Source organism: Candidatus Bathyarchaeota archaeon (assembly GCA_018396705.1).
GTDB lineage: Archaea > Thermoproteota > Bathyarchaeia > Bathyarchaeales > Bathycorpusculaceae > DRVP01.
The window spans coordinates 230,486-287,738 of sequence record JAGTQZ010000002.1 but is presented as its reverse complement, the minus strand read 5'-3'; the positions used below and the strand labels follow the sequence as shown (position 1 = coordinate 287,738).

The window sequence follows — 57,253 nt, the reverse complement described above, 5'->3', positions numbered from 1 at the left end:
GACGTCAATTACGTCAGCCTTGATCATGTCGCTTTCAATAGCAAACTTGAATGCTAAACTCGCCACGGCAGGGCAGTAGGGACAGGTTAAAGTGACGAAAACTTGGATATGAACAGGCGTTTTTACGCGTTTAAGTTTCTCTCGGGTCTCTTCAAGAATATCTGCCCTACCTCGCGAGACGCTGATTATGCCGTCTAGGAGAGTTCCAAACTCGTAGCCGTAGGGTAAACCATAGAACCTTAAACCATAATCCTTTTCGCCTACAATTGCAATGGCTGGAACTTTGTCTATGCCATAAGCTTTAGCCTTGTCAGCGTCAGCCACATAATCATAGACTTCAAGGCGTATCTTGTCACTTAGACCAGCTAATTCTTCAATGAGGCTTCTGGTCTGCGCGCAGTACGGGCACTCGTACTTTTGCGTAAAAACAATAAGTCTAACGGGATTCTGCAGTCCACTGGCAAACTCTTCTTGTAAATGCCTCTTATGTTCTTCAGAGATCATGCAGAACCACTTTCAACGCTTTATCTCTATCCTAATCTCCTTCCAGTCCCTTTTAATACCCTGCAAAGCGCTGACAGCTCCAACAATAGTCCCGCCCAAAATCTCAATCACGAACTTGTTTAGGCTTATCTCTTCACCATCCACAAGAAGCTTAACATCCAATGCAACCACACCAAATAGAGTATCTAAAAGGGAGTAAAAACTTTTTGGAGGACTGCAACTTGCTTCCCTATCAAAGCGTTTAAAGGTTACTAACCAGTCTTCCTCAGTGACGTTATGTTGATAAAGACCGTTAAAGGGAAAAGCCTATAAAGGCCAGCAAGGACAAAGATTTGCCCGTCATGGATGAATAGGTTCGGGGTTGTCAGGTGATTCAAGGAGGATTTACCGGCTACTTTCTTGACGTTAATCTGAATTCTGGTGATATAAAAAAGAAGTCTATTGAAGGCCGCTTAATTAGAAAGTTCATCGGAGGCACAGGCTTAGCCACAAAACTGCTTTATGATGAGGTTGGGCCTGATATAGACCCCTTTGACGAAAGGAACATTCTCATAATTACAGCCGGTCCGTTGATCGCCACCGGAGCGCCTATGGCTTGTCGGACTGATTTGATAACTAAATCGCCGCTTACCGGCCTAATTGGATGCTCAAATGTTGGCGGTTTCTGGGCGACCCACTTGAAGAAAGCTGGCTATGATATGATAATTCTGAGAGGCGAGTCTAAGAATCCGGTTTATCTGTGGATTAATGAGGATTCCGTGGAAATACGTGACGCAGGCCACCTATGGGCCAAGCGTGACACGTTGGAAACCACCGACGAATTGAAAAAGGAGCTTTCTAAGGAAGTCGATGACGAAGAAATAAGTGTTATGGCCATCGGTCCGGCTGGTGAGAACCTAGTCAGATATGCATGTATAATGGTTGACAAGTATCATGCAGCTGGACGTACCGGCTGCGGAGCGGTCTTAGGCAAAAAGAAGGTTAAAGCAATAGCAGTTCATGGCAAAAAGAAAGTACAAGTAGCAAAGCCAAAGGAGTTTAAGGATGCAGTGAATGAAGCTTTAAAACGTATAGTTTCGGATCCTTCTTATAAAACTTGGAGCAACTATGCCTCCCTTCCAGTGTCTGAAGGCGCCTTTAGAAAGGGGGTGCTTCCTGGGAGAAACTGGCAAACCACGGTTATTGAAAACTGGCTTAAAACAAGAACCCTTGAAGCAATTGTGCCTTATGTCACACCAAGGGGTCAAGTGGACTTGAGGAAGATAGGTTGCGCAAACTGCCCTGTTCAATGCTTCCATCAAGTGGAGGTTAGAGAAGGCAAGTTTAAGGGGTTAAAAATAAGCAGTGGGACCTTCATAATGCCCGTATTCGAATTTGGCGCAAAATGTGAAATAAATGATCTCCCAGCGATATGGAAATGTAAGGAACTATGCCACAGATTCGGATTAGATATAGCTTCTGCTGCGTGCGCCGTCGCTTTTGCTATGGAACTATATGAGCGGGGTCTAATAACCGAGCGTGATGCTGGTTTGCAGTTAAAATGGGGAGATGCTGAAGCAGTTTTTGAAATGCTCCGTAAAATAGCATTTAAAGAGCAAATCGGAGGACTACTTGCTGAAGGCATTATTAAAGCTGCCGAAAAAATAGGGGGAGACTCAAAAAAGGCAGCTATAGCCGTTAAAAAAATGGAGTTGATGGGCAACGATCCAAGAGTTGGAGCAGTCGCTTGGAACATGGGCATACTGGTCAATCCAAGGGGTGGGGACAATGTTAGAACCACGCATTTCGGAATTGAGGGGAAATTTTTCTGTAAGGAGATTGAAGACAAAAAGTTAGTTGAATGGCTAGATATGCCGAAAAAAGTGAAAATGGAAATTTTCGGCGACCCACCAGTGATAAACGATTCACTTTACAAGGGAAAAGCCCTAATGACAAAATGGTATTCTCTGCTGACAACAATCATGAATGCATTAGGCATGTGCATATTTGCTTCCATGTCCTTAGACGCCCTTGGCCCATCGCACTATGCAAAACTATACACGACAGCAACGGGAATAGACATGAGCGCGGAGGAACTCATGAAAGCAGGTGAACGAATATTTACACTCCAGAGAATGTATAACATTCGCATGGGCGCAACAAGGGAAGATGATGCATGGCCATCACGTTTTTATGAACCATTGCCTGATGGGCCGTCCAAAGGGAAAACCATCGATCGAAACCTCTTAGAAAAAACTTTAGAAGAGTTTTACAAGCTGATGGGTTGGCAAAAAAATGGTACACCCGCCAAAGAAAAGATAAAGGAACTAGAATTGGAAGAGGAATATGCACTATTACAACAATGAATTAACTTTGAAATAGTTAAAACTCGCTTCGTAAAAGGAATAATCTTAAACCTTTGCCTCCCAAATTTGTCACTTATCCGCGTAAAAACTTATATTTAAGTCTTCGTTTCTAACCAAACCTCTCTGGAGGTCGATCTAAATGAACTGTTTAGTAATTGGAGGAACAGGCTTTGTAGGATCTCACCTTGTTCGCAGACTCTTAAACGAAGGGGTGGAAGTTATAACTCTCAGCAGGTCGGGAGATCCCTCCAAGATTATTGATGTCAAAGAAAAGGTCAAAATTGAAAGGGGCTCAATTACTGAGATAAATGAGATAATGGATGTTGTGAAAAAATATGATGTGCAGTATATGGCCTATGTGGCTGCTGAAAGGCCTCCATGGACACCTTCTAGTGTTGTAAAGACGATGATTGAAGGTTTCCTAAATGTTCTGGAAACTGCTAGGTTGATGGATATAAAAAGGCTTGTTTGGGCTAGTTCATATTCTCAACTGGGTCCACCAAATCTTTATTCACAATCTAGAGTGGATGAAGAAGCGCCTTTAAGACCTAAGGTTGGACATGGTATAAGCTATGTAGTCAACGAGTTTAGCACCCAATTTTACAGGGAAACCTATGGCTTGGACATTTTGGGCTTAAGGCTTGGCCTTGTTTTCGGTCCCGGACGTGATCGACTGGGCTTCATGGATATACTTGTATCTCTCTTCGAGGACGCGGTGCTAGGTAAGAAAGTTGTAGTGTCGAAGGGTGATACCAGGATAGTTCCACAGTATGTTAAGGAGGCAGCCAACGTTTTATGGTTCGGCCTCAACGTTAAACGTTATGAACACTGTATTTTTAACACATGTGATGAGGCGGTTTCACTGAGGGATTTAGCCAACTATGTTAAAGAGCAATTGCCTAACGCCCAGATAGAAGTGCAACCCGGCGACGAGACGCCTAGAGTTTTGGTTGATGCCAGCAGAATAAGAAAAGAGTTGAATTATAAGCCAAAATACACCGTGAAAGATGGAGTGGCTGACTACGTCAATTATTTAAAAAACACTGTCAAAAAGTAACGTGCGGGTTTTCATGGAAAGCGCGAAAAAAATTGAGGAATTAAAGGGCATTGTCGGCGCAGATAACGTTCTAGACAGCACCCCGGCAATGTTAACATATACAAGGGACGCTACGCCTCTGAAAGGCGCAATCCCTATTGCTGTCGTTCGGCCCAATTCAACGGAAGAAGTGCAAGAAATAGTTAGGTGGGCTAACAAGACCAAAACCCCTCTATATCCGAGAAGCGGTGGCACGAGTTTATGGGGCTCTGTACCAGCAAAAAACGGCGGCGTGATCGTTGATTTGGCCAGAATGAACAGAGTAATTAACATAGATGAAAGTACACTCTCATGCATCGTCGAGCCCGGCATAACTTTCAGCGAACTTGAAGCGGTGCTCGGTAAACGTGGATTCAGATTTTTGATGGCTCCTGAAAATGGCATTAGCGGAACCGTCGGCGGCAATTTTGTAACTCATGGTACCGGGTGGGGTGCAGGGCCATACTTCTCAAACATGGGTGATACCGTTATTGGTTGTAAGGTGGTTTTACCCACAGCAGAAATTATAACGACAGGCTCAATGGCTAATCCGAAAGCTCACGGCCACTTTTACAGGTATGCCTTAGCCAATGACTTAACCGGGCTTTTCTGCGGATCAGAGGGCACACTCGGCATTATAGTAGAAGTTGCCCTCAAAATAGAGGAGCTTCCTGGAGCGATGGGATTTGCTACATTCGGGTACAAAGATATAGAGGACGCTGGCAAAGCCATTTACGCAGTTCGCAGAAGCAGGATACCGACGATATATACGTACTTATCTCCGGGGTGGACTCTGGACAAACTCTTTCCGGATAAAGCACCGTGGCTTCACACCATAAAATTTGTGGTAGAAGCCAACACACAAGAGGAGCTTAAAATTGAAATGGAAAGATTGATGAAGATTGCCGGAGAGAAAGGCACTTATTTAGGGCCTGATCTTTCAAGGGACACGTGGAATGAAAGGTATAGGTGGGTAGGCCTATTCGGATACAAACTCGGCATGAGAGTTATCTTGCCAATGCATGTGCCTGTGGGCGAAATAGGCCAATACTATAAGGCAATAGAGAAACTTGCAAAAGAGGTTAAAGAAAACTTCGGACTCACGGTAGGCGCAGGGGGCTTCCTTTGCGACAGAAGCTTGGTCGCGGTTGTCGTTACATATTTCGATCCCAGCAACACCGCGGAGGTGGAAAAAGCTTTGAAAGCATGGAACTTTCTAAAGACAAGCCTCATGGAAATTGGAGCATGCCCCTATAGAATGGGAACTTTATGGGCTGACCAAATGCACAAGTTCGGCGAATACTACACATTACTGAAGAAGATTAAGAGTGTAATTGATCCTAACGGAATTATGGCCCCTGGAATACTCGGCTTGTAGGTGTCAAAATGGTTTTGGAGAATTTTGCTAAGCAAATATACCGATGCGCAAGAGTTAGCTGGTGCAAACATCCAGTGTTCAACGACAGAGGCATAAACAAAATATGCCCGCTACATGAGTATCCAAAACATTCATGGGAAAGCTATTCGATCAGAGGAATCTTAAGCGCTGCGCAAGCTCTTCTGGAAGGTCGTATAGCTATTGATGAAAAGTTTGCTGAAATAATTTATAAGTGTAACCTTTGCGGAGGATGCCACGAAGTCTGCGTGATTCATTTCCCCGTATTCATGAAAGTTTCAGAAATCGACGAACTTGATCACGTTAGTATTGTTGAGGAACTCAGACGAATATGTATTGAAGAAGGATTTTTGAGGATTCCAGCCCATAGAAACGCCCTTGAAAGTCTGCTGCGGTACGGGAACCCATTCAGTATTGCAAGAAAGGAAGAGAGGCTTAAGTGGACAGAGGAGTTAGGATTCCAAGTTAAACGCTTGCCCAGACAAAAGGCTGATGTTTTATTATACACCGGCAGCATGTACGCTTTAGAACCACTTGTCCGCGACGCTATAAAATCCATTGCACGGGTTCTAAACAAAGCCAATGTTGATTTTGGCCTGCTTGAAGATGAGCTAGACGACGGCTTATATGCGGCACAACTTGGAGAAAGCGGACTGTTTGAGGAACTTGCAGAACGAAATATTAAAATTTTCAATGAAATTGGCGTAAAAGAGATAGTTACACCAGACCCTCATGCATATAATGCGTTTAAACGATATTATCCACGTGTGGGAAACATCGAAGCTGAAATATTCCACATCACTGAATACGTGGATATGCTTGTGAAAAATGGAAAATTGAATCTTGGAAAACTACCCGAAGAGACTGTGACATATCATGATCCTTGCAATCTTGGAAGATTATGCGGAGTCTATGACGCGCCCAGAAATATCATCAAGGCTATTGAAGGATTAGATTTCAGAGAAATGGAGAGAAACAAAAACTATGCATGGTGCTGTGGTGCCGGTGGGGGAGTCATGATGGCCTATCCAGAATACATGACGTGGACAACGAGGGAGAGAATTAAGGATGTTACATCAGTAGAGGCTTCAACTCTAGTTACTGCATGTCCATGGTGCGAGTATGCATTCAAAACAGCCCTTGAATCCGCGGGGTCAACTATACAAGTAAGAAATATTGTGGAACTCGTAGAAAAGTCAGCAAAACTAGGATGAAACACCTTATCTCTATTGCTTCTCCTACTTCAGAGGCTTATCTTATAAAAAACCAGATTATGATGGAAGTAAATTTTTATATAGGGCTTTTCCTAATGTAAAAGGCTTCCAGGTGGTCATGGACATGAATACTCGTGCTATAACAAAGCTTCAAGCAGCTATCATTGTTGTGATAGTTGTCATAGCGATACTAGGAGCAGTTTACTACTATCTTACGACCACTACCTCTACCACGCAAGGCCCACCTGCCCCTGATTCTATAAAAATCGGATGGGTTGCTCCGCTAACGGGAGGCGCAGCTGCACACGCCAAACCTGTTCCATGGGTTGCCCAAAAAATGAAGGAAGCCATCAACAAAGAGGGTGGAATTTATCTGGCGGAGTATGGAAAGAAAATACCAGTAGACATAATTCTCAAAGATTGTCAAAGTGATTCAAGCATTTCCGCATCAGTGGCTGCCGACTTAATAACCAAGGATGGTGTTCACCTGCTAATTGCGACTTTCACTCCAGCCTTTGTACTGCCAGCAGTTACGCAAGCTGAAAAATATGGAGTACCCTGCCTCTCGTCAATGTGTCCTATCTTATCGTGGGCTGAAGGCGGACCATATGAATGGACATTCAACGTTCACTACGCAGAAAACATCATGATTGAATCTCAAGTCAAGTTAATTAATAGCCTCATAAGCAAAACAAATGGAGTAATAGGTACTCTCTATCGAAATGATGTTGACGGAATAAAGTTCTACAACATCTTTAGAGACAGAATTGATGCAAACAGAGTGCCTTACACAAAGATAGTGCATCCCGGATTCCATGACGTGAACACAAAGGACTTCGGATCTGTTATTCAGCAATTTAAAGCTGAAGGAGTTGAAATAGTCATAGGTAACAGTGGAACTACAGAGTTTAACGCCTTCTGGACACAAAGCCAAGAGCTCGGATTCAAGCCAAAATATTTCATATCATCAAGAGGATTCAACACCTACACACAAATTAAGACGCTGGGCGGAGATCTGCCACTAGGAATCATGTGTGAATGGCACTGGAGCAGGGAACTACCATTCAAGTCAAGCATAACCGGGCAGAGTGCAAGCGAGTGGGCTGACCTATACGAACAAGAAAACAATGAATTTTATCAAGCGAGTATAGGCTTTCTGCACACGCTCTTTGAAATAGCTGTGGATGCTTTTACTAGGGCGGGGACTGTTGACAGAGAAAAAGTGAGGGATGCCATAGCTGAAACTGATTTAGACACAATTTTCGGCCACATCAAGTTCAAGAAGGCAATACCAACCGATTTACAACCTCTGTTTGCAAACTATCCAGGTGTCGTTACAATGAAGGAGCATTGGCATTCGGTACCCGTCTTCATAGGGCAATGGGTCAGAGGGACAAAGTGGGACTGGGAAAACGTCATAGTTTACAACATGTTTAAGGATGTGTCCGTAACAGTTCATGAGCCAATACCCACAGGGGGATAGTCCAATCTCTCCCTCATTTTTTATTTTCCAAGCGGCAACTAATTTAAACTGTGTAATGGGGCGTCATTATAATTGATACTTGAGGTCAAAAATTTAACAAAATCCTTTGGATGTGTAACCGCTGTTAAAAATTTTAGTTTTGAACTTGGTAAGTCGGAAATTTTGGGTTTAATAGGCCCAAATGGTGCTGGTAAAACAACTCTTTTCAATCTTTTGTCCGGTGTTATAAAAGCTGATTCCGGAAGAATAACCTTTCTTGGACATGACATTACCAATATGCCTCCGTACAAAATTTGTAAACTTGGGCTGGCTAGAACCCATCAAATCCCAAGACCGTATGGAAAGCTTACCGTGCTGGAAAACGTCATGATTGGCAGCTTATTTGGACCTGGAAACGACATTAAAACCGCACGGGAAAAAAGCTTAAAGCTTCTCAACCTTGTAGGACTGCAAAATAAAGAGGCAGTACCCATAGGTGGATTAACCGCCTTCGAAATCAAAATGTTGGAGATTGCGAGAGCATTAGCTGCTGAACCAAAGTTGCTATTGCTTGATGAACCGTTTGCCGGGTTAAATCCCGTCGAAATTGACAATTGCAAGGAGCTTGTAAAAAAGGTTAGGGATGGTGGAGTTTCTGTTATGCTGGTGGAACACAACATGCGAGCGATACGCGGGACAGTTGATCGTGTTCTTGTGATGCATCAAGGTGAAAAAATAGCAGAGGGCACTTTTGAGGAGATAGCTAAGAATCCAGAGGTTATAGACGCGTATCTTGGAAGTTTACCAGTCTCGTAGGGGATGAGAATGTTAGAGGTATTAGACCTTGAAGTATATTATGGCGACCTGCACATTCTATGGGGCTTGAACTTCAAGGCAAAGGATAAGCAGATAACAGCCATAATTGGCCCTAATGGTGCTGGCAAAACTACACTTTGCAAAACCATAGTAGGTTTAGTTTCACCTAAATCCGGGTCAATAATCTTTGAAGGTGAAAAAATAAATCATCTATCACCAGCTGAGAGAATTAAAAGGGGTATAACAATACTTCCAGAAGGAAGACGTTTATTTAGCAATTTAACTGTTAGGGAAAATCTTGAGTTGGCTTTCTATCCCTTCAAAGAAGAGAGAAAGAAAATGCAAGACCGCTTGGAGCAAGTATTTAACATTTTCCCAATTCTGAAAGAGCGGCAAAATCAACTTGCCTGCAAATTAAGCGGTGGCCAACAACAAATGCTTGCCATTGCAAGGGCGTTTGTTACGAATCCAAAGCTATTATTAATAGATGAATTATCGCTTGGTCTCGCGCCGAAAGTTTTCCTAAACTTGTTGGATATCGTTAAGAAAATCCGGGATATGGGCGTAAGTGTTATATGTATAGATCAAAATGTTAGGCAGATTCTTGAAGTTTCCGATTGGGCATATGTGCTTGAAGGTGGCAGAATAAGAATGGAAGGTGAACCTAAGGAACTATTGAACAGCGAATATGTTTGGAAAACGTATTTGGGGGGTCATTAAAATGGACGTGCTGATCTTGATATCTCTGATAATTCGAGGCATAACTTTGGGCGGAGTTTTTGCATGTTTAGGTCTAGGTGCCTTCATATGGCGTGGCGTGATGAGAATTGTTAATTTGACACATGGAGATTACGCTGTTCTCTCTGCTTACCTATGTTTTGTCTTCTTAACATTTTTCGGGTTAGATCCACTTCTTGTAATGCCCGTAGTGCTTGCTATAATGTTCTTGCTGGGATTTGGCGTTCAAAAATTTCTGATCAACAGATTTCTTCCAGGGGACATAACTAGAGTAGTTATCATAACCTTTGCTTTAGGCTTCATTGTCAAGAACGCATTGCAACTAATTTTCACAGTTGACGAAAGAAGCTTATATCTTGAGCATTATCGTCAAGCTGTAAGGTTGGGCTTCTTGGAAATTCCCCTTTTGTATTTGATAAGTCTAGCATTAGCTATTGTTGTGTTCGTTGCGCTTCACTTATTTTTGAAGAAAACGTTGCTTGGCAGAGCTATGAGAGCTGTTCCTGTGGATGCTGAAGCGGCTAAAATGTTGGGAATAGACCCTAAGCAAGTTTATAATTATGCGATGGGACTAGCTACGATGCTGGCTGCAATAGGCGGCACAATTTTAGGATTACTTTACCAGTTTTCTCCAGCATCGGGTTTTGAATACATGAGCCTTGCTATTGGAGTAGTTATAATTGGGGGATTTACACACGTTAAGGGCACAATTGTTGGCAGCTTGATTTTGGGGTTAGTTTATGTTCTGGCAGGTTTCTTTTTTGGCATACTCTATCAGACTGCCGCAGTGTATTTAGTTATCACAGTCACTCTCTGTATACGTCCTACAGGAATTTTCAAGAGTGAGGAGTAAGTGATGAAAAGCATTATTGTACATCCCAAAGCCAAGCAAATTACCCTTACGTTAATTGTAATCATGGCATTACTATCAATGATTCCCTCCGTAGCGGGTAAGATTGTTTTGATGGATCTTGTCTTAATTCTATTTTACATAGCTGCGGCTCAATGGTGGAATTTCATGTCATTTCACGCTGGCATGGTTTTTCTGGCCCCTCAAATGTTCATGGCCATCGGAGCATATACTGCAGCTATTGCAATGATACGTTACAACGTTCCCTTTTGGGGTACGTTTCTCTTATCTGGAGGAATTGGCGCTCTACTCGCTGCAGGTTTATGTATCCCGCTACTTAGAATGAAAGGCATGTACTTTGCTATAGGAAGCATCATTGTTAGTGAACTTTTTTCCAAAATTTTCAGCGCATGGGATTACGTTGGCGGCGGGGCGGGCATAACCCTTCCAAGTAGACTTTCTCTTCCCCTTCCTCTTTTGTATTACTGGGCGCTATTGCTAGCTTTTATCTCAACGATAGCTGTATACCTTCTTTATAAATCCAAAATAGGATACGCTTTAAGAGCCATAGGCAGTGATGAATTAGCAGCATCCGAGTTTGGGATAAACATTTTCACTTTAAGAGCATTATGCTTTATACTAAGCGCTATTTTCTTAAGTCTCTCAGGAAGCATCTACATACAATATACAAGTTATATAGATCCATTTGTCGGTTTCTCAGCCCTCTGGTCTATCACTATAATATTCATATCATTTATAGGTGCGCATGGTAGAATACTTGGCCCAATTTTAGGCTCAATAATCTCCGTTGAATTAACAAGTCTCACAACGGGGTTCACCGGATTAACTCCACTCATACAAGGAATAGCAATATTGGCCATACTGTTCCTATTTCCAAACGGAGTTTGGGGCTGGATTTCCAAAAAGCTAAAAATTCCCACCACAATTTAAATGGTATTCAATTTTTAAACTTCTAAAGATGACGCAACTAGACACTTAAACGCTACAAAATGGACATTAAAAGCTGAAATGTTTTAGGGAGCATAACAAAAAGGAGGAGTTAAAGACAAATCAGCTTTTCTTAGTAATTAGCGTGTTTGTAGGCGGGCTCATCATGCTCAAGGCCACAAATGTGTCAAGAGTTCCTCTCATTAGGTCTCTTTGTGTTACTATGCCCACAATTTTTCCCTTTTCTGCAACCAATAGTCTTCTAACACCTTTCTCTATCATCAGAGATGCAGCTTCACCAAGTTTCGCATCTGCGTCCACCGTTATAAGCGGCTGACTCATTATCTCTCCAACAGACACCTTTCGCGTGCAAAGTTCCTTTGGACAAACTTTCTTCATGATGTCTCTTTCTGTCAATATTCCAACAGGCTTCCCCTTTTCCGTGACCACCACCGCACCTATGTCTTTTTCAACCATTAAGTTAATAGCCTTTATAACGGGCTCTGTTTTCTCCACAGATATAAGTCCTTCAGTCATAACATCCCTTACTCTTACGGCAATTGGCATAACACAAACCTCACTGAGAGGTACACTTAGATTAACATAATAACAATTATATAAAATATAAAAATTTTCAAAATCTGCAAATCAACATTTTAATTCTGAAGAATTTTAATGTATGAAATAAAGAGTTTAACTTTATGGCATGCTGATGAAAAATTCCTCATATGGGTCTTCGGCTTTTTCTGGAAACCGTTTTACCCTTCCGCCTACCGTAATTGTGCGACTTTTGTCCTCTGTGAAAACTCCTATGCAATGAGCTTTCAATTTATATTTCATTAACAGTTTTTCCACTTCGTCTTTAACCTGCGGGTCGACGGCGACTAGAACTGCGCCTGTTGAAGACATGGAGAGCAGTTGTCTATTTGAAAGACCAAAAACTTCTTTAAGTTTTTGGGCTTCTGGGCATATTGGGATTTTTTCGAATTTGATTTTGAAACCAAGTTTTGAGGCTTCAGCCATCTCGTTCAGCGAAGCCGTCAATCCACCTTCTGTCAAGTCATGCATGGCATGGACGCCGTTAATTTCCGCCAGTGCAAGCGCCTCCTCAACACAACTTTGAATCGTTATAAGCCTCCTTAAATCGCGAGTTCGCTTGGCTCCAAAAATTTTTTCAGCTAAATCTCTCTTCATCAAGGCGAGGTTTATGGCTATTTCTAAACCCAGAGGTTTCGTGCAGATGATCAAATCCTCTGGTTTAGCGTTACTAGGTGTTTTAAGCTTCTCCTTTTCTACGGTGCCATAGGCCGTGCAGACTCCCACGAGTGTTGACAGGCCATTATATGTGCCCGTGTGTCCTGTCACTATGGCCATGCTCAATTCTTCGGCTGCTTTGCATGCTTGCCGCATAATCTTTTGGAAGATTTTAGGTTTTGTCTCTAAGGGTCCGAGGAGATTTATGGTGCAGAATTGGGGTTTCGCCCCGAAAATAGCTACGTCTGAGGCTGCATAATTGATTAGGAGCCATCCAAACCATTTTTCCGGCACACTTATGCACGGGTCTGTGGAGACGACAAGCCACTTGTCGCCTATCCAATGCACTCCAGAATCATAGCCGAGCATAGGTGGGACAACGACGCGACTATCCGCCTTAACACATTTCAACAGTTTTTCAAGGTTTTTCGGGTCAAGTTTTCCCATGTTATTTTTCCCTTAGTAGTTCTATGCCGTAGCTTGTTATGCGGAAGGGAATCCACTCCAGCGGGTGCTCGCACCCCTCCATTTTGATATGCGGAGTTCCCGACAACGTTTTTTCTCATTAAATCTGAAAAAGAAGATGTTATGCGCTTTGTTGAAGTCTAGGTCCACAGCCCGTTGGACAGTTATGTCTTTCTGGGTTGCCGCCGTCATAATGTCGATGTTGACTATGTTGTCGTAGTGGCACCAGTTAATAGTCCAATCCTCAACGGACTCCATGTATCGTAAATCGTATAAGGCGAAAAGCTGTTCGCTGAAGTCTCCGGCGGCAAACCTTGTTACACCTTTTTCGGAAAGCAGTCTGTCAATGTGTTTCATCTCCTCAAAATCTTGAAGGTTAAAGTAGATTACCCGCGGGTCCTTTAGGTAAGGCTCAAAATGGGGAAACGCTTGAATAGCGATAAACCTGCCTTTCTCGATGTATGGTTCGATGTCCCAGCCGAAGAACTTGAAGTAGGCTATAAGCCTTTGGAAAGGTTTATCCATAACATCATAAGCCACCGTTTCGCCTTCAAGCAATCCTTGCCAAAGAAAGTGCATGGCAAAGACGGATTTACCAGTTCCTGGCGGACCGTAAAGAATGTTGCGTGAGCCGGATTCGATGCCGCCGCCTATAAGCTCGTCAAAGCCTTTAATTCCAGTTTTCAGTTTAACCATTCCATAAACCTCTTTTAGAGGAATACGTTGAGGATTTTTGTTTCTTGCAAGAGAAGTATGATATAGATGCTTATGGCTAGTTCCGGCAGAATGTAGCTTCCATTGTATATGGCTGAGTAGACGACTGGATGCATGCCTTCAGGCGCATAGTTGGCAAAGAAAATTACTCCTGAGATGAAATGAGCTATGAAGCGTCCCCAAATGCCCACGTTCACGCCTACAAAGGGGCGGTTTCTGAAAAACCCAGCTAGTCCAAGGGCGCCGAAAGCCAAAGGATAGTCTAAAATTACTTGCAATGGATGAACAATAAATGGTTCCACAGCCAACTGTACAAGCCCGTAAACAGCAGCTGCGAACAAACCGATTTTTGGTCCTCTTCGCAACGTCAACCAGAGAATTGGCACCATGGAGCCAGCTGTCACAGACCCGCCTTGGGGAAGACTGAAAACTTTGATGTAGCTGAGAGCTGTTGCCAACGCCACAAAGGTGACAACTTCAGCAATTATCTTGGTTGAAGAACTAATTTTGGGCTCTACTTTTTTCTCATTCAAGGTCTTTCCCTCCGCCGGTATTACCCGGGTCAGGTTCTAGGGGTCGACCGCGCTCAGCAGTCCTCTCAGCCGGGTCACCGCCCAGCTCCCCCAGACCCTTGGCAGAGTAATTGTTATCTACTGGTATATTTATCTTTTCCAAAGTTGAAGTTTCATAGGATGTCTGGCATGAAGCCTTTGCCTAAAGAGTTTGACATATTAGCCATTGAACGTAAATGGCAAAAGCTTTGGGAAGACTGGGGTGTGTATCGCTTCGACTGGAATGATTATACACGGCCAACTTTCAGTATTGATACCCCTCCACCCTACCCCTCCGGCGAGTTCCACATGGGCAACGTCCTGAACTGGACATACTTTGACGTTGTAGCCCGCTATAAGCGCATGAAAGGCTTTAACGTGTTTTTCCCTCAGGGCTGGGATTGTCACGGTTTGGGCATAGAAGTCCAGGTGGAAAAGGAGCATAAAATTCGCAAGCGCGATCTGCCACCTGACAAGTTTCGAAGCTTGTGTATGCGGCTTGTAGAGAAGTACATTGCCTTAATGAAGGAGGGCATTATACGCTTAGGCTGCAGCGTGGATTGGACAACCGAGTACCGCACCATGGATCCGGACTATTGGAGGCGCACCCAGCTAAGCTTCATAATCCTCTACAAGAAGGGCTACATTTACCAGGGCACGCATCCTGTGAATTGGTGTCCAAGATGTGAAACAGCCATTGCAGATGCTGAGGTGGAATATGAAGAACGTGAAGGCCGACTGCACTATATACGCTTTCCACTGGCAGAGGGCAGCGAATACCTGCTGATAGCCACAACCCGCCCAGAATTTATTCCCGCCTGCGTAGCTGTAGCCGTGAATCCAACGGACGCTCGCTACAACAAGTATATTGGAAAACGCGTAACCGTGCCTTTTGCGAATCGCACCGTGGAAATTATTCCAGACGACGCCGTAGACCCATCCTATGGCACGGGCATTGTGATGATCTGCACCTACGGCGACAAGGAAGACGTTCGCACAGTTAAAAGGCACAATTTGCCTGTAATCATGATTCTGACGGAAAACGGGCTTATAAATGAGAATGGTGGAAAATATAGAGGCTTAACAATTGAGGAAGCCAGAAAAGCCATAGTTGAAGACTTAAAGGCGAAGGGGCTTCTGGAAAAAATTGAGCCGGTAAGGCAGGAGATAGGCTTATGCCAACGATGCGACACGCCCATCGAGATTCTGGAGCGCAAACAGTGGTTTATGAAAACCCGCATACTGACCGATAGCGTGGAGAAGGCAGCCCACGAGGTTGTCTGGTACCCGGACTATATGAAGTATCGTCTCATAGACTGGGCGCGTTCACTGGACTGGGATTGGGTGATAAGCCGCCAAAGGGTTTTCGCTACCCCAATCCCCATATGGTACTGTAAAAACTGCGGCGAAACCATACTAGCCGATGAAAGCTGGGTTCCCGTAGACCCCAAGCTTGAAAAGCCCCGCATAGAGGCTTGCCCAAAATGCGGATGCCGCGATTTTATCCCTGAAACCGACGTGCTGGACACATGGATGGACTCGTCAATAACATGTGCGGTGCACGCGGGTTGGCCTGACCGCCAAGACTGGAAGAGGCTTTTCCCGGCGGACATGCATCCCTCAGGTGTGGATATCATTCGCACTTGGGCCTATTACCTTATGGTTAGGCATCTAGCCCTATTCGACGAGAAGCCCTACAAGAGCTGCCTCATAAATGGCATGGTGCTTGGTTCGGATGGCAGAAAAATGAGTAAATCCCTCAAAAACTATGTGGCAACACCTGAAGTCCTCAACAAGTACGGCGCAGACGCTGCAAGGCAATGGGCTGCAGCGGGGGGAGCCACAGGCTCAGACATTCCATTCCGCTGGCCGGACGTAGAATATGGACGGCGTTTCTTAACCAAGCTTTGGAATGCCGCTCGCTTCGTTGGCAGTCAACTTGCCGACTTCAAGCCTGGTGGCAGCGGATATGAACTCCGGTTGTTAGATAGATGGATTCTAAGTAAGATGGAGAAGCTAACACAGCGGGTTACTGAAGCTCTTGAAAAATGCCAGTTTAACATAGCTGTTGAAGAAGTTCGAAACTTTGCTTGGCATGTCTTCTGCGACCAATATATTGAAGCTGTTAAAGACCGCCTATACAAGCCTGAAGTTTATGGTGAAGCTAAACGGAAAGCAGCCCAATACACGCTTTACACAGTTTTGTATCGTATACTTCAGTTGTTGGCACCCATAACACCCCACATAACAGAGGAAATCTACCAATACATGTACGCCGAATACGTGGGCGTGAAAAGTATACACATAACCCGCTGGCCAGAGGTGGATCCAAGCCGCATAGACGAAAAAGCTGAAAAGGAAGGCGACTTATTGATTGCGCTTATATCCGAAATCAGACGAGACAAGGCTGAAAAGCGTAAGCCCCTAAATGCGCCCATAAAACTGGTTAGGGTTTACGCTGGAAACACCGAATACGCAAAAGTCATCGAAGAAAATAGGGAAGACCTCATTGGAACGTGCAAGATAGTGAAGCTTGAGGCCCTACCACAAAAAGGCGAAGGCAGACAAGTGCCACAGTATCCAGAATTAAGCTTCACAAGCGAACATGACTGAAAACACTTGCCCCATGTAATTTTTGCGCCTTTTTCTCTCAACAAAATTAACAGCCCTCCCTGGATTCTGTGAAGACGAAAATAATTGTTTCCCAGAAGCCATTTTTCTCTTCTAGTTTAGATTGACATTAAGCCTATATGCTTTTTGATTTCTTCTATAAGCTTGTCTATTTCCAATTCTGTGTTGTAGAAATGAGGTGAAACCCTTATCCCATTGGCTCTAGCGGAGACAACAATCTTGTTGCGTTTTAAGCTTTCCAAAACTTCTTTAGGCTTGTCGATTTTAAAGTTCACTATTCCGGAGCGATGCTGCGGTTCTTCCGGGGTTTGAAGCTTTAATCTAAGAGTCTTATTTTCTCGATGAGATAGTCCGTTAGTTTCAGTACTTGTTTTTCTATGTTTTCGATTCCGAAATTTAACAGCAGTTTTACGGCTTCGGCGGCACCTATAAAGCTCACAGTGCTTGGTGTGCCAACTTCAAAGCGGCTAGCTGTTTCCGAGAGCCTCAAACTCCAAATGTCCCAAAATCAATGGTCTCGAAAGTTTCCTGTTTCACGCTTGCCCACCCAACATAGGAGGCTTCAACTTTTCGATTAGCTCTTTCCGTACATACAAGTATGCGGCACCAGATGGTCCAAGAAGCCACTTGTAGCATGCTGTTGCCAAAAAGTCCACATCATCCCTTTTCACGTCTATTGGAATTACGCCCGCTGATTGTATAGCGTCCACAATTAGGACTGCACCGTGGCTATGGGCGATTTCGCTTAAAGCCTTTAAATTGTTGCGGAAACCGTTAAACGTATTTGACGTGACTTACCACGACCGCTACAGTGCTGTTACCAACAGCTTTTTCAAAATCTTCCAGCAAAACTTTGCCACGCCTATTCCGTATATAGTGGACTTTTACAATTGGGCTTTTCTTCAGCCATGGGTAAACCACCGACGGATACTCCAAATCCGTTGTGACAACCTTCGAGCCAGATGGACACAGTAAAGCGTTAGCAGCGATATTCAAGCCGACAGAAGTGTTTTCCACGAGAGCTACTTCTTCCGGTTTGGCGTTTACAAGCCTTGCAAACAATGACTTTCCAAAGTCAAAGGCCTCCAAAGGCGAGGCTCCAAAATTCATACAGTCTTCCACGTGTCAGCGCATGGCGTCTGCCACGGGCTTTGGAAGCGGAGACTGGGCGGCATGATTCAAGAAAATATTATTTTTAACCACCGGAAAAAGGCTGCGGATTTTCTCTATACCCTCTAATAGAGACTGCGCTCCTCGGTTGGCAAACTTAAATTAGGCGTGTCTAACTATAAAAGTGTGGGCGGAACTTCATGAGTGAAGTGATAGTAGTTACGACACCTGAGGTTCCAGGCTACGAAATCGTAAAAGTGTTAGGGCCGGTGCATGGACTGACGGTGCGGACAAGGGGTGTTGGCGGAAAAATAGTCGCCAGCATTGAGGGTCTCATCGGTGGGGAAGTGACATCCTATACTTATGAATGTGAAAAGGCGAGAATGGAGTCTTTGAACAGGCTTGTTGAGAACGCCCGTAAAATAGGCGCTAATGCTGTTATCGGCGCAGACTTTGAGACAAGCGACATCTTACAAGGAACTGCCACTGTGTTCGCGGCCTATGGAACAGCGGTCATAGTGAAACCGAAAGAGAAGAGAGAATAGCCCTCAACAACAGCATCTCACCTAAAGCACACCCACTTTTCCTTAAGCAGACTTTTTAACTCTTCAATTACTTCTTCAACTTTTTTACGGATAAAGGGTGGTTCAACTGGTGGAGCAAAGAACTCCTTCAAATCAAAACTTTGTAGGCCGACAGCTCCAGCAACGAGTGCATACCAGCAGAGTGGCAAAAATTGTGGGTTGTAGCCGCTTCCAATAAGCATGACAAGCTTTCCGTCACAGACTTTGTTGGCTGTTTCCCTTATTAGGCTGGATAAGACGAAAAAGCCTTTAGCTGTTAGGCTCAAATCTCCAAGCGCGTCAGCAAAATGGGCGTCGCTTCCGCCATTAGCAATTATAATGTTCGGCTGGAACTCTTCAGCCAATGGAACAAAAATTTCTTTCACAGCGTAGAGATATGATATGTCACCTGTTCCCGGCGGAAGTGGCACGTTAACGTTGAAGCCTCTTCCTTCGCCCTCACCGATCTGCCATGTAAATCCTGTGCCTGGATAAATTGTTCTCGGATCTTGGTGGATTGATATGAATAATACAGTGGAATCGCGGTAATAAATGTCGCTTGTGCCGTTTCCGAAATGCACATCATAATCTAACACTAGGAACTTTTTCACATCTTTTTCAGTTCTCAAGTATTCTATGAGGACTGCTATGTCGTTGAATAGACAGAATCCTCCGCCATAATTTCTCCCGGCATGGTGAAGTCCCCCTCCCAGCGAAATGCCCCTTTTTGCTTCTCCGCTATAAACGGTTTTACCACACTCTAGGGCTCCGCCGGTAATAAGTAGGGCAGCCTCAAGAATCTGCGGTGAAACCGGAGTTTCAACATCATATAGTTTACTTTCGGATGCTAGGCGAAAAATCAGATTCACATAATCTTCATCGTGAACCCTTAAAAGATCCACTTTTGATGCTGGTTTGGGTGCTATAACCGCTAAGTTAGGCAGATTTAGTAGGCCTTGATCTTTAAAGAAGTTTAAAGCGTTTATGAAGCGGTCTCCACGATACGGGTGGCCTTCCCCCAAATCATACTGCTTAAACTTTTCATGAAAAGTCATAACAACTTTATCTTGCAAAATTATCTCCTTTAAACTTCTATAAATTTTAGCAATATAAACCTGTCAACAGTCAGAGAAAGAAAGAGAGGAAAAAGGCCTTTTACTTGTATTTCTATATGTTTTACTCCACGTTTTTAACTTCTACCATCGGTGTTTCTGGCACGTTTTCAGTTGAAATCTGCGATTCTACTTCTGTTTTGACCTCAACAGTTTCAACTTCAACTTTGCATAGGCTATTCTCCTCGACAGTGTTTGGCTCATCCATCTGCTGTGGCGCGGTATTTTCTTTAATTTTTGATGTACCTGCGAGTTTGTCCATGGTCTCCCTAATCGCGTTTAGTTCTTGTTTTGCATTTTCAAGACCTATGGATAGCAGAGCTATTTCACGTTGATAGACTTCCTCGTCGATTTCTCCGCTTACATGTTGAATTTCATAGTTGGCCAGCAGTCTCTCAAGAATTTTAATTTGCTCTTCAACCTCTTTGGTTTTCACAGCCATTTTATCTAACAGGAGTTTTTTCTGCTTCTCTATTTCTGTTAAGGCTTCTTCCATCTCTTTATCGAAAAGCTGGAAGGTATGTTGGGATATTTTGCCGCTGCTGAACAAGTTGCCCAGGGCTTGTCTTTTCCTTAAGATGGTTTCATATTCACTGGTTATTTTCTCAAAGGAGTGTTTCCACGAGAACAATTTTCATAACACCAGTTTTTACGGGTATAAAAGAAAAAATAACATTTGTTAATATGCAGAAATATCGCTAACTAATTCTTTTTTGTTGTGACTATGCCTTTTTTGGTCATACATTAGTTTATTTTCTCTTTCTGAATGGTTTAACATTATCAATTTCGAATAATATGTTTAAACTTTGCTCTTAGGTGGATAAACTTCTTTCCACGGTTTTTAGTGTATTCGTTAGTCTTTCGATGCTTTTCTACCAAGCATCGATAGTGGTGTTTTTGTAAAGTGAAATCAACGAGAATGCTGAAGCTGAGTATTATTTAAACATGTTTTATTCAGTTTTAACTTCCAATTCTGAATTTGAATAAAATTTAAATATTTATATCAAACCCAAAATATTAGAATGTGAATAGATATGACGGCATTAACAATCATTGTTGGCGGTGAAAAATTGGAAGGCAAAATTCTTAAGAAAATGTATGAACGCATCATCAAAAACTTCATGGACATAATAATACTAGCGGAACTTAGAAAAGGGCCCATGAGCGGCTACGACGTTATATCCTTCATTCACAACAAATTCAACCTATTGGTGAGCTCCGGCACCGTTTACTCGCTTCTTTATTCACTGGAAAGAAATGGTCTCATAGAAGGAACATGGGACGAGAGGAAACGCGTGTATCGGCTAACGGAGAAAGGCGCAAAAACCATAGAAACAATTCTGAGCGCTAACGACAAAATAAAGAACTTTATAACAACACTTCTTAAAGTCCAAACATCCTAAAACTTCAAAGCCCCATACTTTATTCTCTTTGCACTTGATCGAAACCCTAAAATGTATCCTTAAAACTTTTTCTAAACCCGAACAATAAAACAGTCAGAAGGGCCCGTAGCTCAGTAAGGTAGAGCGGCGGACCAAACCGCTGCGCGGGATGGGTTGAGGCTCTTAACCCGTAGGTCCCGGGTTCAATTCCCGGCGGGCCCGCCATTTGCTTGTTTTTAGCAAAACTTTATAATCATGGGGTTCATTGTTTGTAATAGCCCTTGATGGATGCCTGTTTATGGGTGAGTTTGCAATATTAATGGAGAATGTTGTTAAGTGTTTTAAAGATGTTGTTGCCGTTAATGGTGTAAGTCTTAAAGTGGCTTGGGGTGAACTTTTCGGTTTGCTTGGCCCTAACGGTGCAGGTAAAACGACAACTGTGAACATGCTTTGCGGCCTTTTAAAGCCTACAAGCGGTTTCGTCTATATAGGCGGATATGATGTGCGAAGAGAAAATGTCAAAATAAAAGGGCTTATAGGCGTCTGCCCCCAAGAAACGGCGATTTACCCGTATTTAACGGGAGAGGAAAATGTAGAACTTTTTGGGCGTCTATATGCCCTGGACAAGGACACGCTTAGAGGTAGGCGGAGTATGCTTCTTGAAAAATTGGGGTTAACTCAAGACGCTCGTAGGAAGGTTGAAAAATATAGCGGCGGTATGAAAAGGCGGCTAAGCATTGTTTTGGCTTTAATTCACAATCCGCAAATAATATTTCTAGATGAGCCAACCGTGGGCATGGACCCGCAGTCTCGCCGGGCCGTCTGGGAGTTTATGCGAGAATTGAAAAAGGAGGATAAAACAATTTTCTTGACAACCCATTACATGGAGGAGGCGGAATCCCTCTGCGACCGGATAGGCATAATCGACTATGGACGACTTATCGCCCTTGACCAGCCTAAAAACCTGATTTCCCAAAACGACGTCCGTAACCTCGAAGAAGTCTTCATAAGATTGACTGGGCGAAGGATAAGGGAGGAAATCTGATGAATTTTCAAAGAATAAAAGCTCTGGCAAATAAGGAGGTGAAGAAGACTTTTAGGGAACCCGCCGTCCTATTTGTAATATTCCTATTTCCAATAGTTTTTGTTCTAACTTTTGGGGCTTCTTTAGACGGCTTTAGCGGCTCCCAATCAGTTTACAACATAGGTGTTGTTAACATGGACTTAGCTGGTTCAGGCGGCTTATCTCAAGCATTTATTGAGGCATTGTCAAACGCTACGATTTTACACGTGCATGTTTACGCTGACAACCAAACAGCTCATGATGATTTGTCTCAAGGAAAAATTCAGGCAGTCATTATTATCCCAGCTGATTTCAGCCAGAGCTTCACCTCTTATTATGCGGAGCCAAACAATCCAAGCGGCTGGATAAACGCCACCATTCAGCTTTATTTGGATAAGGGTTCAATTGTTGCCACGCAAGCAATACCACCCATAATCCAAAACGTTTTAGCCGCATTTTTGAATCAGCATGCGGCTCCAAGCCCTGTCATTGTGCGAGTCGCCTCTTTAATAGAGGCTAGACGGTTTTCAGCCTTCGAGTTTATGGCGCCGGGTATGTTTACCTTTGCCTCAATATTTCTTATAATGATGGCCGCTCAGTCCTTTACGCAGGACCGCGAAAATGGTATGCTGAAAAGGATTAGGACGACGCCCATAACGCCGGCAGAGTTTATGGTAAGCCAAGTGTTATCCTATACGCTTATAGCTCTAATCCAAGCTGTTCTCGTCTTCGCTATAGTTTATTTAATGGGCTTTAGACCAGCTGTTGGATTTTCTGCTTATCTTCTTGCATTTGTGTTCGTTTTGATTTTCTCGCTATCTAATATAGGCTTCGGCCTAATCACGGCGACTGTCTCAAAAACGCCTGGAGCGGCAACTGGAATATCCTTTCTCTTCGTGTTGCCACAGCTTTTCCTCGGAACCTTTGTAGGCGCCTCTCTTTCGTCCACAGCGCAAACTGCCAGCCGATTCGTACCAAGCTACTACGTCACAGACGCGTTAACATCCCTTTTTCTAAGAGACGCGCCGATCACAAGCTTAACGGTAATTCTGGACTTGGCAACAGTTGCCTTGTCATGCGTTGCCGTTCTATTGGTAGGCGTAATTCTTTATGCTAAATACTTTAAAATCTAAATTGGCCACTAATTGGCTTTCTCACATTAAACAGTGGTTAAATTGGCGGCTTAGTCTGCTTTCTTTTTTCATGGTTTTCCCGCATCCACTTCTCAAATTCTTTTGAGGGCGGTTTCTCCGCGAAGAGTCTCCGTCTGACCGCTTCCAGAAAAGAGTTTTCTCTGCCTATAAACTCAGCGGCGGTTAAAACCCTGTGTTCCGCTTTCTCAGCTTTTTTAAAAACCTTAGCCGCCTTTTCACGCCAGTTTTCATCTCTTAAAAGGTGATGTTCCAAAACAATGCATGGCGCAATTTCAACGAGCTTTTCCAAATTTTCTATTCCACGTTTAAATTCTACCTCGTTTACTCTAAAACCTGTCAGATAAGAGGGCGGTCCACCAATAATAACAAGTTGTGGTTTCTCTGCAACAATCTTTTCAAGAGTTTTAACTGAAATGGGTCCCTGCACATCTGGAGCGAAAAGGAATTTTTCACCCTTAAACTCTATGGTTGCCATTAACACCCAGCCTAAGGCTGAATCATCTGGACCGTGGGAAACAGGCTCCGAGAATCTTATTGTGGTTTTTCCAAATGTGAAAGTTCTGCCATCTGCAATTTCAAGTTTTTTGGCGTGTTTTCCGCCAGTTTTCTGGAAAACCCAGCCTCGACGTCTCTGGCTAAAGTTAATCCACTCCTTCGGATTTTTCATCAAAACAATTTTGTCTTGATAAATCTGCTTGGCGGTTTCATCTAACTTCGTCCAGTTACAAAACCAATCCTCATAGGAAGGCGTGTGATGGTCAAAATGATAATGGCTTATGGTCACCACGTCTGCCCTTTCAGAGGCTTCAGCTATTCGCCATCTACATTCAATTATCGCTTTGTACTCCAGCGGATGCGGGGGCAAACCGAAACGGTTTGGACAAAGCGAAACTCCAGCATCAAGAAGAACCCGCAAGTCCGGTGTCTCGACAAGGGTGCACATGGAGCGTACACCTAAACTTTCCGCGGCCAGGGGCGTAACCCTCAAATGTTTAAACATGGCTGTACAACGCCTTGAGACCAGCGAACATAAACTTTTATTTTAAGTTTAACATTTAGTTTTTGATGGCGGGCGATGACGATTCTGGCCCCGCTGAAAAGTGATTGGGATCTTGAGTGCGTGAGTCCGCCGCCTAGAAACAATAAATTTAAAAATGAATTTCAGCGCCTACGCTAGGGTGTTAGCAGCTGCTGGATTTTAGACCAGCTGAATAGCCGCTAACACTGGCAGGTGAATCTGTATTTGTGTTGTTATCGTGAACAATAAGGTTTATTAAGACTTAAGATAGCCTTTCCTCGTGGAGGCTGCCTCATATGGAAAGCCCAAAATCAAATTTGGCCATAGCCTTCGCCCTTGCGCTAGCAGCCATGGTCACAACAGCCTTAGTTGCCGGTTTGCTTCCAGCTATCCAAACGATTCAAAGTTCGGGAAACGTGAGGGCCACTCTGGGTCTCGGCGTATACAGCGACTCATCGTGTACAGTTTCCCTATCTAGCATTGATTGGGGTGAAGTTATCCTAGGTCAAAATTATACACGGACTATATACCTGAAAAACCTTGGTAATGTAAAGGTAACGCTTTCCATGATATATGGAAACTGGACTCCATCTTCGGCAAGTAATTACTTAACTTTAACTTGGAACCGGGAAAACGCTATTTTAAACGTCGGCGAATCAATCAGTGCAAACTTAATCCTAACAGTGAAGTCAAACGCCCAAGGAGGCTCATTCTCATTTGATATATCCATAATAGCAACTGAAACTCAATAACGCCAACGATCTCCTCTTAATTTGTTTGAAAATTTAGCTAAAAAGGCTGGAAAATCCGCATAATCACAGTAGCCATAAACCCGATTCCTAAAGCAAGGGCGACGAGGCGAAGACGCCTCTTTTCAATAATAATGTTTCCAGTGTATCCAGAAGCTGAAGATATAATCTCAGATGTTATGAGCAGAATTATAGCCATGACCGCCAGCCAAAGGCTTATGTCCGACATGGACATCGGAAAATTCATGTCTAGCTTTCCACCATGCGGTATCGAATTTCAACTGTCTGGCCATCAATAGATGCGTTAACCTTCTGTATTGTAACTGCTTTTCCAGAAGCCTTGGCTAACGCACATGCTACAGCGCTTGCAATAGGGCATCCTAGTAAATAAACACTTTTCAAGTTTTCATCAATATATAGACTCTTGTACACTGAGTCAGATATTTTTAGATTAACGCTGTTGTCTTCAATTTTCATTTCCGCTTCTTTTGCCAACTGTAGGTTTTCAACAATTATTATGGGGATGGTTTCGCATAGTTCAGCTAACTGAAGTTTCGCTGTGTCCTTCCTTAACTCTTTTTCAATCTGTTCAAGAATTCCCAACCCTGGTGGAGCAACACAAACACCGTTCGGGTTGGCGAGCAAAAATTTGCTTTTTGCAAGTTCTTCTATGGAAGGCACGCCACCAGCGTCTGAAGAAATAAAAACCACATGGTCTTTAAGGCCTTTTAAGTGTTCTGGAAGGTAAACTTCCTTTGGATATGGCGGTATATAATAGCTTTTGCCTTTATATTTCAAGTCTGCAACTATTCTGTCAATAGTTTTGTATGCAGGTAACGCCGTTGAGTCTATTAGACTACTTTGCACATACCGCAGAGGTCTCACGAAAAAGAAGAGAGCACCCCAGAATGTTAAACCTAAACCTATGAAGGCTAAAACGTTCGAGTCCTTTAAAATTGCGCCGACGAGGCATAAGACGCCGGGGATTGCTAAGGCTAAGCCTATTTTCCCGGAAGGTATGCTCTTAGCCTTTTTTAGCTCAAGTTTCAGATTTTCAACTTCCTCTTGAAGCTTTTTGACGGTCTCCGCCGAATGTTCGTTTGGTGTTTTTTCTTCGACCTTTTTGTTCGTTTCTATGCACATTTCTAAACTAAAAATGAGGTGAACTTGCCATTTAAGGTTTCTAGAGGTTTACTAAACTTTTCCAAACAAGTTTTGGAGTATTATTTGTTAACGTTAGGTCCACTTTTATGAAGCCATATTCCTGTAGACGGTTTAACCTTTCCATGAGCCTTCTAAGTTTCATTGTTTTCCCAGTTCTGTTTTTAATTGCATTATTTATTTCAGCTGTCGTGGCGTTTCCTTTAGCTTTGCTTAACTCGGTAATTGTTTGAAGTACAAGCTTGTCTGTGGGTGAAGCTAGATTGTTGAATATTTTCATGTTATTCATTTTTTTATGCCACTTGCGGGTGGACTCTGCTGCTTTTGTGACTATTATGAGGGCTATTGAAAAGGCAAGGAGAGTTTGCTGTGCAGGTATTCCCAAAGAAAGTAATGCTTGAGTTTTTATTGGTTCCCAGTGGCGGGCTACCGCATCTCCGAGTTCCAGAAGCTGGTTTTCATACTGTTGAGGGCTGGAAACTCCCCATGCCCATATTAGAAGGCTTATTCTAACATATCGCTGTTGCACTGTGGCGCCCATTTTGAATGTGGCCCTTTCATACCAGTAAAGTGTATATTGCGTATAGTTTTCCTCGGAATTTCGGAAAACTAGGTACTTTGCAATTAACTGGCCGCCCTCAAGCAATTGTATATCGTTAGAGGCTAGAACTTCAACTAGCGGGTAACGCCCCTGAGCTGTCTGCCATGATATGAGGCAAACTTCCCAGTTATGAAGGTTCGAGATGCTGGTTGCCACGCTTATAATAGCATATGTAACCGGCCTTGAAAGGTTTGCTGGAAAATAAGCGTAAACCAGCGACGCGTCCTGTTTTGCTATTCGTTCATAACCAGTATCCCGATATAGAAAAGTGAGGTTGTAATCTGGGACCCGCGGCAGAATTTCTGTTGTTTTTTCCCATGAGGTTACCTCTATTGTTTCCTTTGAGATGGCGAAAACCGGCGCGCTGACGCTTAGAGATACTAGGCAACAGCCGATTAGTAGCAGCGTTATTTTTGCCCAAAAAACTCGGGAAGGTTTCCTTCTAAATGGGTTAAAGAACCTTCCACAGTTTAAGCAAAAGTTCTGGAATTTTTCCCGAAACCTGTTACACTCTGGGCATAAAGGCGTGTCAGCGCGGCTGGTAATAACTTTTATTGCCAATAGCTTTTCAGACACGATAAGTGTGATGAATATTCCAACGAATGTGAGCATTAAACCAGCTAATGAGTGAAAAATAAGCATTGCAACCTCTTCTCCGAAGAGGTAAGCCGCAGAAACTATGGACGTTATGCGGACAATGTTTAGAGCTTCAAAAACAGCGAAGCCAACCGCGAAGATTAAAGCTTTTTTGAGAAGTGGAGCTTGTACAATCGCCATTAGAAAGACAGCGAACATGAAGAAGGCGGTTAACATGTAAATACCCGAGCATGGGATGTCCACAGTGAACGGAATTGGCTGCTCCTGGTTTTTCGTCAGCATTATGGTTGGAGAGCCATACGTCGTGTTTAATGTTACCGGGACTCCTAACCCCTTGAGTAATGTATAGGAAGCTTGAGTGTTAATGTTTGCTAGGTTTCCGCCTAAAGTGTATGCTATCTCGTTGGGCATCGGGACCATAAAAACAAGAAGCACTACGGGGATGATTAGCACTTTCAAGGCTTTTAGATTAAAGAGAATTAGCATGGCACCCACTACAAATACGGGTAAAGAGAGCACATGATATTCCAGTGGATAAAATGTGTATGAACCATACCAATAAACTAGAAAAGCTATGAGGCATAGGCTTAATCCAACGAGTTCATCAAAAGGCATGCCTCCAGATTTCTTTCGTAGAGACTCCAAAGCAAGCGAAGCCTTAAACGCATCCCTCTTCAAATAGAGAAGAACGCCCACGAAGGCTGGTATTAGAAGAACGTGTGAAAGAGCTTCCGCGTGGAGGGCTTCATTCAACAATATTTCCAAGTCACGCCAGTAGACTGCCCAGATTACCAATAAAAAAAGAAATAGGGCTAAAACGTGCTGCCAATAGCCCTCAAATGCACCAATTATCCACCTGATTTTATCTGAAACTCTCTTCACAATATTAACCCTTCAAAAGAAAATAAACGAAGAGAAACTTTAAAAAGATCTCTAAAAGGGTTTTCGTTTTCTCTTATTTATGAATAAACCTAACCCTATAATCATGGATGTCATAGCACCTGCAGTGCCAACAACCGGATAGTCTGGTATTTGCTGTGGGATTCTGGGATTAACATAGAAACATGTCCACCTAAGGGCAAACAACTTTATACATTTACACCCATATGAATTGACATATTCAAACTCGAACAAGGCGAACACCAACCACGAGCCTACATCGCTGTTACTGGTAAGTTCGTATGTGCTGATAGCCTCCTTAAGACCATTTTTCAAAGAGGCCTGGACTCTTTCCGTCTTTTTGATCCCGTCGAACAATTTTATCCATATGAATGTGACATTTGTAACGTACATGTTATTTGTAGTTGCATTAGCCGTTACGGACTGCCCAACATAGGCAGCCTTTGGAGACACTGTTAAACTGTACCAATAACGACATAATAACATCCTAGGACCATAATTCTTTAGGGATGATGTTAGAGAACTAGAAAACGCAGAGTCTTCAATGTATATTATCTCCCCCTCCGTAACACCCTTTTTAACAATGTCGTTGATTTCGCTAATTACCTTCTCCGACGTTACATTGTCATAGTTATTTATCACCACTTCTTCAGCTTTGACAGCTGGCATGTAAAGGAAACTGGCAACAAATGTTATTATCATCAGCGCTAGCAACATTTTCTTTAAATCCAATATACCCTCTCCCTTTCTATAACAAAAAAGATAGTGTTTATAAATTTATGTGGAATACAAGTATAGACCTTTAGACAAAATTTTCTATTTCGGCGCAACCGCATGTTTTAAAATTGTTTTTAAGATTTTTGGGCCTTGTCGTAGCGCGCTTAGCCTTGACACCCCATTTTTTCTTTTTTCACAGCTTATAGGTATCTCTTTGAAAACAAAGCCATTTTTTAATCCTTTCATGGTTATTTCAGTTTCAATCTCGTAGCCGTTAGACTCCAAACTTATGCTTTTAAGGAATTCTCTTTTTAAGGCTCTTAGCCCAGTTTGACTGTCTGTGATCTTTTTTCCCGTTAAAACCATAATTGTCATGTTTATGAGATGGTTGCCGAACACGTGGAGTTTTGAGGTGTGGTTTTTGTTTTTTCCTAAAAACCTTGAACCAGCCACTACATCTGCGCCGTCCACTAATGTGTTAATCAGATCTGGGATTTCCTTAGGCTTGTGGGAGCCGTCTGCGTCTATAGTTACAATTATGTTGCCGTTGGCGTGTTGAAAACCCTTTCTTAGGGCGTAGCCTTTTCCCATGTTTCCTCCGTTTGACAGCACTGTAACCTTGTATTTGCTCGCCACTTCCCGCGTACGGTCTTCAGAACCGTCGTCTACAACGATTATCTCGTATGGAAGGCCTAAACTTTCCATTATTTGGGCTGTTTCTTCGATTACGCTGCCTAGTGTTTTCTCTTCATTATATGCTGGAATAATCACCGATACAACGTTGTTCGGCATTCGCCTTCTTTTTTCTCCTTTCTGCCCTTATTTGAGGAATTATTTTAAACGCAAAGATAAATCCATATGTAGAATTAGTATAGAAAATTTTCAACATTGTTATAGAACAATCTGCTATGCTTGGCTCAGAGGTTTTATGGTTACAATGAAATGGAACTGTTCAACATCATTTTCCACTATATATGCGATAAACCTTGGATCCGAAGATACCTCCAAAGTTAAAATGACGCAAATGCGTTCGTTTGGTTCAAGCGGCACACCAGTATAATTCCATGACAAGCGTAAGGGATTTTCAACAGGTAGAGGCTCCTTAACGATGTCGCCTTTTGAATTTTGGAAAGTCAAATTTGAAGATGTTAGCTCAAGGATTATCGGTTTATTGCTTATACTCTTCAAATAGAACAAACGGTCTGTCCTAGCTCCAAGATAAACTGTTCCCCAGTTGATAAATTGACTTCCATTCGGCAAGGTGCGTATGTCCCCACCAGAGGCTTCCACACCTATCACGTGGATATTGCCGACGCTTGGAAGATACAGGCCATGAAAACTGCTTAGCCAGATGGAAACCCCCATGTTTAATAACAGTGTTGCCAGAGAAACATAGACAACCAAAAGTATTGTTTTCCAAAACCGTCGTATAAGCCGTATGCTACGCCTTGCAAATCGAATTACATAATTTACTAGAAATTTCAATTCAAATACTTCGCAACTAAAGGGTTAATGTATTAACCCTAAAAAGTTTATCCCAAAAAGCCTAGAATAGCTTCCATAGTGGATAGTGGAATGCTTAAAAGTTTCGAAATTACCCCTAAACCTGAAAACATTATTTTTAAATTTGCAACGTCAGCTTTTTCAACCGCGCCCACCGCTGGAGCTGCGACAATGTAGGTTATCAAAAAGGTTGTGATTCCAGCAACCAACTTTATCCAATCTGCGTATGCCATGGTGTTTGTTACCAGAAATGTTGTTGCTGCCGCGATAAAGGACGTTGCTAATATTTTTGTAGAGGATTTAATGTCAACTCTAACGTTGTAGTGCTTCCAAACCCAGTATGATCCGATGGACAAGCTTGGCAGTCCCGCCACTATGCTTGTTGTTATGAGGCCCACTATGCCGGCGGAGGGTATAAGCACGAAAGCTAGTGGCATGCCGAATGCCAGCGTTATTAGGCTTAGTTTCATTTGAGTTTTTGTTTCACCCAAGCCTGCCAAAAGGTTTCCTAGGCTTAGGTTTCCAAAAATCGCGAATAGATTGCCTATCACATGCATGGTTAGAAATAGCGGCGCGTAAGCCCACTTTTCTCCGAAAAGTGTGCATATCATTGGTTTAGACAAAACCATTATTGCCGTAGTTGCTGGCACAAGGAATATTGCAGTATACTTAACTGAAGATGCAAACACTGATTGTAGCAGTTCCCCCTCTTTTTTCGGGTTAATTTTTGAGAAAACTGGGAAAAGAACTGTTGATATGGGAATTGAGAAAAACGTCAGCAACGTGGCAAATTGGGTTGCCACTTGATAATTGCCTATCATGGTGTCTGTACAATATATCGCCATCAAAAAAGCATAGAACTGCGCCAAGAAACCGCTTATAATTGAAGCTATTGATAGGGGAATTCCGTAACGTAGCATAGCCTTCAAAGTTTGGCTTAAACCGTTTATCTCAGCGTTTCTGGCTTTTAAACCCCTAATTATGGCTAGGTATAGTGCTATTAGCCCAATTATTGTTGCGAATATAAATGATATTGTATAGCCTAAGGTTGCCCCTAAAGCACCATAGCCCGCAAACACTAGAAGCGGGGATGTGATAGTCTTCGCTATTGCTTGGCAAATGCTGGTTAGGCTGTTTAATTCCATTCTTTCAAAGCCTATGAAGGTTGATTGCGCGGCTGCAAGAAGGGCTCCTGCAAGCACCGTGACGGAAGCCACGGCAATTAGAGATGAGGCTCCTGGTCTTTGGAATACTGTTGAAGCGATAAAACCAGATAGGGCAACCAAGATTATGGACAAAGCGAGTCCTGCGGCTAGTTCGAAGATTATGCCTGAAATGATTATTGGGTAGGCGTTTTCATCTTTGTTTTCAGCCCTTAGGCTGGCTGTGTATCTTGCTATGGCTGAGTTTACGCCCCAGTCTCTGAAGAGATTAGCCATGTATGATGGGATTAGGGCTATTGTGTATAGGCCATATTCTTCTGGTTTTATAAGCCTAGCCAATATTATTGTGCCTATTGCCATAATTATGGTGGAGGCTGCCACGCCTATGAATAGTTGGAAGCTTCCTGTGGCGGATTTTTTGCCCATTTCTAGGGCTTTTTGCATGGTTAGAGGGCCTTCTTTTATTATATCCTAATGTTAGGGAAAATTTTGTTGTTTGGATTGGAGTTTTTCTGGGTTTGTTTTGGGTTTTGTTTTTGTTTTGTTGTTGTTTAAAGGTTTTTGTTGCCGGTGTTTTTGGTGTTTTGTTGGTGTTTTATTGGGGTTTACTGGCGTTTTTGTGAAGGTTTATGTGGCGGATTTTTGCTGTTTTATCGGTTGGTGGTTGTTTGAGGGTTTTGGTTACTGGCGGGGCGGGTTTTATTGGGAGCCACACTGTTGATAGTCTTTTGGCTGAGGGTTTTGAGGTTGTTGTTTTGGATAGTTTGCGTAGTGGAAGCCTAGACAATGTCAGGCGGCATTTTGGCGGGGCGGGTTTTCATTTTGTTAAGGGAGATGTTAGGGATGCTGGGCTTTTGAGGAGTTTGGTGGATGATGTTGATTGTATTGTTCATTTGGCTGCTTTGGTTAGCGTTCCGGAATCCTTTTAAGGATCCAGCTTTGACTTTTGACATTAATGTTAATGGGACTTTGAATTTGTTGAAGGCTTGTGTGGATTCAGGCGTAAAACGTTTTGTTTATGCTTCTTCTTGCGCTGTTTATGGACCGCGGCAAGCTTTAAATGAGTACAGCGGGGTCATGGCCCAGTTCCTGAATCGAATTAAAAATGACATGCCTCTGGTAATTTTTGGTGATGGAGAACAGACAAGGGATTATGTGTATGTTGAGGATATTGCTGAAGCGAACTTGCTTGCTTTAAAATGTTCTGGAGTTGCTGGAGAAGCTTTTAATATTGGGACGGGTGTGGCCACTTCCATAAACAGGTTGGCCAGCATCCTTTTAAAATTTGCCAACAAGGAGCATTTAAAAATCCAGTACTGCGAGGCTAGGGAAGGTGACATCAGACACAGCGTTGCCGACATTTCAAAGGCAAAGGAAAGGCTTGGTTACAATCCAAAAGTCTCGCTTGAAAATGGTTTAGGAAATCTTTTATTGGAAAACTGAAAATGTAAATGCGCCATTTTAAAGGTGAAGTGAACGCTTATTAAGGAATAGTCAATGGGGTTCAATCCTTGGTATCTTTAGACCGTCGAAGTGTTTGTCTAGTGATATTATTGCTTCTGCGTTTGTTGTGAGGGCTGATGCGTATTGGATGGCATCATCCATGCTTAATTTTTGTTGTTTTGCTATTTCTGTGGCTTTTGCCTCGTCTGTTATTGTTGTGTTGTATATGTGGAGCCCTTTATAGGCTAGTAGGCTTAAAAGGAATGTTTTAAGGACGTCAAGTCTTCCTAACTCTTCCATAATTACTATTATTGAGTGTATCGAGAAGTCGGTGACTATGGCGCTTTTCTTTCCATCTCTTAAGGCTCTTAGTAAACGTTTACATTCTTCTTTTTTACCTCTGCCAAGGAGAACTTCAAGGAAAATGTTTGTGTCAACCAGATACATTTTCAAACACTTTGGACGCCCAGAATTTTTTGGCTTCGTGTTGGAGGGTGACGGAGTCTATGTTTACATCTGATAGTAGTCCGTCTATGGCTTCCACTGGGTCCCCTTCAAATGTTTCGCTTTCAACTGTGGAGACCCATTTTAGCAGGGCTTCCTCCGCCGCTTTGCTTAAGGCTCCTTTTCCGTAGCCGAACCTCTTCATGGCCGCCTCTCTGAATTTTCGCTCAAGATTTGGATCTATTTTCACACGTAGAGACATGACATATTACCTTATTGCCATACTGCAAAAAGGCTATATAGCCTTTTCTATACCAAATGGTAGGCCGGCTTTAAGCCGGGGTAGTTGTCTATGAGCTTTTGATAGAGAACCTAGCATCGAATAGCTCAATTATGTCGCTGACTGAAAAATGTGCCTTAAAGTTCGTCCCGCACAATTTTTAGGCACGGGTCTGGCCACATCCATCAACAAGTTAGCCGCATTTCCAAAGCGAATAAAAACTTGGAAAGCTTTTTATGGAAAATTAAGCACGTTAACCTTTTATTAGGCGCATTTTATGAGCGCAGATGTACGCGAGGCAGAAGCTGTCGATTTGAGTAGTGAAGCTTTATTGTTGTTAGCTGCTGAAAATTTAAAGAAAAGCATTGAATTTGCTGTTGGTCAGTTGAAGGCTAAGAAAGTTAAGGGCGAGATGAAGCTTAAATGGAGCTGTTCTTTGGTTAGGCAGGTGGAAGCCTTGGTTAAGGTTGTTGAAGCCTTGAACAAGATTGGCAGTAAGTCTGAGGCTGATTTGGATTTGTCTTCTTATTTGGCTGTTTTGGAGGAGAAGATTCCGCGGAGATTCGTTAGCAAACGGTTTGCTACAGTTGTTAAAACCGTGCAGGCGAGAATCGCTGGACGTAAGCCTTTAAAAGTTTAAGTTTGTTGATGCTTTTTATATTTCACTTTTCTAGCCAATATGTTGCGCATTAATTCCTTCCGTTTTTGCAATTTCAGTCAATTTTTTCTCCTGTAATAAATTTGTTAGCATTGACTAGCTTTGATGAGATTATTTGTAACGCGTCTGCTTGATAGATGTGATATTTCTCTATAAGAATCCACGAATCCAAAAGAAGTTTCGTTTTCACAGGGATCGTTTTAATTAATCCAAGTTTTATGAGCCTTAAAGTCTCCGTAACTAATAACTTTCGGGCCTTCATTGTAGTCTCTCTTTTCTATCCATTTCCTCCTTTGATATTTGATATATGTCTAATACCCCTAAAGCTTCGCCTATGTTCCAAACAGAGAAAGCTAGTTTGGCTTCGCCTTGAAGAGTTTTTGAGTAAACTTCTTGAACTATGTCCATGCCATCTTCAAAGCACATACTTTTCGACTATGGCACTTGAGTCGAGGCATATCAGCAAGCGGTTGAATCCCTCAGTCCTCGAACAATTTTTCCCGCGGATGTTTTAACTTTCGGCCGAATTGGCGAAACTTCAATTGTCCTCACAGTCTCAGAAATCATAGTCTCAAGGGCGTTGGCAACTGCAAGATCGCTTAGCTCTTCCTTTAAGGCTTCCTCCAAAGCTTTACTAACTCCCTTTAAACCTCCCTCAATGTTGGCTTTTAGTTTAAATTTTTTCCAAAGATCCTCATCAATTAATATGTTTGTTTTAATTTTCCCGGTTAATTTAATTCCCTCCATAAAGAAAGGAGTATATACTCCTATTTTTGTTTTAAGCCAGATGAAACCTATGCTATTTCCTTGTTTTTGATGAAATTGTTTATATTTGCCTCAAACTTCATTCCCCAATAGTTTTAGTTCTTGCATACTTTCAGGTTAAGGCAAGCTTTTGGCGTACTCGACTCTTTTAAAAGATCGAAGGATTGTTGTCGATTAAAGAATGTTTAAATACATGTTTAAACATTTTAAACTCAACGGTGAATAAAATTGGCCAAAACAATAACGATTAGAGACGAAGTTTATAGAAAGTTGTTAAAAGTTAAGCGTGAAGGTGAAAGTTTCAGCGACTTATTTGAGAGGCTTATTGAGGGTGCTAGCCCCCTTGAAACTTTAAGGAAGCTTAGGGGGTGTGTGGAGTTCAGAGATAAAGAAGTTTTGTTAAAGGAGATTTATGCTGCAAGGGCTGAGCGCCGGCTATGATTGTTTTGGACACGGACGTGTTGATCGAGATTTTCGATAGGCAGTCTAATAGAGGCGATGAGGCTTTGACGAAGCTTTTGGAGAAGGGCGAAGATGTCGCCACAACAGTGATTAATCTTCATGAGATTTTATATGGTCTTGAAAAATATGCTAAGCCTGTTAGGGATGTTTTGCTTCTGCCAGTACTCGAATATACTAAGAGGGATGCCCAGTTATCTGCCGAGTTAGAGTTAAAAGCTGAAAGTTCAGGAACACCAGCTCGGAGGACAGACGCTATGATCGCCGCCATAGTATTAAACAGAGGAGCATCACTATTCACTTTCGATTTAAAACATTTTAATATTTTCAAGAGTTTTGGCCTTAAACTTCTACAACTATAAGTATATGTTTAGTATGGAAATTCGGCTACGTGGTATGCTTCTATTGGCGCTTTTTTCGAATTTATTTTTTCTATGAAGTCTTCTTTGTCTAGAGATACTAGGATGGCATTTTTATCTAAGGCTACTTTGAGATAGATGGCATCTATGGCGTAAATGTTATATTCTGCACATAGGCGGTAAGCTGATGTGCAGAAAGCTTTGTCGCAGTTTGTCAAGAGTGATGGATGGATCATTAAGTCCAATTGCTCTTTTGCCTTGTCAGCTACGGCCTTCCCAGCTTTTCTTGCCAATGTGCCGCAGACCTCCTGATATATGATGCTGGGTTCCGTCAGAATAAATTTGTCCGGAACTTTCTCCAATATTTCGATGCATTCTGCGCTGTAGGGTTCATCATTTTTAAGGACAGCTATTAAAACATTGGAGTCTAACGTCAAAAGTCGACTAGACGGGTTCATGACGTCTCAGCCTTTTTGTCTCTTCAAGCACTGTTGGAGGGCCGGTCCATTTGCTTGAAACAATGCTTTTAAGCTGGAGGAAACCTTGCACTCCAGATCTCATTTCATCAATTTTGTCTTTGGTTAAGATGATTGTCTTTTCTGAAGCGACAAGCTTTGCTAGAAGCTCAGCCCATGTTTTGCAACCTAACTCCACCTTAAGCCTCTTCAACTCCTTAAGGAGGTCTTCTGGAACATTTTTAACGAGTATTGTCGCCAAATCCATCGCCAAGTTATTTTGGATTATCTAGAATATAAAGTTTATCTAAAATCTTTGAAAATTTTACTTGTCCCAAGGCAAAGCGTGACGCAAGGGGATACTGTTCTGTTAAGCGCACATCTACATGATCATTATTTGAGTAATCTTTTTATGTATATACTTGTTGTAATTACTATTGGTGATGTAGTTGGGTACAGTTACTATTAAAGTTGATGAGAATTTAAAAAGGAAAATGAGGGGCGTTAAGATTAATTGGTCTGAGTACATTAGGGAAGCCATTAAGCGTAGAGTGGAGATTGAAGAGAAGAAGAAGGCTGCTGAAAAGCTTCTGGCGAGTTTGAAGGAGAAGAGGCATGTTGTGCCATCTGGGTTTATCAATGAAACTATTAGGGAAATGAGGGAAGCTCGTTGAGAGTTTATGTTGTGGATGCTTCCGTCGCTTCAAGGTTTTTGTTGGTTGAGGATTTATCAGACAAGGCTGAGTTGGTTTTAGAAGATTTTTTGCAGGGAAAGCTGGATCTAAGATCTCCTGAACTGGTTGTTTACGAGGTTGGGAACACTTTGTGGAAAAGCGTTAAAGATGGTTTTATAAGCCTGGACGAGGCCATAGAAAAGTTTTCGCTCTTTTTGGAGTTGCGGATTAACCCTGTAAACCTCAGCTTTGAGGAGCACAAGGAGATTTTGGACTGGAGCGTTAAGAACAATGCAACTTATTATGACAGTGCATATGTAAAGGCTTGCATGGAGGTCGGCGGAACCCTTCTAACAGCCGACGACATTTTATACAAGAAATCAAAGGAAACCGTTCCAACACTACATTTAAAAGATTATAGAGGTTAACTTTACAATTTTCAAAGAGACTTGTGTTTGAAAAGGTAAAATACGAGGTTGTATGGTTCCTTTTGCATATAACGATGGAGTCGGCTAGTCCTCAGTCCTTAATTTTCTTTTTCACCTCAGCGTCTATTTTTGCGGCTTTTATGGCGGTTGTTTGGAGGCCTTAAGTGAGTTGGTTGAGCAGGGTTTTAGGTTGAGGGAGGAGGTTTTCTTGGAAGCTGTAAGGGAAGCGAGGAAAATTGCGGAAAAATCAAAATAGCGCAATTTAACATCATTTTGAACACGTACGATTTCGTTGATGACTCTTAAAATTTTTCAAAAAGTATTTGGTTTTTGTATGCTTGTTCTATTGCAATTAAGTCTTTAAGTCCGTCCTCACCTGATGGCGATGGTGTTCTTTCTTGGATTAGGCAATTTATGAAGTGTTGGAGTTCTGTTTTGTGACCTTGGTAGAATTGTGATGTTCCCGTAGTTAGCATTTGAATGATTGTGGACAAGGGGTTTGATGGTTTATGTTGAGCTGTTATGTGGTCTACTGTTCCTATTAGCTCGATTTTTAGTTGGTATCCTTGTAAGAACCAGCCTACGTTTATTATGGCTGTTGTCCTGTTTTCGAATTTTGCGAGGCATGTTGCCTTATCCTCGAAGTCCATGTTGAACCTGTAGCCTAAATGGCTTTTTATATCTGTTATTTCGCCAAAGTACCAGCGGAGCAGGTTTATTAGGTGGCTTCCCAAGTCTATTAGGGCTCCGCCGCCTGTTAGCTCTTTATGGAACCACCATTCTGGCACCGGTGTAGGCGCGTGGGCTTCTGCTCTATGAAAGAACGGACCAGTGCTTATGTAGTTGGCAATCGCTATTTCTATGTCGCCCAATGTTCCATCATGAATTTTTCTTTTAAGAGTTTGAAATTGCTGGTTGAACCTTAATGGGTAGCCCATCATTAATTTAACATCGTTTTTGCGTGCCGCTTTGAGAATTTCTTTAGCCTCTTTGGTGTTTCTGGCTATTGGCTTTTCTAACATTATATGCTTTTTTGCTTCAGCTGCGTCTATTGCGCATTTTAGATGCAAATGTGTTGGTAAGGCAATTATAACTGCGTCGATTTCAGGGTCTTTGAGCAGTTGGGTGTAGTCTGTGAAGGTTTTTTTGACACCATAGCTTTTAGCCTTGCTAAGTGCCTTTTTGGACAAATCTGCCACAGCTATAACGCGGGCATTATCAAGCCTTTTAGCGTGTTGAAGGTGGATTTGTCCCACATAACCTAAGCCGATAATTCCAAGTTTCAAGATTTTCATGGCTTTTTCCTTTTTGATCTAGATTCCAAGTTTTTTGTTTAACCCTGTAAAAATTAGGAAGGCATATGCTTTGTCCATTAGTTTCTTTTTGAAATCTTTTTTGGGATACCTTGATTTGAAATATTTTATTGGCGTACCTTTTGGTATGTATAAAGCTCTGCCCAACCCCTCTTTTTCCGCAAGTTGTAGGTATTCTATCTTTTTTGGTTTTAGTCCTGCAATTTCGGCTGCTGCAGTGTCAAGGGATACTGGGTCTTGGCTGGCCATTACAAGTCCAAGTTTTCGTGGATGAATTCCCGAAACAATATTCCCATCAACGATGTGCAAATCAAATTTCATTAACTTATTTAAAGCCACAATTGTTTCAGCAAGCATCTCATGATACTTAAATTTTTTAGGGTACGGATTACATCCATATATGTTTTTTAAAGCACAGGTTAACTCAATTCCTCGCAAGGTGTACTTAATTTTTGGAACATTGATTTTCACGTCGGCCTTACGAATTATCTTTGGCACCATAAATCGAAAGGTTTTACCTCCAATAGTCACATCTGCTGGGCTAGCTTCTTCCTCTGACAAATTTACAAGTTTAACGTTACAGTTTTCAGCTAGTTTTTCATAGCCCAGCATTCTGAACGCATATTTGCAAATCATTGCAGAAGCGTCCGATTCAACTATGGAGATATTCACATCTTTTGATGTTTCTTCCCGAATTAACCTGATTAATTCTGCTACGAGTTTTGGGTCTGTTGTTTGGCCAGTTGTGTAATCCCAGTAATAGCATAAGTTTGGTTTGATGATGATGTTTCCAACATTGCTAGGAAAGTTGTATCCTATTAGGTTTAGAGCCTCTTCCACTGCTTGTTTTATGTTGTAATCTTTAATCTTTACAAGACTGACTAGACTCATTCTAGATTTCCTTCCGAGTAGCTGGTCTGCATCGCATCATACTTTTTAGGTCTTTTATGTTTTGTTTTTAAGCGCCACCACCGTCGATGGGTTGTGGGAAAACAATTTCCTCCATCATTTTTTTAGCTGAATTTAATAAGTAATACGGTCTTTTATACGCGCTTATATTCAACAGTAGTTTTTTGAGTTTTTGCTTTAAAAAGTCTCGGACTATTTTATTTTTAAGTTTGAAAAGTTCTGTTGTGCTGAGATTTTTAGTTTTTATGACGATATCGTGAGAGGTGAACTTTGACCAGTCGGTTGTTATTAAAAGAGAATTTTGCAAAGCTACTTTATATAGTTTGGTTCCTGGATATGGTGTTAGAAAGTTTATGTTTAATATGTCAGGGTCCAGTTTAAGTATAAGTTTTCTCGTGTTTTCGATGGTTTTAATTGTTTCATTTGGCCACCCTAAGATGATGTGAGCTTGAGTTAGTATATCCATCTCCTTTGATAGTTTAAACGCTCTTTCTATTGTTTCCAGCTGTACACCTGTCTTTGCGATTTTTAGAGTTTCTGGATCCCCTGTTTCAACTCCGTAATGTATTCTTCGACACCCTGCTTCCTTCATTTTTAATAGAAGTTCTTTGGAAATTTCGTTAACTCTTGATTCACATATCCAAGCTATGTCGAGATTTCTTTTTATGATTTCATCGCATATTTTAATTTAATTGCTTGTTCTTTGTTGTAAGCAAAGGATTGTCCTCTAAATGCGAAACCTTCTATATTGTAGTTATTGTGCAATCTTTCCATTTCATCCACTATTGATTTTGGGCTTCTAAAAGACCATTTTTCACCATAACCCAGTGGGTAGGGACAGTAAAAACATTTGTATGAACAACCTTTACTATCCAGTATTGATACATAAGCGAAGCGTTCCCCATATTTATCTGTGAAAGTTTCATAACCATCGAGCGGAATAAAATCGTAGCAAGCCTCTGGCAAGTCATTGATGTTAAGTTCTGGAAATGCGGGATTATTAATTATTTGTCCATTTTTCATGTATGAAACACCCTTAACACCTTTTAGATCTTGGCGCCGTTGTAACGCTTCGATGAGTTCAATTATGCCCAAAACGTGTGGAAACTCGTTGCGAAGAACTGCGTCTACACCGCCTTTGCACAACACTTCTCTTTGAATAACGCGGCAAACGGTTCCAACACCTATGGTCCATACGTTTTGAAGAATTTTCTTTATTTCGGTTAGAACGCTCAAATCATTCCATATTGATGGTAGGGAAATTATAGAGAATATGATGTCTGGATTTTCCTTTCTGACTAGGGCTAAAACTTCATCGGTGCTGCATAGCCTCAGTCTTTGGCAATCATAAACTTTGAATTCGTATCCTGCTTTTAAAAGAAGCGCAGAAGCATATGGAAAAAACGGGTGAAGAGTTGTTTCTCGGCTATTTTTGAATTTTTGTGGGACATGTATTGCCACTCCAAATCCGCCAGCATCGTCTCTCCAAAGTCTTTGATCAGCTGGACTGGGAATGTTAAGGAGGAGAATTTTGGGCTCTCTCACAAAATCATCCCATCAATTTAATTGTTGCAGTCTTAATTTCGTTTTGAAGTCTCGACTCCAGTTCTGTTAATTTTTTAATGTAATAATCGCGGAGGTCTTTGTTGTAGGACCATTCTATAAGCATGTCAATTGTTAACAAAGCCTCCCTGTAAAGCGTTAATAATTTTTCTATTTCTTGGGGTTGGAGCGATTTCGCTATATTTTTTATATAGTTTTTGAATTTGATTTTTCGACCAACCCCATAGAAGTAACTATATGGATGAAGAGCTAACATAACCGCTTTGCCTAAAGTCATTTTATACACATCATATAGCCTTCTATATGGCTGTCTAAACCAATATTTCCCGTTAATTACTTGGATGTCACGTTTACCTGGATCTGTACCATCATGTTTAAAGTTCATAGTTGAAAAAGGGTGTATTCGATAAAAGTGTAGCGGCTCAAAAATTGCCTCAGTTTTCCAGCCTTTAGCCAGCAACCGAAAGCAAAGATCTAAGTCTTCAAACCTTCTCAAATTAGGATCAAAACCACTTCCCAGACTATCAAAAGCTTTTCGCCTTATAAGAACTGGGCCAAGCGCTCCCCACCACCCGGCGAAAAGGCAATATTTACTGAAAATTTTTCGCGGCATCCAAATATTTTCAAAGTCATAACTTTCGTTGTACACTATGGAGCCGCATCGAACAAAACCAACCTTTGGATCCTTCATAGGCTGAATCATTTTGCTTACAAAATTTGGGTGAAGCTTATCATCCGCGTCAAGGCAAACAAAGAAATCTCCCTTAGAGATTTGTACTCCATTATTTTTCGCGACACTCACACCCTTATTTTCTTGAAACACGTATCGAACATCATACCTATTGGTGACGTCTCTCGTGTTATCTGTTGACCCATCATCTACAACAATGACTTCTATGGTTCGATATTTTTGTGCTAGTGCACTCTCGATAGCCTCAGCTAAATAACGTCCATAATTGCGCGTTGGAATAATGATACTCACAAGGGGGTTTTTCATTTTTCTATCACAGAAATAACAGGAGCTAAAGTAGTTACGCATGCCTTTTAGCAAAACAATCTAAAAGCTGTCGTATAAATAATATTCCTGCCCAAATACTCATGATGGACTTTTAGGGATTGGACATTTTTAGTGAATTATATTCATAAAAGAAGCCTTTATTTTATTTTTAAAATTGCGGGAATATTATCCTGTTTACTAGAGTCTTTGCTTTATTAACGAATATTTGCGGTCTCTTGACTATTGGGCGGTCTTTCTGAAGAATAAGTCGTTTTAATTTTTGTTTAGAGAAATCGCGTACCATTTTCTGTTTAATTGTATAAAGGTCACTTGCGTTAAGGCTTTTTGTTCGCATAATAATGTTATAAGAGGTATACTTCGACCAATCATAGGTGAGAATTAGAGAGTTTTTTCTGGCTATTTCGTACATTTTGGTTCCAGGGTAAGGAGTTAAAAAGTTCAAATTTAAAATATCAGGCTCTAGTTTAAGGATAAATTTATTTGTGTTTTCTAATGTTCTATAATCATCATCAGGCCACCCTAAAATAATGTGAGCTTGTCTTATTATACCCAGCGCTTTTGTAATTTTAAATACTTTTTCAATTGTTTCTAATTTAACGCCTGGTTTTGCTACTTTGAGGATTTCTGGATCCCCGGTTTCAACTCCAAAATGTATGCGCCGACAACCCGCTTTTTTCATCACTTCCAAAAGTTCTCTGTTGACCTCATCAACTCTTGATTCACACGTCCATTTGATGTCAAGTTTTCTCTGCATTAGTTCTTTACAAATTTCTAATGCGCGCTTTTTATTGTATGCAAAAGCTTGACTTCTGAAATCAAATGCCCGAATGTTAAAACGGGTGTATAATTCTTCGATTTCGTCAGCTACTAATTTTATAGGTCTGTAAGTGTATTTTCGACCAAATCCAAGAGGGTATGGGCAGTATATGCAGTTATATGGACATCCTATGCTGTCTAATACTGCCACGTAAGGAAATCGTTCTCCATTTTCATCTTCAAAAGTTTCGTAGCCGTCAGGAGGGATTAAATCATAGCAAGGTTTTGGCAATTCATTAAAATTCATTTCTGTGGGCTTTGAAGTAGTGAAAATTTGTCGATTTTTAACAAAGGAAATACCTTCTACAGTTTTAAGGTTTCTATTTTGTTGAAGTGCTCGAATTAACTTAATCATGTTGGCAATGTATGGGTAGCCACTACGCAAAACAACATCTATTTTACCTCTAAGCAAAACTTCGTGAGGAAGTACACGGCAAACCGTTCCGACACCGACTATTTTCACCGATGGAACAAATTCTTTTATTTCATCCAAAACTTTGACGTCATTTTTCATTGAAGGTAGCGAGATTATGGAAAAAATTATATCTGGGTTTACTTTTTTAACCAATCTTACGCTTTGGTCGTTGTCTAAGTTTAGTCTTTGGCAATCGATGACCTTAAACTCGTATCCTTCATTCAAGAGGATTGAAGAAGCATAAGGAAAAAATGGAATTAGAGGTATTCTACTAGACTCTTTCCATCGGGGATTAATAGAAATTGCTGTGCCAAAACCTCCAGCATTTTCTCTCCAGAGTGTTTGATTGGGTGGGCTCGGCAAATTTAGAAGAAGTATTTTACAGTCTTTACCCATAGTGACCAGCTCATTGTATAAACATAAAATCAGTTTGAAATGTTAACGGAGTTTTTACACATTTGTGATTCTTTTAAACTATGTTGAAAATAAATCACAAAAGTATTTTGTTTTAACACTATCCCAAATTTTCAAGTATAACTTGCGCCAGGTATTAGAAAGGATACCGCTTCTTGAGATTATAGCAGTTTGGTTCCATCTCAAGATTGTTTCCCATAATACTTTGTACTTTTCATCACCCCTCATAAAATCAAATTCCGACAGTCCTTCTTCAATACATTTTTCTATGACATGAGCTATAAGCAAATTTCCAACGCTGTATTTAGAATAAATGGGGTCGAAACCGGAAAGATAGCCGTAAAACTTTCTCTGATCTTTGAATCCATAAACCACCGCAGCAGGTCTGCCCGAAAGTTTGAGCAAAAATAGACCTAACCATCTTCTCCCCGCAAAAATTTTTGCAATTTCAAGATGGAAATTACGAAGGTTTATGTTAGCGAAGACACCAGGATAGCCCTTTGATGTCCATTCTTTCTGGTGAAGCTTAAAGAGCAAATGCATGCCTTCAATGCATGATTCAACTTTAGAGTAGTCTGAAAACTCTACCTCGAACTCTTTTTTGGCTTTTTCCATATATCTTCTCAAATTACGTTTCATATTTCTACTCAGGCTGGCCCGAAACGCGTCAATAGATTTTGGGAGTGGTTTATATGGGCACACAGAGGAAGCTTTTAAAGTGTTTGACAATTTGCTAAGGATTGGTAGCGATTTTGAATTTTCTGGTATTTCAGATAATTCTATATAACTCCATTTTTCTGGAAGTTTCTTCAGATACTCGATGAAAAGACGTATACATTCATTCCTCTCGTCTGCTATTATAAAATCATTGTAATCTGTATGGGGTGTTCCAATAAATGCTATTTTTCCCTCATTAAAACCTAATACTTTTCTAGTTGAATACATCAATGGTGCTATTCCAATAATCTCATCGTTTTTCGTGGCTAATAGGAGGATAAGTTTTTTATCGCTTCCAAAATATTTCCACCATGTTGAAAGCCACTCCCATGTAGAGAAAACAGTATGATCGCATTTCTCTAGAAGATTTGCCCACTCGTTTTTCAGAGAAAGGAAATCTTGGTAATTATTAACTTCTATTATCTTCATTAAACTATCCTCCTCTATTCGATTAAAATCAATCTAAATATCTGCAACAAGACCTATTAAAAAGCAGAAAATATTAGACGCTTGAAAGTATTTAACTATCGGTTTCCATGTAGTTTTTCTAAAGCCAATGGAATGAAAATATTTTAGGGCCGATTTGGGGGTAGATGTTGTCGAAAAATTCCATATCTCTTTGGCACCTATATCCAAATATCCAAGGTAATAATGCACTAGATTACATTTTAATCTAGCTATTAGCGGTCTGAGCTTTAGATATATGGGAATTAGAAATCTTAAGTTTATCCAAATTCCATACCATGAAAAAAAATTAAATAAGGAAACAATGACACGTTTTCGGGTAACTCTCTTTAATTCAACAAGACCTTTTGAAATATCCGGGATGTGATTTAAAGGTCCGTAAACACTAATACTTGCGTCAAATGCTTCATCACAAAAAGGAAGGTGTTGCAAGTCCGCTACCACGACATCTCCGTGCAACTTTGCCTTTTTTATAAGATTTTTGGAAATATCAATCCCAACAACATTAAATCCAAATTTTTTAAGAAATTTAAGGTACCGACCATACCCACATCCGGCGTCGAGCACTGTACAACCATGAAGGGGACCCAAAGAATTTAATACGAAACTTTTTTCTTCCCTGTCTACATTTCTGGAGTGTTCCTCAACTATTTCTCGCCAATTATTTTCATCATAGAACTCTTTAATAAAAAGCACTCCAGAACTCATAACTTGCCCCTCTTTTGAGCTTATAAAGTTAAGCAGGTTTGCAGGTTTTTTGCGGGTTTTTTAGCGTGCAGGCTTGCACGCCTGCAGGCGTTGCAGGTTTTTTCAGCGTTTAAGTTCAGGTATTTTAAAGAACTCGTAAAAGTGTTTTCTTTGGAATCTCGGTTGATAATTGAAAACTCTTTTTGCCCATCGCATGCTGTGCTCATAACATTTCTCTACGATGTCTCTGTTGACGGTCACATCGTTTTCAGCATTTTTTAAATTTGACTCTACTTCTAGAAATTTTATTTTTTCTAAAATTTTGATGTTTTTGAGGAATAGGTCGAAGCTTTTAATTAGGCTTCTTATTTCTGACAGGCTTCTTGGTTTTGATGGTGTTATGGTTTTTGGGTTTCCGTTGAAGTATATCTGGTCCCATCCGTCGTATGTGGTGAAGAGGCTTGGATGTAAACCAATGACAATGTTCTGGTTTTTGGCAACGGTTGTCCAGAAAAGCCTGAAGTCGGCGAATTTGCCGTTCCACTGCGCTAAGATCGGGTAGGGATAAAAAGTTATTCCTTTGTATTGGGCGGGGACATTTGTGAGGTTAGATGAAAAGTCGAATTTTATTCCAAGTTCCCGAAGAGCTTCGAGATGGGGTGGAATCCAGCAGTGTCCAGGCGCCCTGAAAGATTTAATTTTTTTGGAGGGAAACAGTTTTTGCAGAGTGAGGATTCCGCCTTTTCCTTCAATTTCGCCGGTTAACGGGTTTATGTGTGATGTTTCTCTTTTTAATGATGTTTCATAGGCTTCTTTGTAGTTTTCTATGTCTGTGAACTCGAAGATTGTTGGGTGAACGGAGTGACTTGAAGAATGGTAACCTATCTCGTGTTCTTCAAGCAGCTCAACTATTTTGGGGTATTTTTGAAGTTTTTCGGCGAAATGTCCAGTTATGAAGAATATGCCTTTAAAATTGTATTTGTTTAAGAGTTCTATGGTTATCTGTAGGGCTATGAATGCCATTTCGTTTGTAAAATCTTCCACGTCGAAAGTGAAATAGATTTTGCGCAGTTTAATCACCAAAGTTTGAGATTGTTTCATCGTAAATGCTGCATAGTTTTTCTACGATTACATCTAAGGAGTAATGCTGCTCAACTAAAATTCTTCCTTGGCAGCCTAGTTTTGTCCTGATGTCATCGTTATCTAGTAAGAATTGTATGGCTTCTGTAAGGGTTTGAGGGTTATCTGGAGGGACTATTATACCGCATTTGTTGTTTTGAAGTATTTCTGGTATTCCGTTGATGTTTGTGGCTATAACTGGGGTTTCGCAGGCTAGGGCTTCTAGGATAACCATTGGGAAGCCTTCTCTTCTTGATGGCAAAACTAGAAGTGAGGCTTTCTGGTAGTAGGATATTATTTCTTCACGATTTTTTGGTCCCAAATAGTTGATTTTGTGTTTTCCTTTCTCGTTTTCTTTTCGGATTAGTTCTAATGTTCTTTGGAAGTGGTTTGGGTTCCAGTCTTCCGGCCCGATTATGGTTAGGTTTACGGGTGTTTCTAAGTGGTTCAGCGCCTTCAGCAAAGTGTCTATTCCTTTTTCCTGGCATACCCTGCCCACGAAAAGGATCATGTTTTCATCTTTCTCTTTTGTTGGGTGGAACTGGCTGGTGTCTACTCCGTTTGGCAGTATCTTAACTCTCTCTTCAGGTATTCCTAAGCTTGTGAGCTGTTCTTTCATGGTTTTTGTTAGGCAAATGTAGGTTTGTGCCGCATTTTTTAGGATCAGCCTACTTATGAAATATTTCTTGTAGAATTCTGGCGATAATCCATGTAGATGGAAAATTTTTGGTTTTCTAACTCCATAGGAGAATAAGGGAAGGGTTAGGTCTCCTCCATGAAAATGGAGGATGTCATATTTCTTTAGTATGCCTCTAAATTTTCCGGGGATTAGATTTATTCCCATAGTTATTCTGTCCGAATGGGTTAGCGGAAACCAGTTTAACGCTGGAATCTTGTGAATTGTTGCTTTGCCATTTTTTTCGGTTTTACCGTGCCAGCGGGGCTTCCATTTACGGTCCATGTTGAAAGTTAAAATGTCCGTATAAACGCCTACACTGTTCAGTTTAACGGATATATCGTGAATTACCGTTTCAGCCCCACCCTTAATCGGAAAATAGGAAGGAGAAACCATAAGCACACGCATAACAGACCAACATAAATTGTGTTATTGTCCTCAAGCGTTCAATTAAAATCTCATAGATTGAGTTAAAGCTTTAACCTTCTGATTAACTGTTCTTAAACTTAACTTAAACATGTAAAAAATGTATGGAAAAGGGTCATCAAAATCGCGTATTGAATGTACCTTACGAGTTTTAATTATTCTGAGCATATCTTTAAATTTAAGTTGCCCTTGCCTTTGAAGTCTAAGACATGACAGGATATATGTTAGGTCAGCAGCCCAATTTATATTTTCTCGAAATGTAGAATAATTTTTATTAAGCTCCCCTCTTGCGTCGAGGTATGCAAGATATTCAATGTCTACCCCACATGCTGCTGCTAATCTGTTTTGCGTTGTAGTCCTTGCGTTTATTTCTAAAAGCTTATAAACACCATCTCGGGGGTCTTTTTTCAATTCTGGTTCAGCAAACCCGTGGTATTTAATTTCTCTTAACAACCTAATACATTCTTTTATTGGTGAGGCACGTAGTCTACTTCTACAATAAGAACCAGAACCAAAATCATCTGGAAATTGCAAAATTTTGTCGTAACCGCAAATTGCGATGGGTTCTGATTGCTTGTTGAGGTATGTATAAAACATGTATATATCTCTTCCTGGTATCAATTCCTGCACTATTATCTCCAAGCTTTTATTCCTCAACTTATTGACGGCCCATAAAAGCTCGTCATATGAGTGTATAACAAAATTTTTCTTACCGAATTCTTGGAAAAATTGGAAAGAATAAGCTGGCTTAATAATAAATGGATAATTGATTTCATATCCCATTCTTTGTAAATCATCTAAATCTTTAGGGAAATATGTTTTTGGATGGGGGAAATTCATCTTTTCCAGCATTTTGTAAAACTTCTTTTTATTGACTATGTTTTGAACGATCTCGTAGGAAGGTGTTGGAATATAATAATACTGTTCCAGTCTTTCTTTATTTTTAGACAGGAATAAGACTTCATAGTCGCTTGCGGGGATAAACATAATTTTTTCGTTAATATGTCTTCCAAACTTTATCAAAAAATTTACAAGGCTGTCTTCGCACTCTAAAGTATTTGGGCATTTCAGCCTTAATGTCACGTATTTTGAATATCGCATTACATCATAATTATTTATGTTCAGAAGTATAACAGGTATTTTGCGCTTTCCGAAGGCACGAATTATTCCCAAACCGTTACAATCAGTTCCTCCCATGACCATTATGATTGAAGGGTGAATTGAAGAATCAGAACTATCTGATTTCAAGAATTGCCCTCTACAGTTACAAGCTCTTCCAAAATGTTAGATTAGCATTAAAATTCCGTCAAAGCAGTTTTTACAGCTTCTTCTGCAAGAATTTGTAATGGATCGATTATGGGAATTGTTTCAGCTACATTTTTTAAGGCTAAAGAAACTTCTGTGCATCCGCTTATGATAGCCTGAGAGCCTTTTTGTATGAGATGCTTAATGGTGCTAATCAAAACCTCTTTACCTCTTGTGCGTCCTGCCTTAATTTTATATATCGTTCTCATAACAGCAGCTTGCATTTCGAATGATGGGTATATCACTTGGATATTCCTTTTGTGCATTGCGCAATCATATATTCTTGCTTTAACAGTTCCCGTTGTAGCAATTATCCCGACTGTTCGTATGTGGGGATACAGCTCGCTTATTTTCTTTGCAGTTAATTCGATCATATTTATTATCGGAACCCCCACTTTCTTTGTTAACTCATCATAGTAGTAATGTACTGTATTGCATGGTATGATAATAAAGTCTACTCCCATTTTTTCTAGACTCCTTGCCGCTTGCACCAACTCATTTAAAGGACTTTTTGTGCCTTTTATGATAGCTTCGCTTCTATCAGGTATCTTCGGATTGTTATAGATTATTATTTTCAAATGATCTTGGTCTCTCATCGCTGGAGTTAGTTTAATTATCCTGTAAAATAACTCAGCTGTGGCTTCAGGACCCATTCCACCCAATATTCCGATTGTTTTCTCTCTCATTTAAGTGTCTCCTTATGAACATCTAGCTTTTCCGTTAAATTCGTTGAGTATTATTTTATGTTTAAAAATAGCACAAAAGCGTACCAACAAGCTAAGTCAAAGAACTTTCTGCACTGAAAGTACCAAATCCTAGATGATTAGAGACTTGTCACAATCTCTGATAGAATGTATTATATACTTTTAGGTATTCCTTCCCTTGATTTTCCCAACTGTATTTCTCTGCAAGTTTTCGACACCTAAACGACATTTCTTGATAATTATGATTATCTAGATCTAGAATATACTTGATTCTCTCAGAATAAGCTTTAGGATTTCTTTCATTAACGACAAATCCCTCAAGCCCGTCGTTTATTATCTCTTTGGTGGGGCATTCTTGGGAAATAACTATTGGTAATCCACACGCCATAGCTTCCAGCGTTACCAATGGAAAGCCTTCATAAAGCGTTGGAAGTATTAATAGACTAGCGGAGTTATATAGCTTACATAGCTGAGCTTTGTCTTGGACCTCTCCCCAAAAAATGATATTCTCAAAGTTTGTTCCAGAAACTCCCACCACTATTAAGTAAACATCCCTTAAGCCCTTGACAGCATCTATGGCGGTGGATAATCCTTTTAATTCCGGATTATTCCCTACCCAAATGACATAGTCCTTATTTTTAGGTAACCTCAAAATTTTTTTGGCTAAATCCTTGTTCATTGGTTTAAATTGATCTGTGTTGACTCCGTTGTATATTACCTTAATTTTTGATGGGTGAATTCCATAAATACTAATAAGTTCGTCCTTCACACTTTTTGAAGGCGCTATAGCTAAATCACATTTTTTAGCCGCAATTTCTTCGGGAAAGTAAAGTGGTAGAGACCTTGGGTTCTTTAAAATGCGTGAATTAGACCCGTAAATCCTAATCTTAGCAGCTCTTTTTAGACCATGAAAAGTCATAATGAAGGGTTTTTTATCCCTGAATAGAGCATTAAAAAAGCAATATCCACTATGTCCGTGAATAATGTCAAATGAGTTTTCTTGTTTTATCCGTCTCCAAACTCTTAGATTGTAAGCATATCTTTCATAATTGGCAAATCGTAATATTCTAGGTAAAATGTTGTTTGGAGAAAGAACTATATGCTTAATATTTTGCGTTTCCCCAACTAAATCTTTATAATACATGCTGAAAACTGTCACTTTACAGCTATTCTGAGCTAGGAAAATACTTAAATCGCGAACAACGTTTTCAAGTCCACCAGGACTTGTATAATAACCAGAAATCATACAAATATGCATAAGGCATTAGCCTCCAAATTATGGATAGCTTTTATGGAGACTTATGACCCAGAATATTTCACATTCGCCATTTGAGTAAAAATTATCTGAATATTCAAAATTAGATTTTAGAATATCCGTGCTGTTCCAGACATCCTGAGCAAATACCATCCCATAGACCGTATTGAGTTTTCCAAAGTAAATGTACGAACCCTCCATCGGTTTAGTGGTGTTTGTCAACTTCATTATGCTTACAATCTTGCCATATCCTACAAGGGCCGAGAAAATGTGAAAATCTGCGAATAAGGATGATCTTTCGGCATAAAAGTATTGAGACAACCAAAGAGAACTGTGTACTTCTTGAGAGGTAACGACTCCAAAACTAGCATGTAGCCTTATACCCAATCTATGCATACTTAGGGGGAGCGACCAACTTTGGCTATTTGTAATTTCATAAACAAAACCAGACTGGAATAGAAAGTAAGGCATAAGTATAAAAACTAATAAAACTGAGGCGTAGATCTTTTTACCTTTCCTACGACAGATAATTTCAGTGATAAATGTGGCACCTAATGTACATAAGGGAGCCAAGAGAGATAATAAAACATGATAAAACCTTGTCATGTTCATAGTATTTGCTAACCCTGGTACGATTATTAGTGCGGCGAGAAAACCCATAGCCCACGATATTAGGATGAAATTTTCTTTTCTTAAGTTTATCATATTGTTCCTCCTAAAAAAAAGACTGGCAAAACCAACAATAATCAAAAACTCTGTTGCGTATACAAAGAACCTGCTTATCGCATTCCAAATAGTGGGAGGGCTTTCTAAACCCAAACCTCGCAGAACAGTCTTCCCCCTCGACTCAAGATTAAAAAACTCCCCCAACCTTTGATAAACATGTTCTCCATAATCCAAGAAACTTTCAAAAACAGAAGCCCTAGAAGTGTAGATATACCAAGCAAACATAATCACAAAAAACAAAACAACCATACTTACAGTTAAATTGTTGCTGCGTTGTCTAGATACAAGCAAGCAAACCAAAGCAAATACTATCAGGAAAAGGAAAATCTCCGCAAGCCCGTAATGCGAAACAACTAAACCGAATCCAAAAAAGGTAAACGAAACAATCCTCTGAAGACCGCTTAACCTCTTATCCAACAAAATAAAAAGCAATAATGTAAAAAATAACTCCGCAACCATCTGCCTATTTAACCCAAGCAACTCTGTATAAAAAGGGGCTGTCGCCATGAAAAAGAAGGCGGAAACAAAAGCCCACTTTGCACCAAAGCTTTTTCTCCATATCTGATACAGGCATAATGGAGCAAAGGCAAAAATCAGAGGGAAAACCAACTTAAAAACCCAAGTTGAATCCAAACCCAAAATATTTGAATAAACCGTCGGAAGAATAGTTATGCTAAGCATACCGTTCAACCGTCCCAACCCGACATCCCAGTGGGCGGGAGGAACAGAATTCCAATAACCACTCTCCAAAGTATTCCTAAAAACAAAGAGTTCAAGCGACACATCAGAACCAAAAGTGGTAATATACCTTGACACCAACAAGGAATGGAGAAGAAGCGAAACACCAATAATAAATACCGCAAACACATATACCGTTGATGGAACCACGGCCTTCAGAGTTAAAAACGCTGCAACCAAAGAAATAGCCAGAATCATCAGTAAGAGTAAAAGATTATTACCGTAAACTCCAACAAACATGGCGCCAACAACACTCAAAATTAACGGTACCAGAAGAGGCGCAATCCACTTCGCCAAGCTAAAAGAAATATTCGTTAAGCTGGATGCTTCATTTCTCCAATAGGTTAGTAGAACCAAAGCCAAGATAGCATTATTTAACATGATAAGCAAAGGAAAAGTTGACAGTGGCTGTGATATGCCTGCTATATAGCCTAACTCGTTTAGAGCGAGTCCAGTAAGCATAAGAAAGGCAACGCTAAACCCAACCGAGAAAATTAAAGTCTCGAAATGGTTAAAATTAAACCTAAAAAGCTTAACAATCAAATACCCTGGAACAAATGTGAGGTAAGCGAAAAGCAGAATCTGTCTAATAACTGGAATGTCGAAAAATACAATTATGTATGAAGCTGCTTGGAGGAATAACACTGTAGAGAGAAAACTTAATGGTTTTGTGTTTTCCTTGAGCATTATTGAGTCTCCTTTATTAGGTTATCGTAATACACAAGATTTATTATCCACATCACACATAAACTAAGTAAACAGTGACCAAGATGCACAGAATTCACCAGAAAATTCTTGCAACAGTAATAGCAGCAATTATAATAACAGCAGTATATATTGCAAACGCCCAACTCACAAACACTGCAATTATCCACAACACAGGCCAAATATCAACGACAATAATATGGGCAAAAAGCGGGTATTGGCGAGACATACAAGCAGCTGTAGATGCAGTAGCTGCTGCTGGCGGAGGCATTGTTTACATTCCTGAAGGTGTTTGGGATTTCGTCAACGTTAACGAAAGTTGGACAGGCTACAGAGTTATTATTCCAGCAGGCGTTAGTATTTTTGGAGCTCCAACTGAGAGAACAGGCAATTTACCATATGATGGCGTCGGACGGAACCCAAACGACCAAGTCATAGAGTGGAAGACGGTTCTCCGTTTGCCTTGGGATGTGCCGGGAAGCTGGAGGGGTGAAACTGACCCTGACCCGCCACCTAAAGGGAGTGCCCCCAAAGCTCCTGCTTGGTTTAAGGTTAAAGGCACAGGTGCGTCATCGCCATTCTTTAGATTCTCAGACATAAAGATGATTGGATATAGAAGCATTAACTCAAGTTCAGTTTATGTGTATCACGGTATCTTGTTAGATAATGTAGCGAGCTTTCGCATAGACCACTGTTGTTTTGAACACATTTGCGGCGGGGGAATAAATGTTTGGGGCGATTTCGCTCATGGAGTGATTGACCATTGTATTTTAAACAACACTTATGCGTATGCTGGATATCCGACAGAGTGGGACACTGTGGGTTATGGTGTTGTAGTTGGTAGAGCATACAGAGACTTATGGGAGTCGGACCTTACTAAAGTGCTTGGACAGTATACCAACTACACAGTCTTCATTGAGGACTGTTATTTCACGAAGTGGAGACATTGTGTTGCTGCCAATAGTGGTGCTCATTACGTTTTTAGACACAACACGGTTGAAAATGGATTAGGCTATACAGAATGTGACGCCCACGGATGGTTCCAGACAGCATGCTACAATCCATCCCATGGAGCAATTGCAAACCCAAAAGCAGTCTGGAACGGAACCGACTGGGTATGCTCGCAATGCGGTGCACCATTAAGAAGCTCTCGAAGCGAGTCATATTTTATCATTACACAAGTTGGAACAAGGGCTGTGGAAATTTACAACAACAAATTCATCAACGCAACCCAATCGCCATGGACTATAACACTCCGAGGCGGAGCAGGCGTAGTATTCAATAACACAGCCGGGGGAGGCACATACAAATACTTCGTTTACCTTTGGCTTGACAACACAAACCGCGAAGAAGGCGCGAAAGTAAGGATAAACAACCTATACATTTGGAACAACAACATTGGCAGTTTAGCCGAAATAGTCGAATACGACCCAAACAACCAAATCACCGAAGATGTCAACTATTTCCGCCATGCCCCATCGTGGTACACGCCATACCAATACCCGCACCCACTAACTCAGTCCTAAAACGCTAATCAATCCTAACCGGAGAACGCGTATCCAACGACTTCTCGACAGCTTCCAACAAAACAACAGTCTTCCTCCCCTCCTCAGGAGTGACAGGTGGAGGCAAATCTGCCTTTATCGCTTCTATATAACGTTGAATGAGGTAAAAAGTTGGAAGAATTTTCCTATTTCTTAGATATCTAACCCCAAAACGCAACCATTTTTTCAAAATTCTTTTTTCATCCACTAAAAAGTTCTTAGCGGCTAAATAAAAGTTAAAAGGCGGCGTATCTGATTTTTCCAGCATACAATCGAATTCCCACAGTATGTCTATTCTTTTTCCATCTGCACTTGTAAATTCATAAACAACATCGAAAGCATCACATATCCATGAAATCCGGATAACACCAAAACGATCATCAGAAGCCCTCAATAACACAGCGAAGTCGTCATAAACCGGATACTTGAACTTGCCACCGGCTGCGTAAACTTCTTTGATGTTTGGTAAAAAGTATAGCTGCAAATATGCATGGTGACAGCAGACTTCCCATATCACTCCGCGTTGTTCAGGTGAAACATTCAGCTTTGAAACCAAGCCATGCTTCAAGAGTACGTCAAAATTCCCTTTGAGAGTTGTTTCCAGACTTAACAAATTAAATGCGCCAGAATCCACCATTATTTTTACCTTTTGTATATGAGGAGAGAAAATTTGATTATGCCCTATGCACAATTTACCTCCATACTTTTTCACAGTTTTAATCATTTCATCACATTGCGATACTGTAAGCGCCATGGGCTTCTCAACCAGTATAGCTGGAACAACTTTGGCAACATCACAAACAATTTCAGCATGCGTTGAAATTGGCGTGCATACATCTACTAAATCCAATTGGCTTTTTTCGAGCATTTCCCAATAATTACTAAAAACTTTTCTAACTTTGAAACGATTGGCTAGTTTTTTCGCTCGTTCTAAGTTAATATCGCAGAGCGCGGTAACCTCAACTTCACGGTCAAGTTTTTTGTATACATCCAAATGAACAGGCGCAATACCGCCACAACCAATAAGTCCAACCTTTATAGCCAATTTTGCTCCCCCAAATTCGTGTTTTAACCTTTAACTTTAACACTTTTTGAGCCGTAAAGCCAATGATGGATATCATTTGCTTTAAAATTATGTCTTCCGATAACTCTCGCTGGAACACCCGCTGCGATGCAGTTATCAGGTATATCTTTGGTTACAACCGAACCCGCCCCGATAACAGCATTTTCTCCAATAATAACTCCAGGAAGGATAGTAACATTTATACCTATACGCGCGCCCCTCTTTATAATCACTGGACCATCTTCCCCCTCTTTAATGCCGTATAAAATATTTGAATGCGTCAAAATGTATATGTAACCAGCCAGTATGACATCATCTTCTATTGTAACACCATACCTTTTCAATGCTGGGGAAGTGACATCAATGAAAATGTGACTTCCAAACACGAGAGGTCGCCCAATTTTAACACCGGCCTTTCGATACATTGCTACTCGAACATTTTGTGATGGAGCATACATCGCTAAAAAACGAATCAGCACCTTACTAATGCTCATCTTACTTCTTCCAGTTTATGTATGATTGGCAATAAATATCGATTTCATCATGGTTAGCCATTTTTAACAAGTCCATTTATAAAACCGAAAACCCAAGCAACTCTTTTATATAGATAGTGAAAGGGTAGTAAAAATGCAATTTTATGTCTTGTAAATTTGTAGGCAAGGACCACCCGTGAAAATTCGGTGAACAAAGTTAATGGTGGCCAAAACATCCATAATTTTGTTGCAACCTTCTTCTTATGTAAGCGAGATCCTCCCTCACCGTGCCAGAAGTATTCTCGCCATAGATCTTTCCAAGTTTTCCTTCGGCATTCAAAGAAAATTGCAGAAGTTATGGCCAGGGACCAGCCGGCTTTTCTGATTCGGTACTCTATATCTACATCTTCCCCTGCGCCAGTTAGTCTTTCGTCAAATCCCCCTACTTGCCTAACGGCTTCAACGCGATAAATTGCACCTC

Annotated in this window: 65 protein-coding genes, 1 tRNA gene, 1 pseudogene and 1 riboswitch (2 of these 68 cut by a window edge); of the genes and pseudogenes, 24 read left to right on the top strand and 43 right to left on the bottom strand. The window is 41.0% G+C overall.

Annotation, left to right across the window (positions count from 1 at the left end; genetic code table 11):
• Both KEJ24_02365 and KEJ24_02360 read right to left on the bottom strand, forming a co-directional pair.
• On the bottom strand, positions 1–504 hold the 5' portion of the coding sequence (locus tag KEJ24_02365) for a thioredoxin family protein (protein MBS7646670.1). Its footprint begins 153 nt before the window's first position; 504 of the gene's 657 nt are visible here — the first part of the coding sequence; its start codon is at positions 502–504; its stop codon lies beyond the left edge, outside the window.
• Between the two features lie 12 nt (positions 505–516).
• The gene (locus KEJ24_02360; protein MBS7646669.1) at positions 517–666 is read right to left on the bottom strand and encodes a hypothetical protein; all 150 of its coding nucleotides are present in this window, start codon (positions 664–666) and stop codon (positions 517–519) included.
• Between the two features lie 206 nt (positions 667–872).
• Between KEJ24_02360 and KEJ24_02355 the strand changes: the two genes are divergently transcribed.
• The 9 genes from KEJ24_02355 to KEJ24_02315 all read left to right on the top strand — a co-directional run bounded on the left by KEJ24_02355 (position 873) and on the right by KEJ24_02315 (position 11,351).
• Positions 873–2,849, top strand: a complete 1,977-nt coding sequence (locus tag KEJ24_02355; GenBank protein MBS7646668.1) for an aldehyde ferredoxin oxidoreductase family protein — start codon at positions 873–875, stop codon at positions 2,847–2,849.
• A 139-nt stretch (positions 2,850–2,988) separates the two neighbouring features.
• A complete protein-coding gene (locus KEJ24_02350; GenBank protein ID MBS7646667.1) occupies positions 2,989–3,906 on the top strand; it encodes an NAD(P)-dependent oxidoreductase in 918 nt (305 codons plus the stop codon).
• A gap of 13 nt (positions 3,907–3,919) precedes the next feature.
• Positions 3,920–5,302 (top strand): FAD-binding oxidoreductase, encoded by a 1,383-nt coding sequence (locus KEJ24_02345; GenBank protein ID MBS7646666.1) that lies wholly within the window; start codon positions 3,920–3,922, stop codon positions 5,300–5,302.
• Between the two features lie 8 nt (positions 5,303–5,310).
• Entirely contained in the window at positions 5,311–6,534 is a 1,224-nt protein-coding gene (locus KEJ24_02340) for a (Fe-S)-binding protein (protein MBS7646665.1), read from the top strand.
• Positions 6,535–6,658: 124 nt separating this feature from the next.
• The gene (locus KEJ24_02335; GenBank protein ID MBS7646664.1) at positions 6,659–8,017 is read left to right on the top strand and encodes an ABC transporter substrate-binding protein; all 1,359 of its coding nucleotides are present in this window, start codon (positions 6,659–6,661) and stop codon (positions 8,015–8,017) included.
• 72 nt (positions 8,018–8,089) lie between these two features.
• Entirely contained in the window at positions 8,090–8,812 is a 723-nt protein-coding gene (locus KEJ24_02330; protein MBS7646663.1) for an ABC transporter ATP-binding protein, read from the top strand.
• A gap of 9 nt (positions 8,813–8,821) precedes the next feature.
• Complete coding sequence (locus KEJ24_02325; GenBank protein ID MBS7646662.1) at positions 8,822–9,532, top strand: ABC transporter ATP-binding protein; 711 nt, start codon at positions 8,822–8,824, stop codon at positions 9,530–9,532.
• A gap of 1 nt (position 9,533) precedes the next feature.
• Complete coding sequence (locus KEJ24_02320) at positions 9,534–10,403, top strand: branched-chain amino acid ABC transporter permease (protein ID MBS7646661.1); 870 nt, start codon at positions 9,534–9,536, stop codon at positions 10,401–10,403.
• Between the two features lie 3 nt (positions 10,404–10,406).
• Positions 10,407–11,351: a branched-chain amino acid ABC transporter permease gene (locus KEJ24_02315; GenBank protein ID MBS7646660.1), complete on the top strand. Its 945-nt coding sequence runs from the start codon at positions 10,407–10,409 to the stop codon at positions 11,349–11,351.
• A 120-nt stretch (positions 11,352–11,471) separates the two neighbouring features.
• Here KEJ24_02315 and KEJ24_02310 read toward each other — a convergent pair whose 3' ends face one another.
• The 4 genes from KEJ24_02310 to thiT form a co-directional block, all read right to left on the bottom strand.
• Complete coding sequence (locus KEJ24_02310) at positions 11,472–11,915, bottom strand: CBS domain-containing protein (protein ID MBS7646659.1); 444 nt, start codon at positions 11,913–11,915, stop codon at positions 11,472–11,474.
• A gap of 132 nt (positions 11,916–12,047) precedes the next feature.
• The gene (locus tag KEJ24_02305; GenBank protein ID MBS7646658.1) at positions 12,048–13,049 is read right to left on the bottom strand and encodes a hypothetical protein; all 1,002 of its coding nucleotides are present in this window, start codon (positions 13,047–13,049) and stop codon (positions 12,048–12,050) included.
• 36 nt (positions 13,050–13,085) lie between these two features.
• A complete protein-coding gene (locus KEJ24_02300) occupies positions 13,086–13,763 on the bottom strand; it encodes a hypothetical protein (GenBank protein MBS7646657.1) in 678 nt (225 codons plus the stop codon).
• A 14-nt stretch (positions 13,764–13,777) separates the two neighbouring features.
• The gene (gene thiT / locus KEJ24_02295; GenBank protein MBS7646656.1) at positions 13,778–14,287 is read right to left on the bottom strand and encodes an energy-coupled thiamine transporter ThiT; all 510 of its coding nucleotides are present in this window, start codon (positions 14,285–14,287) and stop codon (positions 13,778–13,780) included.
• 15 nt (positions 14,288–14,302) lie between these two features.
• A riboswitch (TPP riboswitch) is annotated at positions 14,303–14,416 on the bottom strand.
• Between the two features lie 75 nt (positions 14,417–14,491).
• On the opposite strand from thiT, the gene KEJ24_02290 reads away from it, so the two are divergent.
• Positions 14,492–16,945, top strand: a complete 2,454-nt coding sequence (locus KEJ24_02290) for a valine--tRNA ligase (GenBank protein ID MBS7646655.1) — start codon at positions 14,492–14,494, stop codon at positions 16,943–16,945.
• 116 nt (positions 16,946–17,061) lie between these two features.
• On the opposite strand, the gene KEJ24_02285 is transcribed toward KEJ24_02290, so the two are convergent.
• From KEJ24_02285 to KEJ24_02270, 4 genes are read right to left on the bottom strand one after another with little or no spacing between them, the layout of a single operon-like run.
• Entirely contained in the window at positions 17,062–17,238 is a 177-nt protein-coding gene (locus tag KEJ24_02285; GenBank protein MBS7646654.1) for a hypothetical protein, read from the bottom strand.
• Positions 17,239–17,279: 41 nt separating this feature from the next.
• On the bottom strand, positions 17,280–17,453 hold the full coding sequence (locus KEJ24_02280; protein MBS7646653.1) for an aminotransferase class V-fold PLP-dependent enzyme: 174 nt from the start codon (positions 17,451–17,453) through the stop codon (positions 17,280–17,282).
• Between the two features lie 43 nt (positions 17,454–17,496).
• Positions 17,497–17,703 (bottom strand): aminotransferase class V-fold PLP-dependent enzyme, encoded by a 207-nt coding sequence (locus tag KEJ24_02275; protein ID MBS7646652.1) that lies wholly within the window; start codon positions 17,701–17,703, stop codon positions 17,497–17,499.
• Between the two features lie 34 nt (positions 17,704–17,737).
• A complete protein-coding gene (locus KEJ24_02270) occupies positions 17,738–18,073 on the bottom strand; it encodes an aminotransferase class V-fold PLP-dependent enzyme (GenBank protein MBS7646651.1) in 336 nt (111 codons plus the stop codon).
• Positions 18,074–18,282: 209 nt separating this feature from the next.
• Here KEJ24_02270 and KEJ24_02265 point away from each other — a divergent pair, with 209 nt between their 5' ends.
• Entirely contained in the window at positions 18,283–18,618 is a 336-nt protein-coding gene (locus KEJ24_02265) for a YbjQ family protein (protein MBS7646650.1), read from the top strand.
• A gap of 17 nt (positions 18,619–18,635) precedes the next feature.
• Here KEJ24_02265 and KEJ24_02260 read toward each other — a convergent pair whose 3' ends face one another.
• Entirely contained in the window at positions 18,636–19,709 is a 1,074-nt protein-coding gene (locus tag KEJ24_02260; GenBank protein ID MBS7646649.1) for a hypothetical protein, read from the bottom strand.
• 103 nt (positions 19,710–19,812) lie between these two features.
• Positions 19,813–20,379, bottom strand: a complete 567-nt coding sequence (locus KEJ24_02255; GenBank protein ID MBS7646648.1) for a CdvA-like protein — start codon at positions 20,377–20,379, stop codon at positions 19,813–19,815.
• A gap of 403 nt (positions 20,380–20,782) precedes the next feature.
• Between KEJ24_02255 and KEJ24_02250 the strand changes: the two genes are divergently transcribed.
• The 4 genes from KEJ24_02250 to KEJ24_02235 all read left to right on the top strand — a co-directional run bounded on the left by KEJ24_02250 (position 20,783) and on the right by KEJ24_02235 (position 23,326).
• The gene (locus KEJ24_02250) at positions 20,783–21,151 is read left to right on the top strand and encodes a PadR family transcriptional regulator (GenBank protein ID MBS7646647.1); all 369 of its coding nucleotides are present in this window, start codon (positions 20,783–20,785) and stop codon (positions 21,149–21,151) included.
• A gap of 99 nt (positions 21,152–21,250) precedes the next feature.
• Positions 21,251–21,355, top strand: a tRNA-Lys gene (locus KEJ24_02245).
• 73 nt (positions 21,356–21,428) lie between these two features.
• On the top strand, positions 21,429–22,175 hold the full coding sequence (locus tag KEJ24_02240) for an ABC transporter ATP-binding protein (protein ID MBS7646646.1): 747 nt from the start codon (positions 21,429–21,431) through the stop codon (positions 22,173–22,175).
• Positions 22,175–23,326 (top strand): ABC transporter permease, encoded by a 1,152-nt coding sequence (locus KEJ24_02235; protein ID MBS7646645.1) that lies wholly within the window; start codon positions 22,175–22,177, stop codon positions 23,324–23,326. The genes KEJ24_02240 and KEJ24_02235 overlap by 1 nt, the downstream gene beginning before the upstream one ends.
• Before the next feature lie 37 nt (positions 23,327–23,363).
• Here KEJ24_02235 and KEJ24_02230 read toward each other — a convergent pair whose 3' ends face one another.
• On the bottom strand, positions 23,364–24,347 hold the full coding sequence (locus KEJ24_02230; GenBank protein ID MBS7646644.1) for a hypothetical protein: 984 nt from the start codon (positions 24,345–24,347) through the stop codon (positions 23,364–23,366).
• 314 nt (positions 24,348–24,661) lie between these two features.
• On the opposite strand from KEJ24_02230, the gene KEJ24_02225 reads away from it, so the two are divergent.
• Entirely contained in the window at positions 24,662–25,117 is a 456-nt protein-coding gene (locus KEJ24_02225; GenBank protein MBS7646643.1) for a hypothetical protein, read from the top strand.
• A 37-nt stretch (positions 25,118–25,154) separates the two neighbouring features.
• Here the strand turns inward: KEJ24_02225 and KEJ24_02220 are convergent, their stop codons facing one another.
• The 7 genes from KEJ24_02220 to KEJ24_02190 all read right to left on the bottom strand — a co-directional run bounded on the left by KEJ24_02220 (position 25,155) and on the right by KEJ24_02190 (position 32,200).
• On the bottom strand, positions 25,155–25,361 hold the full coding sequence (locus KEJ24_02220; GenBank protein MBS7646642.1) for a hypothetical protein: 207 nt from the start codon (positions 25,359–25,361) through the stop codon (positions 25,155–25,157).
• A gap of 2 nt (positions 25,362–25,363) precedes the next feature.
• Positions 25,364–26,257, bottom strand: a complete 894-nt coding sequence (locus KEJ24_02215) for a hypothetical protein (protein MBS7646641.1) — start codon at positions 26,255–26,257, stop codon at positions 25,364–25,366.
• Positions 26,258–26,297: 40 nt separating this feature from the next.
• The gene (locus tag KEJ24_02210; protein ID MBS7646640.1) at positions 26,298–28,355 is read right to left on the bottom strand and encodes an exosortase/archaeosortase family protein; all 2,058 of its coding nucleotides are present in this window, start codon (positions 28,353–28,355) and stop codon (positions 26,298–26,300) included.
• Between the two features lie 51 nt (positions 28,356–28,406).
• Entirely contained in the window at positions 28,407–29,105 is a 699-nt protein-coding gene (locus KEJ24_02205; protein ID MBS7646639.1) for a hypothetical protein, read from the bottom strand.
• Positions 29,106–29,189: 84 nt separating this feature from the next.
• On the bottom strand, positions 29,190–29,882 hold the full coding sequence (locus tag KEJ24_02200) for a glycosyltransferase family 2 protein (protein ID MBS7646638.1): 693 nt from the start codon (positions 29,880–29,882) through the stop codon (positions 29,190–29,192).
• Between the two features lie 114 nt (positions 29,883–29,996).
• On the bottom strand, positions 29,997–30,575 hold the full coding sequence (locus KEJ24_02195; protein ID MBS7646637.1) for a hypothetical protein: 579 nt from the start codon (positions 30,573–30,575) through the stop codon (positions 29,997–29,999).
• A 47-nt stretch (positions 30,576–30,622) separates the two neighbouring features.
• Complete coding sequence (locus KEJ24_02190) at positions 30,623–32,200, bottom strand: oligosaccharide flippase family protein (protein MBS7646636.1); 1,578 nt, start codon at positions 32,198–32,200, stop codon at positions 30,623–30,625.
• Between the two features lie 224 nt (positions 32,201–32,424).
• On the opposite strand from KEJ24_02190, the gene KEJ24_02185 reads away from it, so the two are divergent.
• Together KEJ24_02185 and KEJ24_02180 are read left to right on the top strand one after the other, a co-directional pair.
• Positions 32,425–32,685 carry an SDR family NAD(P)-dependent oxidoreductase gene (locus tag KEJ24_02185; GenBank protein MBS7646635.1) on the top strand — a complete coding sequence of 87 codons (261 nt, stop codon included), beginning with the start codon at positions 32,425–32,427 and terminating at the stop codon, positions 32,683–32,685.
• A 10-nt stretch (positions 32,686–32,695) separates the two neighbouring features.
• Positions 32,696–33,199: an NAD-dependent epimerase/dehydratase family protein gene (locus KEJ24_02180; GenBank protein ID MBS7646634.1), complete on the top strand. Its 504-nt coding sequence runs from the start codon at positions 32,696–32,698 to the stop codon at positions 33,197–33,199.
• Positions 33,200–33,250: 51 nt separating this feature from the next.
• Here the strand turns inward: KEJ24_02180 and KEJ24_02175 are convergent, their stop codons facing one another.
• Both KEJ24_02175 and KEJ24_02170 read right to left on the bottom strand, forming a co-directional pair.
• Complete coding sequence (locus KEJ24_02175; protein MBS7646633.1) at positions 33,251–33,652, bottom strand: type II toxin-antitoxin system VapC family toxin; 402 nt, start codon at positions 33,650–33,652, stop codon at positions 33,251–33,253.
• Entirely contained in the window at positions 33,633–33,905 is a 273-nt protein-coding gene (locus tag KEJ24_02170) for a hypothetical protein (GenBank protein ID MBS7646632.1), read from the bottom strand. Before KEJ24_02170 ends, KEJ24_02175 begins: the two co-directional genes overlap by 20 nt.
• Before the next feature lie 295 nt (positions 33,906–34,200).
• Here KEJ24_02170 and KEJ24_02165 point away from each other — a divergent pair, with 295 nt between their 5' ends.
• Positions 34,201–34,563: a hypothetical protein gene (locus KEJ24_02165; protein MBS7646631.1), complete on the top strand. Its 363-nt coding sequence runs from the start codon at positions 34,201–34,203 to the stop codon at positions 34,561–34,563.
• A gap of 30 nt (positions 34,564–34,593) precedes the next feature.
• Here KEJ24_02165 and KEJ24_02160 read toward each other — a convergent pair.
• Positions 34,594–35,047: pseudogene (locus KEJ24_02160) on the bottom strand (type II toxin-antitoxin system VapC family toxin).
• Entirely contained in the window at positions 35,041–35,328 is a 288-nt protein-coding gene (locus KEJ24_02155) for a hypothetical protein (protein ID MBS7646630.1), read from the bottom strand. Before KEJ24_02155 ends, KEJ24_02160 begins: the two are co-directional and overlap by 7 nt.
• A 246-nt stretch (positions 35,329–35,574) precedes the next feature.
• Between KEJ24_02155 and KEJ24_02150 the strand changes: the two genes are divergently transcribed.
• Both KEJ24_02150 and KEJ24_02145 read left to right on the top strand, forming a co-directional pair.
• Positions 35,575–35,787: an antitoxin VapB family protein gene (locus KEJ24_02150; GenBank protein MBS7646629.1), complete on the top strand. Its 213-nt coding sequence runs from the start codon at positions 35,575–35,577 to the stop codon at positions 35,785–35,787.
• Positions 35,784–36,167, top strand: a complete 384-nt coding sequence (locus KEJ24_02145) for a type II toxin-antitoxin system VapC family toxin (protein MBS7646628.1) — start codon at positions 35,784–35,786, stop codon at positions 36,165–36,167. The genes KEJ24_02150 and KEJ24_02145 overlap by 4 nt, the downstream gene beginning before the upstream one ends.
• Positions 36,168–36,175: 8 nt before the next feature.
• Here KEJ24_02145 and KEJ24_02140 read toward each other — a convergent pair whose 3' ends face one another.
• On the bottom strand, positions 36,176–36,622 hold the full coding sequence (locus KEJ24_02140; protein MBS7646627.1) for a PIN domain-containing protein: 447 nt from the start codon (positions 36,620–36,622) through the stop codon (positions 36,176–36,178).
• The gene (locus KEJ24_02135) at positions 36,609–36,881 is read right to left on the bottom strand and encodes a hypothetical protein (protein ID MBS7646626.1); all 273 of its coding nucleotides are present in this window, start codon (positions 36,879–36,881) and stop codon (positions 36,609–36,611) included. Before KEJ24_02135 ends, KEJ24_02140 begins: the two co-directional genes overlap by 14 nt.
• 187 nt (positions 36,882–37,068) lie before the next feature.
• Here KEJ24_02135 and KEJ24_02130 point away from each other — a divergent pair, with 187 nt between their 5' ends.
• Complete coding sequence (locus KEJ24_02130) at positions 37,069–37,293, top strand: hypothetical protein (protein ID MBS7646625.1); 225 nt, start codon at positions 37,069–37,071, stop codon at positions 37,291–37,293.
• Entirely contained in the window at positions 37,290–37,721 is a 432-nt protein-coding gene (locus tag KEJ24_02125) for a type II toxin-antitoxin system VapC family toxin (protein ID MBS7646624.1), read from the top strand. Before KEJ24_02130 ends, KEJ24_02125 begins: the two co-directional genes overlap by 4 nt.
• 302 nt (positions 37,722–38,023) lie before the next feature.
• Here KEJ24_02125 and KEJ24_02120 read toward each other — a convergent pair whose 3' ends face one another.
• The 14 genes from KEJ24_02120 to KEJ24_02055 all read right to left on the bottom strand — a co-directional run bounded on the left by KEJ24_02120 (position 38,024) and on the right by KEJ24_02055 (position 53,674).
• The gene (locus KEJ24_02120) at positions 38,024–39,016 is read right to left on the bottom strand and encodes a Gfo/Idh/MocA family oxidoreductase (GenBank protein ID MBS7646623.1); all 993 of its coding nucleotides are present in this window, start codon (positions 39,014–39,016) and stop codon (positions 38,024–38,026) included.
• Positions 39,017–39,034: 18 nt separating this feature from the next.
• On the bottom strand, positions 39,035–39,925 hold the full coding sequence (locus tag KEJ24_02115; protein MBS7646622.1) for a DUF362 domain-containing protein: 891 nt from the start codon (positions 39,923–39,925) through the stop codon (positions 39,035–39,037).
• 67 nt (positions 39,926–39,992) lie between these two features.
• A complete protein-coding gene (locus KEJ24_02110; protein MBS7646621.1) occupies positions 39,993–40,535 on the bottom strand; it encodes a radical SAM protein in 543 nt (180 codons plus the stop codon).
• Between the two features lie 71 nt (positions 40,536–40,606).
• The gene (locus tag KEJ24_02105) at positions 40,607–41,488 is read right to left on the bottom strand and encodes a hypothetical protein (protein ID MBS7646620.1); all 882 of its coding nucleotides are present in this window, start codon (positions 41,486–41,488) and stop codon (positions 40,607–40,609) included.
• A 4-nt stretch (positions 41,489–41,492) separates the two neighbouring features.
• A complete protein-coding gene (locus tag KEJ24_02100) occupies positions 41,493–42,503 on the bottom strand; it encodes a glycosyltransferase family 2 protein (GenBank protein MBS7646619.1) in 1,011 nt (336 codons plus the stop codon).
• A gap of 169 nt (positions 42,504–42,672) precedes the next feature.
• Complete coding sequence (locus KEJ24_02095) at positions 42,673–44,151, bottom strand: radical SAM protein (protein MBS7646618.1); 1,479 nt, start codon at positions 44,149–44,151, stop codon at positions 42,673–42,675.
• A gap of 78 nt (positions 44,152–44,229) precedes the next feature.
• Positions 44,230–45,315 carry a GNAT family N-acetyltransferase gene (locus KEJ24_02090; GenBank protein ID MBS7646617.1) on the bottom strand — a complete coding sequence of 362 codons (1,086 nt, stop codon included), beginning with the start codon at positions 45,313–45,315 and terminating at the stop codon, positions 44,230–44,232.
• Positions 45,316–45,348: 33 nt separating this feature from the next.
• Entirely contained in the window at positions 45,349–46,059 is a 711-nt protein-coding gene (locus tag KEJ24_02085; GenBank protein MBS7646616.1) for a class I SAM-dependent methyltransferase, read from the bottom strand.
• Between the two features lie 102 nt (positions 46,060–46,161).
• The gene (locus KEJ24_02080) at positions 46,162–47,139 is read right to left on the bottom strand and encodes a polysaccharide deacetylase family protein (GenBank protein MBS7646615.1); all 978 of its coding nucleotides are present in this window, start codon (positions 47,137–47,139) and stop codon (positions 46,162–46,164) included.
• Positions 47,111–48,241: a glycosyltransferase family 4 protein gene (locus tag KEJ24_02075; GenBank protein MBS7646614.1), complete on the bottom strand. Its 1,131-nt coding sequence runs from the start codon at positions 48,239–48,241 to the stop codon at positions 47,111–47,113. The genes KEJ24_02080 and KEJ24_02075 overlap by 29 nt, the downstream gene beginning before the upstream one ends.
• Positions 48,242–48,283: 42 nt before the next feature.
• The gene (locus tag KEJ24_02070; protein ID MBS7646613.1) at positions 48,284–49,507 is read right to left on the bottom strand and encodes a hypothetical protein; all 1,224 of its coding nucleotides are present in this window, start codon (positions 49,505–49,507) and stop codon (positions 48,284–48,286) included.
• Between the two features lie 47 nt (positions 49,508–49,554).
• Positions 49,555–50,250, bottom strand: a complete 696-nt coding sequence (locus tag KEJ24_02065) for an amino acid racemase (protein MBS7646612.1) — start codon at positions 50,248–50,250, stop codon at positions 49,555–49,557.
• Between the two features lie 148 nt (positions 50,251–50,398).
• On the bottom strand, positions 50,399–51,514 hold the full coding sequence (locus KEJ24_02060) for a glycosyltransferase family 4 protein (GenBank protein ID MBS7646611.1): 1,116 nt from the start codon (positions 51,512–51,514) through the stop codon (positions 50,399–50,401).
• A 30-nt stretch (positions 51,515–51,544) separates the two neighbouring features.
• The gene (locus tag KEJ24_02055; protein MBS7646610.1) at positions 51,545–53,674 is read right to left on the bottom strand and encodes a DUF2206 domain-containing protein; all 2,130 of its coding nucleotides are present in this window, start codon (positions 53,672–53,674) and stop codon (positions 51,545–51,547) included.
• A gap of 83 nt (positions 53,675–53,757) precedes the next feature.
• On the opposite strand from KEJ24_02055, the gene KEJ24_02050 reads away from it, so the two are divergent.
• The gene (locus KEJ24_02050) at positions 53,758–55,218 is read left to right on the top strand and encodes a hypothetical protein (GenBank protein ID MBS7646609.1); all 1,461 of its coding nucleotides are present in this window, start codon (positions 53,758–53,760) and stop codon (positions 55,216–55,218) included.
• A gap of 4 nt (positions 55,219–55,222) precedes the next feature.
• On the opposite strand, the gene KEJ24_02045 is transcribed toward KEJ24_02050, so the two are convergent.
• The 3 genes in view from KEJ24_02045 to KEJ24_02035 are tightly spaced (at most 53 nt apart) and all read right to left on the bottom strand, a layout consistent with a single transcriptional unit that may run on beyond the window.
• Positions 55,223–56,281, bottom strand: coding sequence for a Gfo/Idh/MocA family oxidoreductase (locus tag KEJ24_02045; GenBank protein ID MBS7646608.1), 1,059 nt, complete (start codon positions 56,279–56,281; stop codon positions 55,223–55,225).
• Positions 56,282–56,304: 23 nt separating this feature from the next.
• Entirely contained in the window at positions 56,305–56,793 is a 489-nt protein-coding gene (locus KEJ24_02040; GenBank protein ID MBS7646607.1) for an acyltransferase, read from the bottom strand.
• A 53-nt stretch (positions 56,794–56,846) separates the two neighbouring features.
• Positions 56,847–57,253 carry the final stretch of a glycosyltransferase gene (locus tag KEJ24_02035; protein ID MBS7646606.1) on the bottom strand. The gene runs 490 nt beyond the window's last position, so the window shows 407 of its 897 coding nt (coding positions 491–897); its start codon lies beyond the right edge, outside the window; it ends in the stop codon at positions 56,847–56,849.

Coding starts and splice junctions, on each gene's coding strand:
- KEJ24_02140 (MBS7646627.1), bottom strand. CDS start 36,622: ATGAACCCGTCTAGTCGACTTTTGACGTTAGACTCCAATGTTTTAATA.
- KEJ24_02230 (MBS7646644.1), bottom strand. CDS start 24,347: ATGTTTAAACATTTGAGGGTTACGCCCCTGGCCGCGGAAAGTTTAGGT.
- KEJ24_02110 (MBS7646621.1), bottom strand. CDS start 40,535: ATGAAGGAAGCAGGGTGTCGAAGAATACATTACGGAGTTGAAACAGGG.
- KEJ24_02040 (MBS7646607.1), bottom strand. CDS start 56,793: ATGAGCATTAGTAAGGTGCTGATTCGTTTTTTAGCGATGTATGCTCCA.
- KEJ24_02335 (MBS7646664.1), top strand. CDS start 6,659: ATGAATACTCGTGCTATAACAAAGCTTCAAGCAGCTATCATTGTTGTG.
- KEJ24_02085 (MBS7646616.1), bottom strand. CDS start 46,059: ATGAGTTCTGGAGTGCTTTTTATTAAAGAGTTCTATGATGAAAATAAT.
- KEJ24_02340 (MBS7646665.1), top strand. CDS start 5,311: ATGGTTTTGGAGAATTTTGCTAAGCAAATATACCGATGCGCAAGAGTT.
- KEJ24_02300 (MBS7646657.1), bottom strand. CDS start 13,763: ATGGTTAAACTGAAAACTGGAATTAAAGGCTTTGACGAGCTTATAGGC.
- KEJ24_02345 (MBS7646666.1), top strand. CDS start 3,920: ATGGAAAGCGCGAAAAAAATTGAGGAATTAAAGGGCATTGTCGGCGCA.
- KEJ24_02055 (MBS7646610.1), bottom strand. CDS start 53,674: ATGCTCAAGGAAAACACAAAACCATTAAGTTTTCTCTCTACAGTGTTA.
- KEJ24_02310 (MBS7646659.1), bottom strand. CDS start 11,915: ATGCCAATTGCCGTAAGAGTAAGGGATGTTATGACTGAAGGACTTATA.
- KEJ24_02235 (MBS7646645.1), top strand. CDS start 22,175: ATGAATTTTCAAAGAATAAAAGCTCTGGCAAATAAGGAGGTGAAGAAG.
- KEJ24_02060 (MBS7646611.1), bottom strand. CDS start 51,514: ATGATTTCTGGTTATTATACAAGTCCTGGTGGACTTGAAAACGTTGTT.
- KEJ24_02315 (MBS7646660.1), top strand. CDS start 10,407: ATGAAAAGCATTATTGTACATCCCAAAGCCAAGCAAATTACCCTTACG.
- KEJ24_02350 (MBS7646667.1), top strand. CDS start 2,989: ATGAACTGTTTAGTAATTGGAGGAACAGGCTTTGTAGGATCTCACCTT.
- KEJ24_02250 (MBS7646647.1), top strand. CDS start 20,783: ATGACGGCATTAACAATCATTGTTGGCGGTGAAAAATTGGAAGGCAAA.
- KEJ24_02100 (MBS7646619.1), bottom strand. CDS start 42,503: ATGAAAAACCCCCTTGTGAGTATCATTATTCCAACGCGCAATTATGGA.
- KEJ24_02305 (MBS7646658.1), bottom strand. CDS start 13,049: ATGGGAAAACTTGACCCGAAAAACCTTGAAAAACTGTTGAAATGTGTT.
- KEJ24_02325 (MBS7646662.1), top strand. CDS start 8,822: ATGTTAGAGGTATTAGACCTTGAAGTATATTATGGCGACCTGCACATT.
- KEJ24_02115 (MBS7646622.1), bottom strand. CDS start 39,925: ATGAGTCTAGTCAGTCTTGTAAAGATTAAAGATTACAACATAAAACAA.
- KEJ24_02240 (MBS7646646.1), top strand. CDS start 21,429: ATGGGTGAGTTTGCAATATTAATGGAGAATGTTGTTAAGTGTTTTAAA.
- KEJ24_02075 (MBS7646614.1), bottom strand. CDS start 48,241: ATGCGTGTGCTTATGGTTTCTCCTTCCTATTTTCCGATTAAGGGTGGG.
- KEJ24_02225 (MBS7646643.1), top strand. CDS start 24,662: ATGGAAAGCCCAAAATCAAATTTGGCCATAGCCTTCGCCCTTGCGCTA.
- KEJ24_02050 (MBS7646609.1), top strand. CDS start 53,758: ATGCACAGAATTCACCAGAAAATTCTTGCAACAGTAATAGCAGCAATT.
- KEJ24_02190 (MBS7646636.1), bottom strand. CDS start 32,200: ATGCAAAAAGCCCTAGAAATGGGCAAAAAATCCGCCACAGGAAGCTTC.
- KEJ24_02120 (MBS7646623.1), bottom strand. CDS start 39,016: ATGAAAATCTTGAAACTTGGAATTATCGGCTTAGGTTATGTGGGACAA.
- KEJ24_02165 (MBS7646631.1), top strand. CDS start 34,201: ATGAGCGCAGATGTACGCGAGGCAGAAGCTGTCGATTTGAGTAGTGAA.
- KEJ24_02145 (MBS7646628.1), top strand. CDS start 35,784: ATGATTGTTTTGGACACGGACGTGTTGATCGAGATTTTCGATAGGCAG.
- KEJ24_02065 (MBS7646612.1), bottom strand. CDS start 50,250: ATGAGAGAGAAAACAATCGGAATATTGGGTGGAATGGGTCCTGAAGCC.
- KEJ24_02215 (MBS7646641.1), bottom strand. CDS start 26,257: ATGTGCATAGAAACGAACAAAAAGGTCGAAGAAAAAACACCAAACGAA.
- KEJ24_02170 (MBS7646632.1), bottom strand. CDS start 33,905: ATGTCTCTACGTGTGAAAATAGATCCAAATCTTGAGCGAAAATTCAGA.
- KEJ24_02320 (MBS7646661.1), top strand. CDS start 9,534: ATGGACGTGCTGATCTTGATATCTCTGATAATTCGAGGCATAACTTTG.
- KEJ24_02270 (MBS7646651.1), bottom strand. CDS start 18,073: ATGAATTTTGGAGCCTCGCCTTTGGAGGCCTTTGACTTTGGAAAGTCA.
- KEJ24_02155 (MBS7646630.1), bottom strand. CDS start 35,328: ATGGAGGGAATTAAATTAACCGGGAAAATTAAAACAAACATATTAATT.
- KEJ24_02080 (MBS7646615.1), bottom strand. CDS start 47,139: ATGAAACAATCTCAAACTTTGGTGATTAAACTGCGCAAAATCTATTTC.
- KEJ24_02095 (MBS7646618.1), bottom strand. CDS start 44,151: ATGGGTAAAGACTGTAAAATACTTCTTCTAAATTTGCCGAGCCCACCC.
- KEJ24_02220 (MBS7646642.1), bottom strand. CDS start 25,361: ATGAATTTTCCGATGTCCATGTCGGACATAAGCCTTTGGCTGGCGGTC.
- KEJ24_02090 (MBS7646617.1), bottom strand. CDS start 45,315: ATGAAGATAATAGAAGTTAATAATTACCAAGATTTCCTTTCTCTGAAA.
- KEJ24_02200 (MBS7646638.1), bottom strand. CDS start 29,882: ATGCCGAACAACGTTGTATCGGTGATTATTCCAGCATATAATGAAGAG.